Source organism: bacterium, from assembly GCA_037147175.1.
In the GTDB taxonomy this organism is placed as follows: Bacteria; Cyanobacteriota; Vampirovibrionia; order Gastranaerophilales; family UBA9971; genus UBA9971.
On the sequence record JBAWVS010000015.1, the window covers coordinates 1 to 52692 of the forward strand.

Below are 52692 nucleotides of genomic sequence, written 5' to 3' on the forward strand. Positions count from 1 at the left end.
GGAAAGTCAGGATTCTTTATTTTTAATATTTTAAATTACTTTGCGTAACTCCTGTATAAAAATCGGAGAAAAACCCGGAAAATAAATTCTCTTAATTTCACAAAATGCAAAAATCCCGCAATTTGCGGGATTTTTAAAGGCTAAAGGACTTATTGTTCTCTTGATATACACTAAAATACGGAGAAGGAGGGATTCGAACCCTCGATGCAGTTGCCCACATAACACCTTAGCAGGGTGCCGCCTTCAGCCACTCGGCCACTTCCCCATTTTTAAATTAATTTTAAGTTTAACATAAAAAAACATTTTTTGTTCAAGATAATAAGTGTTATTTTTATTTTAATGAATATATGGACTTAAAAAAAAGTTTATTATATTATGTGTACACAGTAAAAATAAATAAATCGAGTATTAAAAATGCCAAATATGCCTTGGTGGCGGAATGGTAGACGCGTCGGACTTAAAATCCGATTAGGCTCACACCTAGTGCCGGTTCAAGTCCGGCCCAGGGCATTTTAAAAAAAGACCTAAAAAGGTCTTTTTTTGTTGCAAAAAAAAAGGGTTAGCATATAGCTAACCACTACAGGGAGAGTATTTTGTGGGAGTGTTTCCAGGATAATTTATTTATTTAACCTATTAATTTTAGGGCAATGCTTGGTATTTGATTAGCCTGCGCAAGAACACTTGCTGAAGCCTGCTGTAAAATTTGATACTTAGTCATAGTTGAAGTTTCTTTTGCTATGTTAAGATCTCTTATCCTTGATTCTGCTGCTTGAATATTTTCATTCATTACAGTCAAGTTGTTCAAGGCACTTTCAAGTCTGTTTTGATATGCACCTATGTTTGATCTTCTGCTGGAAATATCCTTTAATGCTGCATCCAGTGTATCCAAATAGAGTCTTATTCCATTGCCGCTTGTACCTGCCCAGCTAGCACCTGTTACTGATAGAGAAAGACCACTGGGGCTGGCGGCAGTTACTCCGATAGAGGAAATAGTAGCTCTACCAAGTACGCCTTTTTGTATATCAATGGTGTTTGTTGAAGGTCCTGAATTTGCTCCTACCTGTAATTTTGTCGAAGCTGTTCCGTCTAATAAAGTTATATTATTAAATTTTGAAGATTTTGCTATTCTATTAATATCAAGTAACCTTGCGTTAATTTCTGATAAGATAGCATCTCTTTCTGTTGAACCGTTTGTATCGTTTGCTGCTTGTACTGTTAATTCTCTAATTCTTTGTACGTTTTCGTTAACTACTGAAAGGCTGCCTTCTGCAATCTGGAGCATGTTTATGCCATCCTGAATGTTATTGATAGCTTGAGCATTACCTCTGATCTGTCCTCTTAAGTTTTCAGAGATTGCTAAACCTGCTGCGTCATCTGATGCCCTGTTGATTCTATACCCTGAAGATAGTCTTTCAATTGATTTTGTCAGATTTGACGAGTTGTTTGCTAAATTCCTTTGCGCAATTAATGACGCTACGTTTGTGCTGGCTGTAATTGACATATTAATTTCTCCTTATATAAAATTTACGTCCGTGTATAAATTATTTTTCAGTTGAGTTTATCCGAGCAGTTTTAATGCAATCTGAGGTAAAGCATTAGCTTGTGCCAGAACGCTTGCTGAAGCTTGCTGAAGTATCTGATATTTAGTCATACTTGCTGTTTCTTTTGCTATATCAAGATCTCTTATTCTTGATTCGGCAGTTTGAATGTTTTCATTTGTTACATTAAGGTTTCCCAGAGCGCTTTCAAGTCTGTTTTGATATGCTCCAAGATTGGATCTTCTTGTTGTAATATCTTTTAATGCTTTATCAAGAGTATCTAAATAAAGTCTTATGCCGTTGCCGCTTGTACCAGCCCATGTAGCACCTGTTACTGACAATGAAAGACCGCTTGGACTTACTGCACTTACTCCTATAGCAGAAATAGTGGCACGATTCAAAACACCATTTCCGATAACAATAGTGTTTGTTGAAAGTCCTGAGCTTGCTCCAATTTGAAGAGTTACTGACTGTGAACCATCAAGAAGGTTTACATTATTAAACTTGGTTGCTTTTGCTATTCTGTTAATATCAAGTAATCTTGCGCTAACTTCTGATAAGATAGCATCTCTTTCTGTTGAACCGTTTGTATCGTTTGCTGCTTGTACTGTTAATTCTCTAATTCTTTGTATGTTTTCGTTAACTACAGAAAGACTACTTTCTGCAATCTGAAGCATATTTACGCCATCTTGAATGTTATTGATAGCCTGTTTGTTTCCTCTGATTTGACCTCTTAAGTTTTCAGAGATAGATAAACCCGCTGCATCATCTGATGCCTTGTTTATTCTGTATCCCGAAGATAATCTTTCAATTGATTTTGTGAGGTTTGATGAGTTGTTTGCTAAATTTCTTTGCGCAATTAATGACGCGATGTTGTTATTTACTACAATTGACATACGAAACTCTCCTTGTTTTGTATAAATACTTCCCTGTGTAACCTAATTTAATTTAATTTTTGACAAAAAAGTCTCCCGTGCTAAATTAACAAGGATTTAGCCTGGTGCTTTTATTTAGTTTTTAAAACTTAGTTTGATCTCTATTTTGAATTAAAATTTATTCGAAATAAGAGTAATTGACTCGAATATAAATTTACCCGCAAAGAAAATTCAAAGAACCTTCTTTATTTGATTAAAAAACTTTTTAAACTCCACAATTAATACTCTGTTTTTTTACCTCCCGATTATTTTATTTTTCTCCCACTGTTTTTGTGAATTTCCTTTTCACAATTAATTAATCGAAACATTTCTAACAATCTTTAATAATTCTTAATAATATACAACTTATGGTGGAGAAGGTTTTTTTGTAATAAACTGGAAAATAGCATGAAAACTGAATTTTAGACTTTTAGGGGAATTATCATAAATGCCGCAATTTTTTATAAAAAAAGAAAATATTCGGGAAGATAAAATCTTTATTACGAATAAGTCGGATATTAACCATATAACAAATGTTTTAAGGCACAAAAAAAAAGACAAATTGATTCTTTCAGGGCCCGAAAACTTTGTTTATGAAGCCGAAATCGATTTAATCCAGGCAGATTTAATTGAAGCTAAAATTTCTGATAAATATTTTTCTGATAAAACCTTAAAAATAAACATAACCCTCGCTCAAAGTGTTATAAAATCCCAAAAACAGGATTTTTTAATACAAAAAGCTACTGAGCTGGGTGTCAGAACAATAATCCCTGTTGTAAGCAAAAACACTGTGGTTAAATTTGATTCTGAAAAAGATAAGCTTTCTAAAATTCAAAGATGGCAAAAAATTGTTTATGAATCGGCAAAACAGTGCAAGAGGGGAGATTTGGCGGAAATAAAACCGGTTTCTTCTTTTGAGGAGGTTGTAAATCTTGAGGGATTCGATTTAAAAATAGTTTGTTCCGAAAAAGAAAATACGGTTTCTGTAAAACAGTTTTTGTCCGAAAATAAAATCGATAAAAATGCCGATATTTTGCTTGTAATTGGACCGGAAGGCGGTTGGGACAACAAAGAAATAAATAAATTTGCCGAAAAAGGCTTTGCTTCAGTGAGTCTGGGAAAATTGATTTACAGGGCAGAAACTGCCGCAACCGTTGCAATTTCGCATATAATATACGAATATGAATTATAATTTAACAAAAAATTATTAAATGGAGAATCATTATGGAAGAGATCGCTGAAGAAGATTCATATATAAATAATATAAAATTTTCAAATAAAGGAAAATTATTTTCAGTTTCCTTAGCGCATATGTTTAATGACTGGTATGCAAATTATATTCAAACATTGCTGCCTTTTATGGTACTTGCCGGATTGAGCATAAGCAAAGGAGCATATCTTATTTCTGCGTTTACAGTTACTTCCTCTATTTTACAACCGTTCTTCGGTTATCTTGTTGATCAAAAAAATCAGCGTTGGATGGTATATGTGGGTACTGCATGGACAGCACTTTTGTTAAGTTTTGTGGGTATTGTTGATAACTATACTATTAAATTTATTCTGGCTGCTTTTGCCGGACTGGGAACAGCAGCTTTTCATCCGCAAGCTTCCGCAATGGTTTCTGCTATTTGTGGCGAAAAAAAAGCATTTTCTCAGGCAATATTTATTTCTTTCGGAAATATTGGAATAGCAATTACTCCTTTAATGGTTGTGCCTTATGTTAAGGCATATGGATTAAAATCGACTTTGATCTTTGCTATCCCCGGCTTATTAGTAGCTGTTTTACTTTGGTTTACCGCGCCCAAAACAGTCTTTAAGAAAGCCAATCCCGTTTCAGCTTTTCAAACTTTAAAAGAAAACTGGAATGAACTCAGCAAAATTGTTTCCGTAGTTGCAATCAGGTCTTTAACTTATTTTGGATTGATAGCCTTTTTACCTTTATACCTGATTAAAGAAAAACACATATCTATATCAGAAAGCAGTTATATTGTTTTTGTAATGCTGTTTTCAGGAGCATTAGGAGGTATAATCGGCGGACACTTATCTGACAAATTCGGTAAAAAAATTGTTATTATTTCTTCACTTATTTTGTCTTGTCCCTTCTTTTATTTATTTTTAGAAATAAATTCTCCATTTAAGTATTTATTTTTGATTATGGCAGGAGCCTCCCTTCTTTCATCGTTTTCTGTCACTATTATTGCTGCACAGGAAATAATAAGTAAAAATGCTGCTATGGCTTCAGGTTTAATGCTTGGTTTCGGGGTAGGTATTGGCGGGCTTGGCGTAAGTATTATCGGTCTGCTTGCCGAACATGCAGGTATTAATTACTCAATTCATTTATTAATATTCTTGCCGTTACTTGCAGGACTATTAGGTTTTGGGATAAAAGAAGTAAAAAATAGTGCATAAAAACCATGGAGATTTTTTTTGAACATAAATTTAAATACAATATATGAAGAAGAAATAAATAAAAAGCTTCTGGAACTATGCGAAGAAGAAACGGAACTTTTTCTTGTAGGCGGATACATAAGAGATGTTTTGCTTAATAAAGAATGTTTTGATAAAGATTATTCCGTAAAAGGAGAAAGAGCTATAGCATTTGCATGCAAAGCCGCAAAAGCTTTTGACGGGCATTTTGTCCTTCTCGACGAGGAACATGATATTGCAAGAGTTGTCATGCCTGATAAAAAAAACACTCTGGATTTTGCAGGTTGTGTCGGGCGAGATATTCTGACAGATTTAAAAAACAGGGATTACACAATTAATGCCATTGCCTGCAAAATTGAGAAAAACAAATCTGTATTAATAGATCCTTTAAATGGAATTGAAGATTTAAATAATAAAATAATCCGCACAATCGGGGAAAAAAACATTATTGAAGATTCTTTAAGAATTTTAAGAGCGTACAGGCATGCTGCACAGCTCGGGTTTTCCATCGAAAGTGAAACTTTAAAACTTATCGAAAAACATAGAGCTTTAATAATTATGATTTCAGTTGAGCGAATATCTCAGGAATTAATTAAATTTTTTGAATCTGATTTTGCCGGAGAAAATCTTTGTTTAATGAGCCATTCAGGTTTTCTTGATGAAATTTTTCCCGAATTGACTGCTCAAAGAGAAGTGCCTCCCAATCTTCATCATCATTTAGGGCTTCTTGATCATTCTATTGAAAGTGTTAAGCAGCTTGAGTCACAGATAAAAATTTTTCCTGATTGGGCAAAAGAGCATCTTTACAGAGAATTTTCATCAGGGATAAAAGCAATATCTTTGCTAAAATTAGCCGCTTTGCTTCATGACATAGGAAAACCTTCCACATGGCATATTGATGAAGAAGGAAGACATAGATTTATAAAACACGAAGAAGTCGGTTCAGAAATGGTTTTAGACGTTTTAAAAAGGCTTAAATTCAGCAAAAACGCTATGAAATATATCGCAAAACTCATAAAATATCACATGTATCCTTCACAGCTTTTAAATGAAGGACTGGAAAACCTTTCGGAAAAAGCAACAATGCGAATGTTCAGAAGAATCGGCGATGACATGCCCGAGCTTCTTCTTCTTGCAATGGCTGACAGGCTAAGTGCAAGAGGTGTTGAGATTACCGAAGATGTGGTTGAAAAAAACATTCAGGGTTTGTATTTTCTTCTTGATAAATATAAAAAATCACAGGAAGAAGTGAGGCATCTTCCAAAACTTGTGGACGGCAAAGAGGTTATGGAAATTCTCAAAATTTCGCCGTCTCCGATTTTAGGAAAAATTTTAAATGAGTTAAATGAAGCGCAGATTTCCGGCGATGTTAATACAAAAGAAGAAGCGCTGGAGTTTATAAAAAATTATAAAATTTAAAAAACCCGATGCAGGATTTTGCATCGGGTTTAATTTGTACTTTTTTATATTGTTTCTTTACTCCGTTTTTTCTTTTTTGCTGAAATGTTTTACAATAGCGCTAATTCCAGCCCCTACTGCGGTTGTAGCAAGAAAAATAGCACCCAGTATAAGACCTGCTTTTGATTTTGATTCGTATTTTTCAGCCAGTGCAGTAAATCCGACTTTGTGAAGGATTGCACCAACACCAACACCACCTACAACACCACCTATAATAGCGCCGTTTCTTACTGCATGATTTTTCTTTTTCTCGCTTACAAATTCATCTTTTGGCGGTTCTAAGGAAACCGGCGGTTGTTCAGGGGTTAAATTTTCCGGTTCGTTTCCAAATCCGACTTTGTTTAAATTTGCTGTTCTGATTTGTACAGGTTGAATTGATGCGACCATAATTTTCTTTTCCTTTCCTTATTTTATTCTTTGTTTTTTTATATTGTTTTAATTATTCTGCTTTTTCTTTTTTGTGGAAATTTTTCACAATAGCGCCAATTCCAGCCCCTACTGCGGTTGTAGCAAGAAAAATAGCACCCAGTATAAGACCTACTTTTGTTTTACTAATGTCTCTTCCGAAAGTATCAGTCAGTGCCATAGCCAACCCGGTAAGACCTTTACTCACCGAAAGAGTTGAAACAACGTAGCCAGTAGCAAGCACACCACCCGCAATAGCGCCGTTTCTTACTGCATGACTTTTCTTTTTCTCGCTTACAAATTCATCTTTTGGCGGTTCTAAGGAAACCGGCGGTTGTTCAGGGGTTAAATTTTCCGGTTCGTTTCCAAATCCGACTTTGTTTAAATTTGCTGTTCTGATTTGTACAGGTTGAATTGATGCGACCATAATTTTCTTTTCCTTTCCTTATTTTATTCTTTGTTTTTTTATATTGTTTTAATTATTCTGCTTTCTCTTTTTTGTGGAAATGTTTTACAATAGCGCCAATTCCGGCACCGATTGCAGCAAAAACACCTGTCCTTGCGATGAGAGGAACAAGTGGAGCGCGGCTTATAAAAGCAGAACCAACACCAAGTACACCGCCTATAATAGCGCCGTTTCTTACTGCATGGCTTTTCTTTTTCTCACTTACAAATTCATCTTTTGGAGTTTCTAAAGAAACAGGCGGTTGTTCAGGGGTTAAATTTTCATGTTCGTTTCCAAATCCGACTTTGTTCAAATTTGCTGTGTTAATTTGTGCAGGTTGTATTGATGCGACCATAACTTCCTTTTCCTTTTTAATTTATTTTTTAAATAAAATAGCTTCTATAAGATTAAAAACAAAATTTGACAAAAAATTGCTATTTTATATTTCTTTTTCTTTGCAAAACTTCACATGGTTTTAACAAAACAGCTTTTAAAAACCCGATGTAAAATTTACATCGGGTTTAATTTATATTTTTTATATTGTTTTTTTACGCTGCTTTATCTTTTTTGCCTAAATGCTTAAAAATAGAGCCTATTGCTGCACCGATTCCTGCATAAATGACAATAGCGCCGAGTATAATAAACCCCATACTCTCTGTAGAAATATGTTGATCCAATTTCTTACTGAGTGCTTTAGCCATTCCGTCAAGTCCATTATTTTTGTATAGTTGAGCTCCATCTATACCTGCCTCAACGACAGCACCTGTAATTGCGCCGTTTCTTACTAAATTGTTTTTGTTTCTTTCGCGCACAAATTTATCTTGCTTAGGCTGTTCTAATAAAATTTGAGCCTGTCCTGAGTTTAAGTTTTCTTGTCTTGAGGAAAATCCAATTCTGTTTAAATTTGTTGTACGGTTTTTTACCATTTGAATTGATACGACCATAACTCTCTTTTCCTTCTCGATTTATTTTTTAAATAAATTGGTTTTTAGAAGATTTTGAACAAAATTTGATAAAAAATTGATATTTTGTTTGATTATTTACAAATTTTACACCATTTTTTTAAAAAAGTCTTCATAAAATTGCAAAATTTAATAAATTTTTAATATTTTTTTAAAAACAGTAAAATAATAAAAAATTAATATAATGAAAATTTTTATAGAATATAATGAAGAAATAAATTTTCAAAAATCAGGAATTAAAAGTTTTTAAGGACAAAATGGAAGAATTATTTTATTTTTATCCGAAACAACACGGAATTGACCCTGTTTGTGTGAAAAGTGTTCATATAATAGGGGAATTTAATAAATGGGGGAAAGATAAAAACAAACTTGAAGAGTTCAAACTAACCCAGGACAAAGTCTACAGATGGGTCGGATTGTTTAAAGTTCCTGAAGGAAAGCATTTTTACAAATTTTTTATTAACGGGCAAACAGTTTGCCCTGCGTCAGGGTTATTAACTTATTCAACTGTTTGCACTCCTGAATGGGCGAAAAAAGCTGTCTGGTACCAGATTATGGTTGACAGATTTTTTAGGGGCGATTTATCGAGAAATGTTCCTGATTTAATCGATTGGGCTGCTCCGCCTGACTATTTCAACAACTTTGGCGGGGATTTACAGGGAATAAAAGAGAAAATTGGCTACTTTAAAAATCTATTCGGGTCTCTTGAAAATAAAGCTTTTTATCTGAATCCTATTCACAAGTCTTTGGCTTCTAACCACAAGTATTGGCCCGAAGATTTTGAGGTTATAGACCCACAATTCGGGGATGAAAAGGATTTAAAAGAATTAATAGAGGTTTTGCATAAAGAAAATTCAAGAATTATCATTGATTTAGTCTATAATCACACAGGTTTAAATCATTATGCGTTTTTGGATATTCTAAAAAATGGCAGTAAGTCAAAATATTGCGATTGGTACAGAGGATTAACCCGTACTCATGTGGGGAAAATAGAAATTCCAATACTTGAAAATTATGTTGGAGATAAGCCCCAAAATATTGAATTTGAAAATGACCCGAGAAGCCCTGAATTTGATAAAAAAAAAGAAAGTTTTATTTCGGTTTGGGGTGGAAAATATAAATTTCCAATTATTGAACCCGAAAAATTTAGAAACTCATCGACAGAAGAGCTTTTAAATCGGCAGCCACATTATAAATTAATTTCTTTATACAATAATCCTTCTTATAAATGCTGGATGAACCTGTTTGAAATTCCCGAACTGAAGACAAAAAATCCCGAAGTCAAAAAACATCTTTTTAATGCGGCAAAAAAATTAATCAGGCTTGGAGTTGACGGATTTCGGCTTGATGTGCCTGATTTGTTGGAAGATGCGCATGCTTTCTGGCAGGAATTCAGGCAGGAAATGAAATCCGAAACAGCTGCAATCGGAAAAAATCCCGATGATCTCTATATCGTAGGAGAAATGTGGACGCTTGACGGAATCAATCCGAGCTTTGTGTGCGCAGATGATGACGGAAAACCTTTAAGATATGATGCATTGATGAATTATCCCGTGAGAGAAAATATTTTAAACTTTTTTTCGGGAGAAATTTTAAACAAGGGTGCAGACAGCGTTTGCCGGCATGGGGAAATTTCTGCCGGGGAACTTGATAAAAACCTTCATGAAAACCTGTCAGGGGTTTCTTGGGGAACAAACCAGGTGCAGTTTAACGTTTTTTCTTCACATGACACCAGAAGGTTAAGAACTGTCTTAAAAAACGACCGAAAATTCAAAGCAGCTCTTTTGATGCAGTTTACTCTCCCCGGCATGCCTGTGATTTATTACGGCGATGAAATCGGGATGAATGGCGGAATCGACCCCGCAAACAGGGCTGCGATGAACTGGAATATCTATGATAATTTGCCTCATCATAAAGAAGAATCTGAAATTTTTAACCTTTATAAAAATCTTATCGAACTTAGAAAAAATTATGATTGCCTCGTAAATTCGCCGTTATTAACTCTCAAAATTCACAATCATGACAAAGTTTATTCTTATGCAAGATACAAAAATTCTTCTGACTGCGCTATTGTGGTCGTTGTGAAAAACAATTTAAAAGAAAATCTTCATCTTGATATTTCAAACATGCCTTTTGAAGATATAGAGGGATGGAAAGACCCGATCTCAGGCAAAAATTATTTAAATTACGGCAAAAATATAATTCTAAAGCCCGAAGATTTTTCTGACGGTTTCGGAATTATTCTTGTACCGGAACTTTAAAAATTTAGATTTATAAGTTAAAATAACTATATAAAATAAAGGTTTAAATTTGTGAGTGTTCCTGAAGATAAAATAATTAATATTTTTAAATCACTTCCTGAAAAAGAGCAGGAAGAAATTCTGGATTTTGCTGAATATTTAAAAGAAAAAAAAAGAAAACAAATAGAAGATATGATAAAAAATATTCCTGAAGGTACCGAAGATTTGACTGAACAGGATTTAGAGTCTATTGAAGAAGCAAGAGAAGAATTTAAAACCGGTCAGGTTTACTCTATAGAAGAAATTGAACAGAAATACAATATAGAATGAATATCAAATTTTCTAAAAAAGCCGATAAAGATTTATCCTGCATTGATAAACAAAATATTAAAAGAATAATCCAAAAATTAAAAGCTTTTGCTTCCGGTGAAAGTGTTGATGTTGTTCTTTTAATAGGATACACAAATCTCTATCGCCTAAAAGTAGGTGATTATCGAGTCATTTTTGAATTTATAAACGATGAAATTAAAATAATTCACATATTAAGAATTCAACACAGAAAAGATGTATATAAAGATTTATAGTTAACTTTAAAACTGTTCCAGAAATCTTATATCGTTATTGAAGAAAAGCCTGATGTCGTTAATGGCGTATTTTAGCATCGCAAGCCTTTCTACGCCCATGCCGAATGCAAAACCGGAATATACTTCCGGATCGACATTGACACCCCTTAATACGTTAGGGTCAATCATCCCTGCTCCAAGTATTTCCAGCCATCCTGTTCCTGAACAGGTACGGCAGCCTTTGCCGGAGCATATAATGCACTGAACATCAATTTCCGCACTAGGCTCTGTAAAAGGGAAAAAACTTGTTCTAAATCTTGTAGGACGTGCCTGACCAAAGAATTGACGCGTAAATTCATTTAATACTCCTTTCAAATCACCGAAAGTAACGTTTTTGTCCAGCATAAAACCTTCAACCTGATGAAAAAGATTGTTTTTCCTGCTGCTGACTGCTTCTGATCTGTAAACACGACCGGGACTTATAACACTTAGGGGAGGATTTTTCTTCTCCATTTCCCTGATTTGAGCATTGGAAGTCTGGCTTCTTAAAATCAAATTAGGCGCATTTACTGTATAAAACGTATCCTGCATATCTTTTGCAGGGTGATCGGCAGGAAAATTTAAAGCATCGAAGTTATAGTATTCTGTTTCTACTTCGGGGCTGTTTTGATTCGCTACAAGCGAAAACCCCATCCCTTGAAATATAGAAACAATTTCATTTATTGTAGCTGTTAAAGGATGCTGGCTCCCGTATGGTTTATAATCCCCCGGCATCGTTATATCAAGCTTTTCTGCTTCCAGTTTTTTGGAAACACTTTCTTTATAAAAATCAGCGTATTTGGTTTCAAAAGTTTTTTCGATTTCTTCCGCTATTTCGTTAGCAAGAGCGCCTATTAAAGGTTTTTCACTTTCTGATAAATCTTTAAGTCCTCTTTTTATCGAATTCAATTCGCCTTTTCTGCCGAGATATTTGATTTTTATTTGTTGTAAATCTTCAAGACTTGCTGAATTATTGATTTCCGCAAGCGCATTATTTTTTAATTCTTCCAGTTTAGCTTTCATCATCGCCTCTTTTATTAAAAGTCTTTTAAGTGCCACGATTATATAATATCAATGGCGTAAAATAAAGTAAAATTTGATTATTTTAGGCAAAAACAGCATCGAGCCAACTATTATTGAGCTTATTGCGATTAGCAAAACAGCTCCTGCCGCTATATCTTTTGACATTTTGGCTATAACCGAGTATCTGTTGCCGTAATAAGCGTCCATAACAAATTCAATAACCGTATTCATAAGTTCCGCAAACAAAACAGCATTTATCGTCAAAATAAGAACGGCAAGTTCAATAAATGAAAAGTGAAGAAAAATCGCCAGTATAAAGATAAAAATTCCGAAAATAAAATCAAACCGAAAGTTTCTCTGGGATTTTAATGCGAGCGCAATTCCCCTATATGCGTATGTCAGGCTTTTGAACATGCTGTTATTTTTGTATTTTGACATTTTATAAAAATACCGAATTTTATTTTAATTTTTTATTTCATATTTCATTTTATCTTGATTATTTTAAAAAACACTATAAATATTTATTATTCAGGAAAATCCCTTTAGTTGTTGCTTTTTCCGGTTGAGAACCAATTAATATTAAGAAATATTAATCAATATATCTATAAATTATATAAAAAATAGCAATTTTTTCTATATCGATGTTTTTATATATGTACAAGGACAAAACAAACACAACACACTACCTGAACAAAAAGCCAAAAATTCAATAATCAAAACCTTTTATACACTTACCTACCTACCTTCCCTTACCTACCCCACACCACCTTACCTACCAAACACAAGTTTAAGACAGTTTAACAACTGTCCTTTTTTTTGCAAAAAATTTGATTTTTATTGACGGAACTTGTCATTTTAAGATTAAATATGAGTATAAAAAAAGAGGATTTTTATGAAAATAGCTATAATTTCTGATATACATGGAAATTTAGAAGCGCTTAATGCCGTATTGCAAGATATAGAATCACAGGAAATAAATAAAATTTTTATTTGCGGAGACCTTGCAATGGCAGGCTCTGAACCGGAAAAAACCGTTGATAGAATTATTGGACTTACAAAAGAAAAAGATGTTGCTATAATTCTCGGAAATACTGATGAGATGATTATAAAATCAAGCGGTAAAACAGGAGATGAATTCACTCCTGCGGATGAAACAATGGCGGCCTCTTTAAAATTTACGCAAAAATTTTTAAGGGCGGATCAAATTGAATTTTTAAAAAATCTTCCGCTTAAACATAAAGAAAAAATCGGCGAGCTGGAAATTTTGCTTGTACATGGTTCTCCAAGAAAAATAAATGAAAACATTTCTCCTGATTTAGAGGAAAAAATTCTAAAAGAAATGCTTTCAGGAACACAAGAAGATATAATTTTTTGCGGACACACACATCTTCCTGTTGTTTATAAAATAGAAAAACAAACTATTGTTAATGTTGGCAGTGTCGGAAGACCTTTTACAGAAAACCCTGATGCTTGTTATGCCATTTTAGACTATTCAACTTCCGCTAACTGCAACAAAATTTTTGACATTTCCCACAGGTTTGTAAAATACGACAAGGAAACAACCGCAAAAAAATTGCAAAAACTTCCTTTTAAAGGGAGTGGCAAGCTTGCACAGGTAATTTTGCACCCCAAAGACAGGTATAAGCTTTTTAAATAAATTGTCTAATATTTAAATTACCCGGATGGATAATATCCTTTATTTTTATATAGTTCTATTTGTCATTAAATTTAGGTTTTCAAACCGTCATAATAATATTTATAACAAATATCGGACGGGTAAAGAAAATGGGCGTGGAAAAAGTTTTAATAAATATTGAAAATTTTTTGGGAATCAAATGCACCCATCAATCGGTAAAAAATAGCCGTTGTAATTTTTGTCCTGACTGCGGGAAAAAAATTGTTGTCAGATGGGTGAGTATTAAATGCAGACAATGCGGGCATTTAAGAACGGCTGTGCGTAGAAATTTTCATTTGATTTCTCCAAAGAAAAATTTTTGTTTTTATTGCGGTTCTGATAAATGGGTTCATCAATATTACTTTGATTCAAATATTCCTGACAAGTTAAGGGAAATATCAATAAAACAAGCTGTTACCGACAAAGAAAATCCTTTTAAGACCGCTCAGGTTAATACTTATACCAATATTTGGGTTGAAAAACCACAAACAGTTGAGAAAAAGTTTAAAAGTAACGTAATTAAATCCGGCATGAAGAGAGAGCAAAAAGGCTGAAAAACGGCTTCTTATAATTAAGAAACTTCACATTTTACCTGCATAAGATCTATTTCAAGATTTTCATAAGCAAAAAGCGAATTATTAAAAAGACCTCTGGTTTTTTCTTCAAGCTTGGTTATAAAATTATCATTATAAGAAGGATCTATATGATAAAAAACAAGCTGAGAGGCTTTTGCCTTTTTTGCTATTTCAATCGCCATTTCCGGAGTAGAATGCCCGAATCCTTCTTTTGGATTTACGGGAGAAACATAATCTTCCATTGTATATTGGGCATCATGAATTAACAGATCGGCTTCTTTCGAAAAGTTTATTAATTTTATATCTTCATCTGTATTACATTCTCTATCAGTCGCATAGACAAGTGTTTTGTCATTGCATTTTATTTTAAAGACACTTACTCCTTCTTTAGGATGTATGTGACTTTTAATAAAAGTAATCAAGACAGCATTTTCTTTTATTTTAATATCTTTTTCATCTTTAAAACTGATAAGTTCAGGCTCTGTCGAATCAGGATTAAGAATTATTGCGTTAGTTTCTTTCAAATTATTAATTTTAATTTCGGCATTTACTTCTTCCAGTGAGACAGGAACCATTAATTTAAAAATTGAATCTCCGACAAATTGCTGAAAATCTTTTCCGTGAGTTTGAGTTCCAAAAAGATACATTTTACTGCTGTTTATATAAGTAGGTTTAAAAAACGGCAATCCCTGTATATGATCCATATGCGTATGGCTGAAAAGAATAACAGCTTCGACGGGATTTCTGTCAAGAACATCTGTTCCGCTTCCAATATGCTCTCTCATAAGATCATTGCCAAGCTCTATTATGCCTGTTCCTGCATCAAGTATTATAATATGACCGTTTATTCGCAACTCAATACAAGATGTATTTCCCCCGTACTTGTTTTTATTGATTGCGGAAACAGGGTGGCTGCCTCTTACACCTCTAAATTTTATTTTAAATTCTTTTTTGAACTCTGTCATCAATAACTCTTTTAAAGATAAAGTTTTAATTATTATTTTAAATTATTTTTCAATTTAAGCCAAGTTCTTATTTTTATAATATTAACAAAATAAGAAAAAAGTGGGTAGAAAAACCATGAAAAACAATATAATCTTTTAAAGTTACACCAAAACGAGTTTATTTTAAAGAAAACCGGCAAAGCCGGATTTTCCTGAAAAGTATCACTCCTAAAAACTATAGTGCTTTTGCAATAAATATTTCATATCCTGATTTCTTTTTTAAAGCACTATAAAAACAAAACGAGGTATTTATTATGAATCTTGTTAAAGTTAAAAACCCTCAGAAACTTTATCTGGAAGATTATATGCAGGATTTCAGAGAAGAAATGAATAATATGCTAAAAAGCGCTTTTCATAATTCTGATTTTGGACTTATTGAAGACGAGTCCGGAAAAGAAAGAAAAATTGCTTTATGGAAGCCTGCTGTAGAGTTGACCGAACATGAAGGCAATTATATTGTTAAAGCCGAAATACCGGGTGTTAACAAAGAAGATATTGATGTGGAAGTCAGCGAAAATAATATAGAAATTAAAGCTGAAGTTAAAGAAAAATTCGAAGAAAAAGGCGAAAATATCTATAGAAGCGAATTCCGATACGGAAAATTTATCAGACATCTTTCACTGCCTTCTGAAGTAGATAATACTAAAGCTAAAGCAGAGTATAAAGACGGAATACTTGTAATTACCATTCCAAAATCGCAGGAAGAACAGAAAAAAATAAAGAAAATCAAACCTGATTAAGGGCAGTAAAGTTTTTTTCGTTTCTTCTCTTATAAAATTTGCCTGATTGTTGTTCTGATTATAAAATTAAGAAATGAGAAGTCTTATAAAAATAAAATCAAAAATTCTTGAATATTTTGAGCTTATAAAATTTGAACATACAATATTTGCCCTGCCTTTTGCTCTTTCAGGAATGCTGCTTGCTGCTCCGAATAAATTTCCCGAAGTAAATACTTTTATTTTGGTACTGTTTGCTCTGGTTGGAGGAAGAACAGCCGCCATGTCTTTAAACAGGCTTATTGACGCTGAAATTGATAAAAAAAATCCCAGAACTTCAAACAGAGCCATTCCGACAGGAAGAATCAAAAAAAGTTCGGCTTTTATTTTAGCAATCGTTTCTTTTGCTGTTATGATTCTTGCTGTGTGGCAGCTTCCGCTTATATGCAAACAACTTTTACCTCCAGCTATACTTATTCTTGTTGTCTATTCATTTGCCAAAAGATTTACCCATCTTTCTCATCTTGTGTTGGGCGGAGCTTTAGGTGCTGCCGCTAGCGGGGGATGGCTTGCTGTCAGCGGTGAATTTTCTGTTCCTGTTGTTTTATGGGGAATCTCAGTAGTTTTTTGGGTGGCGGGATTTGATATAATTTATGCTATTCAGGATATTGATTTTGACAGGGGAAACAAGCTTTTCAGCATTCCTGCATGGCTTGGAGTTAAAAAAAGTCTGCTGCTTTCTAAAATCTTCCATTTATTTACAATTATTTTGCTCATAATTTTAAGTATGGTTTATACTGTAGGAATATTTTACCGGATTGGAATTGTTTTTGTTGCCGGCATGCTCTTTTGGGAACATTTCCTTCTCAAAGAAAACAACCTTTCAAATATTAATGCTGCTTTCTTTAATATAAACGGCTATGTGAGTATCGGAATTTTTGTATTTATACTGTTGGATAAGGTTTTTTAATGAACAAATTATTTGAAACAATAAAACAAACATTAACATATAAGCTTGGAAACTCACTTTTCTCCGAAATGAAGGATTGGCTTGAAATAATAGGCGAAATAGGAATGAATCTTTTATTTTCAATACAATGTCTTTTTACGGGACAATTGAAAAAAAAGCTTTTTTTTGAACAGGCATCAAGGTTTGGCGTTGAGTCTTTACCCATAAGCCTTTTAATGGTGGGGCTTGCCGGAATGATTATTGCTCTTCAAATAGCAAAGGAAATGGTAAAACAAGGAGCTGCCGACTACGTAGGAATGCTTGTTTCTATCTCAATAGTAAGAGAATTGGGTCCTGTAATAGGCGGATTTGCTGTTATTTCTTTAGTCGGGTCTTCTATGGCGGCAGAAATAGCTACAATGAAAGTTACCGAGCAAGTTGATGCCATAAAAGTTCTCGGTGTAAATCCAATTCATTATCTTATCACTCCAAGAGTTTTTGCAGGATTATTTATAATGCCTTTTGTTATAATTATTGCAAATATGGTTGGAATTGTCGGCGGAATGGTTATGAGCAAGATGGTTACGGAACTTAATGCCGAAAATTATATAAATTCCTTATGGGTTGGACTCTCTGTAAAAGATTTATTCATAAGCATGATAAAAGGAAGTGTTTTTGGAGGAATTATTGCTTTAAGCTGCTCTTCTATAGGTTATAGAACAAAAGGCGGAGCGATAGATGTAGGAAAAGCAACAACTAATGCAGTTGTATGGTCTTTTATTCTCATGCTTATAGCAGATTATTTTATTTCATTTCTTTGTTTTTAAAAAATTCTTAACAAATTGTAAAAAAGAGAAATTTTTTAGCAATTTTTTATATTCAAGAGAGTTGTATGGATATGTTTAATAAGTTCTAATAAAATAGGAATTTTGTTTAAAATATGTCTATTCAATCACTGCATTATACTACTGCAAATTATAAATCTATAGGTTTTACAAGTATAAAGCCTGAAATGAGAATCGCTGAAAAAGTTCTTAAAGAATTTAAACAAGAATTCCCGTATTTACAATCAAGCTCTGTTATTGGATTTAAGATAGATCGACATGAAGAGAATCCAAAATTTGAAAAAATCATAGAGTCCTTGTATCGAAGGGGAGAACCTTTAGAAATGGAAATTGATAATGCTACAAATGCTTTATTGGCTAAAAGATATATGTCGATTGATGATTTTTTAATTGCTCTTAAACAGCACGTAAAAAAAAGCGGTAAGGCAAATTGCGCAGAAGATGCTCTTATCATTTATAAATCACTTCAAGACAAGGGATTCAACCCACAAGTTTTTCAAATGCGTACAGTCTTAAATAATGGACTACATCCTAATCATTATTCTACTGTTTTTAATTTAAAAGAAGGCGCAAAAATGGATGATCCTACAACATGGGGAAGCAAAGCCATAATCGTTGACGGATGGAAAGGAATTGTAATGAAGGCTACTGATGCTTTAGAATTTTTTAAGCAAACATTAACAGGAGCAGGCAAATATAAAATTAACAGACTTTATTTTAGTGATGCGAATCCCCGAAACCATGTAAGCATTCCGCACCCTGAGGACTATTAGAACAAATGCGCCAATCTGGTCACTATTATGTATGAAAGACCTGACATAAACATACATGCCGGTATTGTAACAACCCATGCCGTAACAATATTGCCGACAATTCCCCATCTTACTGCAGAAGCCCTCATTGTGCTGCCTACACCCATAATTGATGTTGAAATAATATGTGTCGTGCTCACAGGAATTCCGAAATGAGAAGCTGTTAAAATTATCGAAGCTGATGAAACTTCTGCCGCAAAACCGTGAATAGGTTTTACTTTAATAATTTTACTTCCCATTGTTCTGATGATTTTCCAGCCTCCTGCCATTGTGCCAAAAGCCATTGTCAAAGCACACAAAAGAATTACCCATAAAGGGACAGTCATTTCGTGTATATAACCCCGGCTAACAAGCAAAAGAGTAATTATACCCATTGTTTTTTGCGCATCATTGGAGCCATGGCTGAGAGCCAAAAAACCTGATGAAACAAGCTGAAGTTTTTTAAAATTTCTATTTACAATTTCAGGATTAAATTTCAAAAATACCCATAAAAATAAAAGCATTATTGTAAATCCGACAAAAATACCCAGCACGGGCGAAGTTATCATCGGAATAAGAATTTTTTCCACCAATCCGGCAATTTTTACAACTTTGTAACCAGAATGCATCATTGCCGCGCCCATCAATCCGCCTATAAGGGCATGTGAAGAGCTTGAAGGAATGCCGAAATACCAGGTAAATAAGTTCCAAATAATTGCGCCGATAAGTGCACAGGCAATTACTGTTTGTGTTACTGAGCCTGCATCAACAATTCCTCCGCCGATTGTTTTTGCAACGTTAGTTCCAAGCAAAGCCCCTACCAGATTAAGAACTGCTGCATATAAAATCGCCTGTCTTGGAGTTAGTGCTTTTGTGGAAACAACTGTTGCAACTGCGTTTGCAGAATCATGAAATCCGTTAATGTACTCAAACATTACCGCAAGTAAAATTATTATTATAAAAACTATTGTAGTTAAGTCCATATTTCCTTCTCACTCTGTAATAATTAGTTGAATCTACCAACTTGATATTTTTTTAAATTTTTAAACAGGCAGATCCTTCGCTCTGCTATCTAACCATGCTTTAACGAAATATTTAAAATTAGATCTGACACATCAAAACAAGTATCCATAGCACTTTCAATGTTTTTATACAGTTCTTTCAGCTTGATTACCGTTAAAGCGTCATATTTTCCCGAAAAAATCTCGTCCAGTGCTGTGTGAAGAATTTCATCACCTCTGGATTCAATTTCTTTGATTTTATTATTACTGTCCGTAATTTCTTTTATCGCCGTAACTTTTCTTAACAAAGAGACATTGTGTTTTAATTCTTCGGTAGCCTGAAGAAGCGTTTCTGCCTGATCCCTCATGCAGTCCGTATGTGCTTCCAGCCTATAAATTTGAAGATTCAGGCATGCTTTAACTATTTTTCTGGTAATTTTGTTAAGAAGATTTGACACCTGCTGAATTTCTTCCCTGTCTATAGGGGTTACAAATGTTGTATTTAAAAGGTTCAAAGTTTTTTTAGCAACTGCGCTGCTACGACGTTTTAAGTCTTTTGCCTGTTTGCTTCTTTCTTCACTTGATCCCTGATTTACGATTTCATGAAAAAGTTTGGAAATTTCATTACAAATTTCAGCATTTTCTTCAAAAAGAGTATAAAAAGTCCCTTCTTCCGGAGGTAACAATCTTTTTAAAAAATTTAATGGCATATAGTCTTTCCTCTTTTATATATTCCCTATTTTTATCCGTCTATTGATTGAAAGTCATTTAATGAGCAAAAAACACTACGAAAAGATTGTAGTGTTTTTTAAATTTAAGTTTATTTGGTATTCATTTCTGCAAAACCTCAGCTTATATAGCCTTTTGAACCTTATTGGCTTTAATACACGAAGTGCAAACCTTAAGTTTTTTAACTATACCGTTAATGTTAGCCTTAACAGGCTGCAAATTCGGTTCTTGTTTATAGGCATAATGTTTATTTGAAAAGCTTACTTTGTTTGCTTTTAGTGGCTTTTTCTGGCATATATCACACTGTTTTGACATTTGTTTTTCCTCTTGTTTTTAAATTTCTTTTTTATAATAGATTACTGTACATAAAATATATTATTAAAACCATGATTTATTAGCAAGTACTTGCTTTTAGAAAAATTTCGGGAAGATCATATTTTTGTCAGTAAACCCTTTAATTCCCATCTAAAAGGGTGATAAAACATTTTCTTCTTTCATGTTAAATTTAAACATGTAATCTTTTGTAAGCTATAAAGCAGATTTTTTATGAAAAATTTTTCTTTTTTTAAATCATTTTATAGAACGAGTTTAAATCCGAAACAAAAACTGACCGTTTTAGTTTCGGATTTTGCACTCTCGCTTCGCAATAAAAAAAGTATTTTATTATTGTTTCTTGTTGTACTGGCGTTATCATTTTCAAAAATTAATTCCCTTGAAAATAAAGCCTCTGCCTTTCCTTATATCGCCCCGTCAAAATTCAGCGACGATTACAGATTTGCAAAAGTATATGTAATGCTTGCAGAAACTTATGTTTCTAACGGCGATTACACTAAAGCAAAAGAATTTTTATCGGCGGCAATCAGTCATGACCCTGCTAATAAACAGGCTCGAACCGATTTAGGGCTTCTTTATGAAGTTCTGAGTGATTATAAATCGGCAATATTTCAATATGAAGAAATTTTAAAGTTTGACCCCGATAATAGAGATGTAAATTATTACCTCGGTTTACTTTATGACAAAACAGGATACAACGATAAAGCAATACAATATCTTGAAAGAACAATACAATTAATGCCTTATAATGCCTCTGTTTATTACGATATCGGTATTGTTTTTGCCAGAAAAACCGACTATACAAAAGCTTTGTACTATAATCAGCAAGCCGTAAAGCTTAAACCTGATTTTGCGGAAGCTTATAATAATTTGTGTTACGCTCAGGCAAATACGGGACTTTATACGGAAGCTCTTGATAATTGCAAAAAATCTCTGGAATTAACTCCAAGCAGCGCTCCTTCTCTGGATAGTACAGGGTTTGTTTATTTTGAAATGAAAGATTATCCAAAAGCGATTGAATATTATCAAAAAGCCGTAGAAATTAATCCTGAAATCGGTGAAATATATTTTCATCTTGCTCAAGCTCTGGAAAAATCCAATCAAAAAAAAGAAGCGGCTAAATATTATAAAAAATATATTGAAATAGAACCTAAAGCTTCAAATATTAATGAAATCAAAACTATTTTAAACAAATTAGGGAAGTAGTTTAATAAAATTTTTAATCAAATTACACAAAATTCATTATTGAACCTAAAATTATTGTTTTTTTACTTTACTAGTGCTAAAGTGCTAGAATATTTCCATTTTCGTTATATATAAATTTTTGAAATGGATTTTTATAGAAATTAGCAAAGAAGAGAATATGGAATGAAATCAAAGAATAAAAGTGCAAGGGATAGATTAGTACTGGCTCTTGATGTAAATACAATGGATGAAGCCAGAGAATTAGTTACAGAATTAAAAGATTATGTCGGGGTTTTTAAAGTAGGTCTTCAATTATTTACAAGCGTTGGTCCTGATATCATAAAAATGATTCGAGATGAAGGCGGAGAAATATTCTTTGACGGAAAATTCCACGATATCCCTAATACTGTTGCCAAAGCAAGTGCAAACCTTATAAAACACGGAGTTACTTTTTTCAACCTCCATACTATTGGCGGTTCAAAAATGATTTCTTCCTCTGTTAAACTGGCAAAAGAAACTGCAAAAAGCCTGGGACTGCCTAAGCCGACTATTCTTGGTGTAACTATTTTAACCAGTTTCGGTCAAAGAACTCTTACAGAAGAACTTTTAATTATTCAAAATATAGATGATTACGTTGGCAAACTCGCCAAGCTTGGAAAAGATTCCGGACTGGACGGTATTATTGCCAGCGCGACAGATGTTCCAAAAATCAGAAAAGAATGCGGCGAAGATTTCATTATTTTATGTCCTGCAATTAGACCTACATGGTCTGTAGTAAATGACCAGATAAGAGTTGTAACTCCTTCTGATGCCATAAAAGCAGGTGTTGACTATCTTGTAGTCGGAAGACCGATTACCGCAGCAAAAGATAAAGTTTCCGCAGCAAAGCTTGTCCTCGATGAAATTCAAGAGGCTATGGAAGAAGTGGCTTCCTCCACTGCAGAATAAAATTGCTTACTCTTTAATTATACAGCGTATTTTTTGACATGCTGACTAAACCGAAGCTTCTGTCATTGAGAGGAAGTTCGAAGAGCTGACGTGGCAATCTATTTAGGATTTAAACAGATTCTCTCGCTCCTGTTAGTAGCTCAGAATAACCTCTTTATGTTTTTACCCGACAGACCGCAATTTGTTATTAATTATATTTCGGGCTTTGAAGAATTCCAATTCTTGTAAAAGGCCAGAATCTAAAACATGCCCTGCCTACAATCCTGTCTTCCGGCATAAAACCCCAGTATCTGCTGTCAGTACTGTCATTTCTGTTATCTCCCATCATATAATATTTATGAGGGGGAACTATTAAAGGGCCGCAATACATTTCTGAAGAGCAATATCCGTTAAAAACACCTTTTATATATGGTTCTTTAAGAAGTTTTCCGTTTATATAAACACCAATATTAGGAGCAACCCGGACTTCATCTCCGGGAAGACCAATAACTCTTTTAATATATGCCTCGTCTGTACTGAAAAATCCTATAGCTCTTGTAAATTTACCCCATAAAGACGGACTTAATTTTTCCTGAGGAGGAAAAAAGACCAGAATGTCGCCTCTATGCGGTTTTGTAAAATATCTGCTTACTTTTTCGACAATCAAATTATCTTTTATTTGAAGAGTAGGTTCCATTGAACTTGAAGGAATCCAGCGCGGCTCGCCAATAAACGCCCTTATGAATATTACAAGAACAAGGACAATTACAACTGTTTCAACAGTTTCTTTTATGAAATATTTTATTTTTTCCTGCTTAGAGAGAGCTTTAGGCTCTTTATTCTCTGTTTTATCTAAATTTTCTTCGCTCATGATTCTCCCCTTTTATAAAATTTTTCAAATTACATTTTATCATTTATAGAAAATTTATCACTAAAATTTTTATATTAAGAAATATTAAATTTATTTTTTCAATAATGACAGTACTTTTCACACCTTCAGAGTTTTTTTTAAAAAATTTGAAAGCAATTTTCTATCTTCACCCTTTTTTAAAAACATACTAAAACGAATTTATTCAATAAAGTTTGGAAAGGGAAAAATAATGAGCATACAGTTCAACCAAATTTCAAGAGAAAGAAATATTTCTTTTGGAAATAATAGTATTCCGCGGCGCATAGTGCGGACAATTACCAGAGAAGCGGCAACCTTTTTGCCGGGATTTTATCTGGGTGCTGCTACCGGAGATGTGGAGAAAGGCTTAATTATGGGAGGTCTCACTAAAATACTTGTTGATGTCTCTGCCCCTATGTACGGTTTTAAACATTTAAGCGATTTGAATTTTATGGAAGTTATTAAGAAAATTCTTGATGCTCCTGTATTTCAAAAAATAAAAAAATAATTTTAATTTTTCCCTAAAAATCCCTTGTCAAAGTATAAACCGCAAGGTCAATAAGAGCTTTTTTACAAATATTATCTTCCATACAATCAAGCGCTTTTACTGCTTCTTCAATGTAATATTTTGCCAAATCTCTGGATTGTTGGATTCCTTCGGATTTCATAATTAAATTCATCGCTTGATCAAAATCTTTTTTGCCCTTAAGTTTATTATTTATAAGTTTTTTAAGAATTAAATCATTTTTTTTCTCTGATTCTTCCAGCGCAAATAAAACAGGTGCGGTTAAAATCCCGTTTTTTAGATCATTTCCTGCCGGTTTACCGAGTTTTTTATGGCATCCCGTAAAGTTTAAAATGTCATCCATTATCTGAAAAGCTATGCCAAAATTGAGAGAGTAATCTCTTACCGCTTTAATTATCAAATTATTTGCACCAGGAGTTATTGCTGCTGCGCATTCAGCCCCTGCCGCAAATAGCTTTGCGGTTTTTCTTTCTGATTTTTTAATGTAGTCTTCATAAGATATTATTTTAAATTTCTGGTCGCCTTGTTGGATTTCACCGATGCAAAGGTCATTAAGCATGTTTGCAAAAAGTTCTGTAGCAATTCCGCCCACAGAAACAAGTTTTGTTAAAGATCTTGCAAGAATAAAATCGCCTATAATAACAGCAGTCCTCGAGTTCCATTTCTTACCGACTGTTAAAACACCTCTTCTCGTTTCTGCATCATCAATAACATCATCATGAATCAAAGAAGCCGTATGAACCATTTCAATAGCTTCTCCAAGATAAAAATGATTGGAAGACAAAAATCCGTTGTTTAAAGCCTTTGCAAAAAGAAAAACTAAAGCTGGTCTAAGTCTTTTACCGCCTGTTTTTATTATATATTTTGTTATTTCATCCAAACGAGAATTTCCGCTGGTCAAGCTTTCGGAAAGCTTGGTTTCCAGCGATTCCAAATCCTCTTCAACAGGTTTTAGTATATCATTTAGCCTGTGTTGAGTATTATTTGTTATTTTTAAGAGAAAATTAATCATCTTTTTTTAAAAAAATTAAATATAAAATGGGCGAGGAGAGACTCGAACTCTCACAGGGGTTGCCTACTAGTTCCTAAGACTAGCGCGTCTGCCATTTCGCCACTCGCCCATGTTTTTATACTGTAACACTAAAAATTTATCATTTATATAACCTCATAGTCAAGAAATTTAAATTTATAAAATTATTCGGGTATAATATAAGTTATGAAGTTTTTAAAATATAAATCCGAACAAAAAGTGATAGTCTGCATAAAAAGGAAAAATCATGAATTCTAAAACAGATCAGACAAAATTTCCGAGAATTACACTAAGATGCAAATGTGAGAATGAATTTAACGTAAATGTTATGAGATTTAGGGATAAAGAACCTGTAATGTGTCAGGTATGCGGAGAAGTCTTTCCGCAGGAAGTCGGCTCAAACTTCACAAAAGCCCTCGAAGATCTTTATTTAATCAAACATAATCTTGAAAAAGACGATTATCCTTTCCACTTCTCATTTATTTATAAATCTTCCTTCAATCAGCCCCCTGCTCCTTATCCTTTTAATGACAAGGGCGAGAAAGTTCAAGAAAAGAAAGATTAATAAAATAAACTTCCTCACAAAATTCTGGACAGTTTTTAATAAAGGTATAAAATAAAAAATATAAATAAAAAATCTTAGAGGTTTAGTGTGTCTGATTTTCAAATATATCTGGCTAAAGCTGATGAATTAAAAGGAAATAAAAATTTTAAAAAAGCTATTGAAGAATATTTAAAAGCCCTTGAGCTTAAACCGGCTGATTGTGCAACAATGGAAAAAATTGCCGACTCTTACTTTTGTTTGAGCAATTTTGAAAAAGCTATAGCTTTTTACCAAAAATCCCTTGCTTTTGATTCAAATTATATTCTGTCCCTGCTAGGACTTTCAAAAGCTTACGAGCTCACTGACAAAATTGATAAAGCTATTGAATTTCTTGAAAAAGTTTTTGAATTAAGTTCTTCTGATCCTGAAATTGCAGCACAACTTGCACTTTTATACACTGAAAACAAAGAATATAACAATTCTCTTAATCTTATAGAAAAACTTTTGGCAATGGATCCGAGTTCTGATGCTCCTTATTATTTACTCGGCTTAAATTACGAGCAGATGGGAGAGATAAACAAGGCTCTGGAAAGTTATAATAAAGCTCTTGAAATTAATTCGGAAAATTTTGATGTAAGGCTAATGCTGGGGATTTTGTATTACAACAGCAAAGATTATGCGCAGGCTAAAATTGAGCTTAATAAAGCAGAAAATTTAAATTTTAATAACACAAAAGTTCATTATTACCTCGGTTTGGTTTATATGGCGGAAGAAAAATTCGAAAAAGCCATATCGGAATTTAAATATGTGGTAACTTTTGATCCAAAAAACGTTGATGCCTATAATAATTTGGGAATTACTTACGGTTTTTTGGGCTGGATTAATGAATCTCTTCATGAATTTAAGGCTGCTATAGAATTAAATCCAAACAATTCTGAAATCAGATATGCTCTCGGCTATATTTATTACAAGAACGAAGATTATCTTGAAGCCGAAATTGAGCTTAGAAAAGCTATTGAGCTTAACCCGAATCATCATCAAGCACATTCGACAATGGGTTCAGTATGTGTGAAGATTGAAAAATATAAAGAAGCTATAGAAGAATTTTCAAAATCTCTGGAACTTAATCCCGATGATGCTATTACCAATTACAATATGGCTGCTATTTTTAAAATAATGGGATTAACTGAAAAAGCTATTACTTCATACCAAAAAGCTATAAATCTCAATCCCGACCTTCTTGATGCATATTTTGAGGCGGGAATGCTTCTTTTAAAAAGGCAAAGACCTGATGAATCGAGAAAATATTTTGAACTTGCAATTAAACGAAATGATAAATTCTCCGAAGCTTATTATGGAGTAGCACTTTGTCTTATTAAATCTAACGATAATGATGAGGCTGTTAAATATTTAAACAAAGCACTTGAGCTTAATCCCAATATTGCTGATGCGTACTATCAAATAGGTCTTATTAACAGAGAAGAAGGAAATATTGAAACTGCTATAAAAAACATTGAAGAAGCTATAAATCTTGATGCAGAAAACGCTTCTCGGGCAAACGATTTGGGGCTTACCTATCAAATCAAGGGCGATCTTGAAAATGCAGTGAAATATTTCAGAAAAGCAGCTTCAATAGATACTTATAACCCTGAGTACAAGCATAATATAGGTCTTGTCCTGTTTGAAATGAAAAAATACCAAGAAGCAGTGCTTGAATTAAAAAGAGTAATAAGAATTGCTCCTAATAATGCTGATGTCTACCATAATCTGGGACAAATTTTTGAAAAAACAAAAGACTATCAGGATGCAATCAATACATATCAGGAATTTCTCAAAATAAAAGGGGCTGATTGGGAAAATAAAGATCAAATTGAATTAAAAATTAAATATCTTCAGGATTCTCTAAAAATTAAAAAAGCTAAACTTTCTGAAATTCCTGATGATAAAAATGTGATGAACAAACTTAAAAAATTATTTAAATAATCTCCGCAAGCTTGTTATTTCAAAATTAAGATATATAGGCTTTAAAGGCTTATTTTAAATACTGCGGCTAAAATTCGTCGTTTAAAAATTTGTCTATCCAGTTAAATAAAGTCCCTAGCTCGTATGGTTTTGGGATATAAAGATCCGCGCCGGAATCAAGGATTCTTTCTTTATTTCTGTTAACCGTAGAAACAAGGACTTTTGTGCTTGGATATTCTTCTTTTATAAAGCTGCAAATAGAAAGTTCATCAAAAGAATTTTCCTCCGCTATATCAAGTAAAAGCAAATCTGTTTTATTTTTTTCTATATTTTCAATGATTTCCTCAATATTATCTATTATTTCTACTTTATAACCCTGCATTTCAAGGGTTGTAGAAAGAAGATAAGCAAGAGCTGCATCTTTTTCCGCTATTAAAATTTTGTTTTGACCTTGTTCAATTATCTTTCTTCCTGAAACTTTAGGTTTATCTTTTGCCCAATAAGAACCTTTTCTGGATTTTGCATTCTTTTTAACATTTTTGCCTAAAGTCAAAGCTTCTTGATAATTGTGAAAACGACCGTATCGATTTGAAGCTATTCCTATTCCTACAGAAACAAAGGACTTTCTTCTTCCGATTTTATCATCGCCTGTTAAAAGCAGGTAGCCTCTTTCTGTGTCTTCATTCGAATAAAATTTGGGGGCTACGCTGTCAAAAGAATAACTTAAAAACATGGCTATTTTTTCAGCTTTTTCTGACGCTGTAAGAATTATAAAACCGTTTTCACTTATTTGACCCAAAAAATCATTTTCATTAATCGAAGTTTTAATAATTGCAATAAAAGTCTGAATAAGTTTTTCTGCAGCTATATGACCATAAATCTCTTTATAAGGAAAATAATTATCCACATCAAGATACATTATTGTCATAAATTTATCTGTTTTTAACTCGAGATTTCGCTTTATTATTTTATAAACAGTACTTTCAACAGGTAATTTTGTTACTGTATCTGATAATTCTTCTATATTACGTCTCAGATGGGCAAAAAGCCTCAGAGAAATTTCTTCGGCAGTTGCACTCATGTTTTGAAAATCATCCGCACCGGATCTTATAACTTCGAGTTTCTTTTCCAGAGACTGCTCATTTGATAAAACAACAAGCACAGGTCTATATAAGCTTTTCTTGCTTCTTATTTCAAGACAGATTTCTATTATATTTTTATTAAAATTATCATAGGCAAGAATCAAGTCGGGTTCGTATTTTTCAATCATTTCCGCAGCTTTTTCCAAATTGTCAGCGGAAATAGTACGAATATTAAAAGCCTGCTCAATAATATTAAGACAATGAGCGGATTCTTTTCCCTCAGAATTAAGTATTAAGATAATTTGTTCGGTTAACATTTTTTGTTTATGTCCTTAAAACTTTTTTTGAGTCGGTTTTTCATAAGTCGCAACAGGAAGCATTAAACTAAAGGTCGAACCATCATTACCGCTGGTTACACTAATTTTGCCTCCCATATTTTCTACAAGAGACTTTGTGATATATAATCCTAATCCGGTTCCTTCGGCCTGTCTTGTAAGCGGATTATCAATTCTTGAAAATTTTGTAAAAATCTTTAACATATATTCTTCCGGAATGCCTACGCCCTGATCTTTTATGTTTATTTGCATAAAATCAGTGTTTTCGCAGAGAAATTTGGCTTCTATTATAACTTTTGTTCCTGCAGCCGAATATTTTATCGCATTATCAATAAGGTTGGTTATTATTTGTTCCAATTTATCTGAATCTGCCCATACAGGAGGAAGATTCGGCATTATTTTAACTTCTATCAGATGTTCTCTGGCTTTTGGCTGTATTACATAAATAATGTTTTCAAAAAATTTAGGAAGTTCAATTGCTTTATAAATTAATTTATCTTTTTTTGATTCAAACTTTGAAACGGTAAGAAGATCCTCTACAAGGCGTGTAAGTCTGTCAACCTGACTTTTTATTATACTTAAAAACCTTTTTTGCTGCTCATTACTTAATTTATCGCCTGAACTGAAAAGAGTATCCGCAAATCCCTTAATACTTGTGAGCGGTGTTCTTAATTCATGGCTTACAGTGCTTATAAAATCATTGTGTGCGCGATTTAAAAACGCTATATCTTCAAGGGGAGTTATTAAATAAATAACTTGATTGTCTTTTGTTATTGAAAAATTTATTCTTACACGGATTAAGCTATTGTTTTTATCTATCAATTCCCCTATATAATAGAATTTAGGCTTATTTCCTTCAGTTTTTTGAAATTCATTCTCAATTAGAATTGTTTCCTGTGTACAATTATCACAGCCTGTTCCTGTATTTTTTATAAAAATAGAAATGTTTTTGCCTAATAAATCTTTTTTGAAACCGCCTGTCAGTTTTTCAAAATTTTTATTAACATCAATAATATTTCTTTCGAGATCGCAAACAGCCATCCCGTCAGGAAGGTTCTCCATTATATTCTTATAAAAATCTTTGTTTAAAGTCATAATGCTATAAATCATCTCCCATTATCATTATATTATAATACTAATGCTGAAAATCGATGAAAAATAAACAATTAATTAATAATGTCGGTTAATTGTACAGGGAAACTATTAAAATTTGTTTTCTACAATCTCGCAAATTATATGCAGGATTGAGATATGCGCATTTTGAATTATAGGGGTATTTTTGCTCGGGACTTTTATTGTAATATCAGAAACTTCTGCAAGCTTTCCGCCGCCTTCTCCCGTAAAAGAAATTACTTTCATTCCTTTTTCTTTAGCTATTTTGGCTGCCTCTATGGCATTTATGGAATTTCCGCTGGTGGAAATTGTTATAAAAACATCTCCATTTTGTCCTAATCCTTCTACCTGTCTTGAAAATGTCATTTCATAACCAAAATCATTTGCAAGAGCGGTAATAATAGAAGTATTTGTGTTTAAAGCTATTGCAGGAAGAGCAGGGCGGTCAATTTTATAAAATTTTCCGATAAATTCTGCTGCAATATGCTGTGCATCGGCTGCGCTTCCTCCGTTTCCACAGATTAACAGCTTGTTTCCTGATTTAAAGCTTTCCGTAAGGGTTTTTGCAACTTCGTTTATAAGCTCTGTCTGTGTTTCTTTTATTTTTGTCAAAACTTCCAGAGTTTCATTAAAGCGGTTATTTATAATATTTATATCTGTATTCATTTTTTCTCCTTTATTTTAAAAAGATAATTCTTATTTTATATCAAATAAAAATGAACCTTTTTATTTGATATGATTTGAATTGCTAATTAAATTTACACGTCATTGCGAAGGGTACCCGCTTTTTTGATTAATTATCAAAAAAGGAGGGGGCAGCCAAAGTACTCGACGAAGCAATCCATTTTGTTTATTATAGATTGCTTCGCTCTGCTCGCAATGACGATTTTGGCGATTTAGTAATTCGAGCATATGTTGTAAACAATTGTAACAAGAGAATTTAAAATTTTGTCAACTTTTAAATTCAGGGGTTTTAAACCATGTGAATAAGAACTTTTGAAAGAAACAAAAACATGTCGAGTATCAATAATTTTAATATTAAATATTTGCAATCAAACATTAAAAGCACAAAGTCAACAAGCCTTTCAACAAATTTTGGACTATTAAAACCCTTAATCAAAGATACAATTAGTTTTAAAGGGCTTATGAACGATAAAGATAAAAAATCTTTAAAAATGTGTGTCTATGATTTAGATGAGACTCTATTGGAAGGTTCTCAAGACAGTAGAAATAAAGTTCTTGATTTTTCTATAGATAATAATAAAACTTTGATTTATTCATCAGGTAGAAGTTTGAAACAAGTTTTGCCTTTAATTGAAGATGGAACAATTATTATGCCCGATTTTTATGTTGGTAATAACGGCATAGATATTTATAGAAATGAAAGCGGAAAACTCGAAGAAATAACCCCATGGTCTGATAAGCTGGCAGAAAAATTTCATAAAGATAAAGTCAGAAACTTTATGACAGACATTGCAAAATCTAATATGTTCGATAACCGGGCATGGAAGAAAATAACTAAAACAACTGCTATTCCCAAAGGACAGCAGAAATTTATAGGTTCAAAAATTACAGAATATGAAGTTAATGGAAGTCCTTTAAATATTTATTTCATGATGGCACCGGGTCTTTTTGAAAAAACAAAGCCTTTGATTGAAGAAAAATTAAAAGAAAATAATATAGAAGCAGAAATTAAATTTCAGAATTTTAATAAAAAGAGTTTAGAGATGGAAACTCTTAACAAATATTTTTCTCCACAAATAGCTCAAGATATGCGCAATCATGCACTTCCCAGATTAAATAAAGATGGCAGTATTGATATAGCTATAATAACTGCAAAAACAGATAAAGGCACAGCTACAGAGTACATAAGAAACGAACTCGGTGTAGAAAAAAAGGAAGTTTTTGCTGTTGGAGACGCTGAAAATGACTATTCACATGCCAACAAAGGCTACTTTTTTGGTGTGGTTGCAAATGCCACAAAAGGATTAAGGGATTTAATAAGTAAATTTGCTGATTCTAATATTATACAAGCCCCTAAATCAGGGGTTGAAGGTATTTGGGAAATTGTAAAACCTTAAAACATTTAAATCGGATTTTTGGTACAATTTATAATTAGAGGACGATTTAAAAAATAGAGGTTTAATATAAATGCAGAAAAAGATTGCTATTGGTTTGCTTGGGCTTGGGACGGTCGGCAGCGGCGTTGTTAAAGTTTTAAGCAAATTTGAAAATATTGAAATAAAAAAAATTGCGGTAAAAAATCTTAATAAAGCAAGAACCGTTAAAAACTTAAATCCGGAGATTCTGACAGATGACCCTGCAAGCATCATAAATGACCCTGAAATTAAAATAGTTGTGGAAGTTATAGGCGGAATTAGTCCCGCGTTAGAACTCATCACACAAGCTATTCAGAACGGAAAACATATAATTACCGCGAACAAAGAACTTATTGCAAAACATGGAAAAATTCTTTTTGAGCTTGCAAAAAAGCATAATGTCGTAATTCTTTATGAAGCGGCCGTTGCAGGGGGTATTCCTATTGTAATGCCTATTGTTCAATCTCTTGCAGGTAATAAAATTTCAAAAATAGCAGGAATTTTAAACGGTACAACAAACTATATTCTTACAAAAATGGAAGAAGAAGGAAGAGATTTTCAACAAGTATTAAAAGAAGCTCAGACCCTGGGTTATGCAGAAGCTGATCCTACAGGTGATGTTGAGGGCTACGATGCGGCTTATAAAATAGCTATTCTTTCTTCTATTGCGTTTAATAAAAGAATTGACATCAACGAAATTTACAAAGAAGGCATCAACAATATAAGCCCTGAAGATATAAAACATGCAAACGAATTCGGATATAAAATAAAACTTATTGCCATGGCTCAAAGTGATGGAGATGCTCTTGATATAAGGGTTCATCCTATGCTTGTTCCCAAAAAACATCCTCTTGCAAATATTAATGATGTTCTTAATGCTATTGTTGTTGAAGGCGATGCAGTTGGCAGGGTCATGTTTTCGGGACCCGGAGCAGGAGAATTTCCTACTGCAAGTTCTGTTGCAGGAGATGTGCTTTCTATAGCCGGTGAAATCGAAAAAACAGGTTGTCCTCTTCCGATAATGCGCTGCAAACACGATGATACCAACGCTAAAATTCTTGATATCAATGAAACAAAAAACAAATATTATATAAACGTGCAGACCGAAAATTTCCCAGGAGTTATTGGAGAGCTTGGAACAATTTGCGGAAAGCATGGCATTAATCTTCACGGCATTATTCAGCAGGGCGTTGTTAAAGATAATACCGCAAGCATAGTGCTTCTTACCGAGTCTGCCTGCGAAAAAGACATTAGGGCTGCCGTAAAAGAAATTTCCGAAAAACCTACAGTAAAGGCTGTCAAGAATCTAATCAGGGTTATGTAGCCTTTACCCATAGATTTGGCGAAAAATTATTTTCTTAATTTTTTACAGGAGAAGTGTTCTCTGCAAAATTTTTGGGGTCGTCTAAATCTTTCATCGCTTCCATTAAGCCTATTTTAACTGCCTGTTTCTTTATTTTTACTGCATTTGTACTTAACAAAATAGATGCCCCCGTTGATAAAAGTGCAGGCATAGCTATTAGTGCGCCCCAAATCACTTTACTTGCGAGATTAGTCTTACTATTAAATTTATGTTTTAATTTTAAAAACAAACCCGCTGTACCCGCTTCGCCTGCAAAATTGAGTGGCTGAGCTATTGTGCCTTGAACGGTTTCTGCTGCCGCTTCGGTATCATCGGCATATCTTTGAGCCTTTTCATCCATTTTTTCAAAGGATGTAAATACTTTTTTCTGTAAAGATTTTGCTTTTTCCAGTTGTCCTGATTTTAAAGATACTTTTTTTAAAGCTTCCTCCAGTTTATCTTCTTCCACTTTTTGTTTTTTACTGTATTCTTCGTATTCCTTAAAATCTTTTTGAGCTTTAAACAAGAATTTTACTTCTTCAGCCATATTTTTAATAAAGCCCTGTTTAGGTTTTTTTTCTGCCTTAATATCTTTAACGGATAAATTCTGTTCATCAGTATATTTAATAAAATTTCTCGGCTCGTTTAATAATTCCTGCTTGGCTTTAAATCGACCTATCTTGGCGGCTTCTTTTTGCAATTTAATTGTAAAAGGCAGAACAAAAAGGCTTACAATAACACTTGATGCTGCAATTACTGCAGGAATTGCACCGAGTTTTACAGAATTTACAGCTTTTGAATTTTTTAATGAAGGTTTAATTTTTTGCAACAACATGGCCGCACCTGAAATAATTCCGCCAACAACGCCTCCAAACAACAATTCTGACTTTGTTAAAGAATTTATGCCCATTTCAACATTGTTAAGATAATTTTGCGATTGAATTTCTATATGTTTAATTGTTCCAAGTATTGATTGTTGTTGCTGTTTAGCCTCTTCCAGCTGCTCGGAAGAAATGTCTTTATTTAATTTATTTTTTCTTTCTTCTTCGTTCTTTTTATTGGCTTCTTTCCATTTTTGGTAGTTATCTTTATCTTTTCTTAAAGATTTTATGGTAGAAATAGCTTCTCCTGTTCCCAGAAATGATTTTTTCTTTTCTTTTACAGGATTTGGCATGTTTTTGGCAATTTTTTTTGCTTCATTAACTTGATCTGAATCATAAACCACAAAATGCCGTGGATCCTTTAGAGCCTGTTCTCTTGCCTGATACCTGGCAATTCTGGAAGCTTCTTTTTCAAGATGCTTACTGTATATGCATCCAAAAGCTTGTCCTGTTATAAACGCAGCAACGGGTATAGCCCATGATATTATAGTTATTGGAATTTTGTACTTTGGGTTTTTAGCGATAAATTTTTGAACAGATTTCATTTGAGGCACAATTTTAGTCGGAATAATAAGTGTTGACACGGCGGCAAGCGTTATAGGCATTTCTACTGCTGCTTGCGTTGCTATTTCTACATCCTGAGCCTTATTTATTGAGTATGTATCCATAACATTAATTGTATTTATAAGGGTTTTTCCGTATGCGGATGCTTGATTGAGTTGTTCTTGGGGAATATTTACTCTTTTATTTAATTCTTTTTTTTGAGCGTCTTTATCTTCCTGTTCTTCTTCCCATTTTTTATAAGGTTTCCAGTTTGATTTTACCTGTTTTACGCTATTAAAAAATTCTGACAAATATGCCATTGTATTAATTTCCCTTTACTTAAAAAAATTTCCGAACATATATAGAATAAAACAACTTTATAAAAAAAATTGCCTTCATTCAGCAAAAAAATATAGTATGTTAAAATAAATAAAGATTTAAAAAATCATCTCCAAGAATATGCTAATAGTGATAAGGAGAAATTATGAACACAAAATGCACACCATATACAGGTTTAATAAACAAATACAAAGAATTTTTGCCTATAAATGATAGTACACCTGTCATTACCATAAATGAAGGTAATACACCGCTTATAAAAGCTGATAATCTGGCTGAAAAAATAGGTTTAAAAGCTGATTTATACCTTAAATACGAGGGGGCAAATCCTACGGGAAGTTTTAAGGACAGAGGCATGACAATGGCTGTTTCAAAAGCCGTTGAAGAAGGAAGTAATGCCATAATTTGCGCAAGCACAGGAAACACAAGCGCAGCAGCCGCAGCTTACGGTGCTAAAGCAGGTTTAAAAACTTATGTACTGATTCCTGACGGATATATTGCGCTGGGAAAACTTTCTCAGGCGATGATGTATGGCGCAGAAGTAATTGCCATCAACGGAAACTTTGATGAAGCTCTTGAAATAGTTATGGAATTATCTCAAAAATACCCTATAACTCTTGTAAATTCTGTTAATCCTTACAGAATAGAAGGTCAAAAAACCGCAGCCTTTGAACTTTGCGATGTTCTTGGAAAAGCTCCCGATTATCTCTGTATTCCTGTGGGAAATGCGGGAAATATTACCGCCTACTGGAAAGGGTTTAAAGAATATTTCGACAAAAGAATCGTTTCTAATAAACCGAAAATGTACGGATTTGAAGCAGAAGGTTCTGCGGCAATAGTCAAAGGCGAAAGAATCCTTAAGCCTGAAACCATAGCAACTGCCATAAGAATTGGAAACCCTGCAAGCTGGGATTATGCTGTTGCGGCAAGAGATGAATCGGGCGGTTTAATAGACTTTGTAACAGATGAAGAAATTATTTATGCTTATAAACTCATGGCTTCAACCGAAGGCGTTCTGGCAGAACCTGCAAGTGCTGCCTCTGTGGCTGGTTTAATCAAGGCAAACAAACTGGGCAAAATTGAAGAAAATTCGACTATTGTTTGCGTGCTTACAGGAAACGGATTGAAAGATCCTGACTCCGCCATAAAATATTCAGGCTGCGAAGTCAAAAAGACTTCTTCAAATATTGAGGATATCGTCAAGGTTTTAGGTATTTAGTTTTTATTCTCTTCCTGAATCGGTTTAGCAGGTTTAAAGGTTTTTTGGGCGGAATCAATAAATCCCTGCAAATTATCAGTGGTTTTTTGAATAGAATTGTTTATCTCAGAAACATATTCAATTTCGCGGTTTTTAACCTTGCTTATTTTTTGATTAAAATTTTTCAGATTAGAATTAAAATTATTCAAGTTATTTGTTATTTCCGAAACTTTTTTATTTGCTGTATCTGCTGAAGAAGAAAGATTTTCAACTGTCGTTTGAATTCCATACATATTGTTTTTTAAGTTTTTGTCTTTGGCAAGTTTATCAAAAGATTTATAGGCAGAATCAATATTTTTGTTCTGTTCATTCATAAATTGCTTAATTTCTTTAGTATTTTTAGAGATATTCGAACCTGATTTTTTTATATTTTCTAGCGTATCATCCATAGAGCGATTTGAGTCCTGCATATATTTAGAAGTGGTATGCAGATTTTTTTTAGTGGAATCAATACTGTTTTTGGTAAGAAAAGCAAACAAACTTCTGCAAAACCCGAGTATATTTTCAGAAATAGCTGTTTGTACTTCCATAATTGAACTTATTCTTACAGGTTCTTGTGAATAAATTATTTTTTTATTTATTGAAGACTTTCTTTTTAGAGGCATAATTTCAAGGGATCTAGAGCCTGCCAAACCTGTAAATTGAATACTGGCAATTGATTTGTTTGGAATTATTGTGTTTTCTTCTGTTATTCTGAATGTTACATAAATTTCTGAATCTAAAAGCTCAAGTTTAATTATATTTCCAACCTGTTTACCCATTAATCTTACCGGAGAACCTACACTAAGCCCGTCAACATCTTTAAAAATTACGCTATAAGTCGGATGCATGCAAATATGCTCCCTGAATTTGTCTATCCCCACAAAGAGCAATAAACTAAACAGTAAGATACCTATAGAAACTTCCAATAGTAAAAAAAACAGTTTTCTCATAAGATAATAATATCAGTTTTAATCTTATAATCAACTCGAACTGCTAAACTGCCAAAATCGTCATTGCGAGCATAGCGAAGCAATCTATAAAAAAAATGGATTGCCGTGTCGAGTCTAAAGCCTCTCCTCGCAATGACGAATAAATTTAATTAGCAATTTAAGTTAATCCTGTGATTATACATAAAAATCATTCTGTTTTTATAAACGAAATAACTTCAAATTATTTAATTTTTCAAAAGAAAAGACTTTAAAAATGAGTGGAAAAAATAAATTGGGACTAAACATACTTAACTCAAGACTTGATGAACATGTTCCATGGAAAATATCGGACGTAATTTACGCGTATGTTCTTGTTTTTGTGGTTTCTTTAATTTTTATAGGAATTTTTCTATATGCAAACCTGGATATCAATATTGGTGTTTTTACCGCCCTTTTACAACTTGCTGTCTCCTTTTCTACGCTTGGAATCGTTTATGCTATCGTTACAATAAAATATCAGGTTCCTTTTAAAGAAGCTTTCGGGATATATTTTCACAAAACCCCATATTTCTTTAAACAGGGGATTTTAGCTGCCATAGCAATTCTTTTATGTACAACACTGCTAAGTTTTATGTTTTCCCAATTTGGCGGAGCAGTTAAGCAAAGCCCTTATATATCCATGCCGGAAGATAAAATCAAAGCAATAATTTTTCTTGCTATTTTTATTGCGCCTATAATTGAAGAAATATTTTTCAGGGGTTTTATGCAGCCTGCACTTGTGAAAACAATCGGTGCTTTTCCGGGGATTGTTATTACAGCCTTGATTTTTGGATTTTCTCATACACAGTATTTTAATTATAACGCTGCTCTGGTTGCTGTTACAACAATAGGTTTGATTTTGGGGATAACAAAATATTATACGGGCTCTGTAATCCCCGGGATTTTTGCGCATTTGTTCAATAATTTGCTTGCGGCAATAAGTCTTTTATCGCTTCATTAATTTATATATTATTAACAAAATAAGCTATTAACTCCAGTTGCCAATTAATTTTCTTATTGTCATGTTGAGCAAAGCGAAATATCTGTCCCTTTTGGAATTCTACCATTTAGCAATTCGGGTTATTAGATAAAATCTGCGAAATTTTATTCTTTTCAAAAGCAGCATTCTTGCAAATTATACCACTTACGGGGGATGGTGTTTATTTAAACAAATGATATATTAAAGATATAAATAAAATCTCTCCTTAAAAAGGATGATCATATAGAAAATCCCGTTTCCAGCTTGAACCGCCGAATGTGCGACTAAAGGAATCGGGATTTTTAATTTTTGCAAAATTTTTATGTTTTATGATGTTTTGCCTGGTGCAAGAAGATTATTCTCCGCTATCACCTTCAGTGCCGGCATCCAGTTTTACTCCGAGCTTGCGAAGTTCTTCAGCAGCTCTCGGCACATAAGATGAATCAGGAAATTTATCCATTACGGTTCTATAATAGATAATCGCATCGTCCTTAAATTCTCTTTCTTTTAGTATAAAAGCAATTTTATAAACAAGGTCAGCATAAGAAGGATCAGGAGATTCTCCCTGAATTTCTGTATCCACTTTCATTTTTGCTTCAAAAAGGGCATCATTATCTGCGGGAGCAAATAAAGAGGCTGAATAAACTTTTTTAACCAGTCTGTTTACAGAAACTGTTATTTTATCTAATTCTTCGGGCGTCATCGCATTTTTCTTTGATTTTTTTATGGCAGATGCCTGTGGTGAAAGAAAAAGGACAGAAACCACAAGAATTATAATAACTGAAATTGTATATTTTATAAATGATCTCAAGATTTTTTCCCCAAAGTAAAAATTTTTATTACTGTAATGTATAATCAGATTACAATAAAACTAAAGGTGTTTACTTCACTTAAAAATATGATTTATGGGAAATATTAATAACAAAAAAATGAATGATTTAACTGTTAAAGAAAAAATATTCCAGATGTTTATTATGGGGTTTTCCGGAACCGACTTAAATCCTGAGAATAAAAATATTCAAAATGCGATAAAAAACGGACTCGGGGGAGTTATATTGTTTGCTGAAAATATTGATTCCTACAATCAAATTAGCGATTTATCAAAAAATTTACAGGATACAGCAAAAATCCCCCTTTTTGTAAGCATTGATCAAGAAGGCGGGCTTGTTGAACGGACTATTAATATAAAAAATAAAATTAATTATCTTACTGCTATGGCGCTTGCATCAACACAAAATCCTGAATTTATTGAAAAACACACACAAATTATGGCGGAAGAATTAAAATTCATGGGTGTAAATATGAATTTTGCGCCTGTTCTTGATGTCAACACCAATGCAAATAACCCGATTATCGGTGTAAGAAGTTTTGGCAGCAGCACTGAAGATGTTATCAAGTACTCAGAGCCTGTTTATAGAACTTTTATACAAAATCAGATTATTCCTGTGGGAAAACATTTTCCGGGACATGGAGAAACCTCTATGGACTCACATCTTGACATGCCGGCTGTAGAATTGTCTTTTGAAGAACTCGAAAATGTTCATATAAAACCTTTTAAGAACGCTCTTAACAATGATTTAGATGCTTTGATGATAGCGCACGTTTTTTATAAATATTTTGATTTCCCTGAAAAAGAAGCTGTTCCTGCATCACTTTCAAAAACAATAATTACGGATTATTTAAAAGGAAAATTAAACTACAAAGGACTTATAATCTCAGATGATATGGTGATGGGCGGGATAAGCAAGCACTACAGTTATTTGGATGCCTGTATAAAAGGAATTAATGCCGGTATTGACTTATTTATATTCAGAAATTCCAATGATGAAATCATTAAACTTATTGATGAACTCGTAAATGCAGTAGAAAAAGGGTTAATTCCCCTTGAAAAAATTGATGAATCCGTAGAAAAAATACTTTTTATCAAGGAAAAGTACGGGATTTTGTCCTCCAGCCCGAAAAAGGTTATCAATCAATCGAAATCACAGGAAATAATCGATAAAACAGCACTGAAATCAATAAAAATAGAAAAAAAAGGAAATTTAATTCCCTTAAATAAAAACAAAAATTTTTTGATTTTATCTCCCGATAAATCAAAAATATTTAATCTTGCAAAAGATAAATCAAAAATTTCTGATTTTCTTAATGAAATCAAACATAAAGAACTTATTTATACGCTTAATCCGCAAAATGAAGAAATCAAAAAGATTTTAGAAATGACAAAAGATTTTGATGCCGTAATTTTTGTTGAATACAATTCTGTTTTTTACAAAAATCAGATTAACCTGATTGAAAAAATAGAAACACCTGTCCTTTTAATAAGCACGGGTGTTTCTTGTGTTTTCAATGAAATAACAAAAATAGACTCTCTGATTAAAAGTTATTGCCTCAAAAAACCGTCAATAAGGGCTTTAGCCCAAGTTATTAAAGGGAATTAATCAATTTTTCCCGGTTTTCTTCCTCTTCTTGAAAGTTTTTCTCTGTTTTGCTGCTGTATTTCATGAGTTATATTGATTTTTTTGGCAATGTCATCAATATAAGTTTTGTAATTTTCAGGTTTAATGTTTTGCTGTTTTAAAAGTTCAAAAACAATTTTAATGCCAATTATGTTTATGCCTAGTTCTCTTGACATATACTGGATAAATTTGCCTTTTTCAATGTCATTGAACGAATAAAGCCTGCGATTTTTAGGTGATCTTTCAGGCACAAGTATTGCCTCTTCGTTATAAATTCTTAATGTTCTCTGGTGAACTTGAAGAAGATCAGCTATTACACTGATTGGGAACATTGGTTTGCCTGCATCAAAGTTTTTTTCCATTTTGGACATAAGTACATCAGTTGCCATTTTTTTCCTTTCTAATTTAATAAATATTATTTAAAAATCAAATTTCTAAAATATATATTCAATTTTTCACTCACAAAGTGAATATAACATTTTATATTTTCTAAAAATTATCTGAAATATTTCTAAAATGTAAAACTTTTCTAAATACTGGAATTTACTAAATGTTGGCGGTTTGCAGATTAAAATTTGTCATTATGTTTGAATCGAGGCGTTTGTAATGGAATTATTATTCCGGCAAATGCAAAGTAAAAGTACTTCCTTTTCCGAATACACTTTCTACTGTTATCTCTCCGCCATGTCTTTCACTAATTAGCTTTGATATACTAAGGCCAAGACCTGTTCCGCCTGTTTCTCTGTTTCTTGATTTGTCTACCCGATAAAATCTTTCGAAAATATTTTGCAGGTCTTCTTTTTTTATCCCACAACCTCTGTCTTCAATGCTTATTAATATTTTCTTGTCATTTTTTACTGCGTTTATGCTTATCAATGAAGAGTCTTCACTGTAATTTACGGCGTTTATAAGCAGATTAATTATTAATTGTTGTAAAAGTATTATATTTGCTTTCTTTATAAAGATATTTTCTATATTTTTTTCTATTCTAATATTTTTTGATTTTATTTTTTCTTCACAAAGCTGTAAAGAGTTTTCAATTAAGTCTATAACTTTTAATTTTTCAAAAACTACATTTTTATAATCAAGTTTTTTATCTATGGTAGAAATAAACAATAAATTATCAATAAGTTTGTTCAATCTTTTCGCGTTGTTTTTTATAATATGCAAAAATTGGTTTGCAGTTTCGCAATCAGGATTTTCAAGATTCAAAAGAGCGCCTGCATACCCGTCTATAATAGAAATCGGGGTTTTTAACTCATGTGAAACGTTGGACATAAATTCTGACTGGTTATAAATATTTGCTTCTTTTATTGCGATTGAAATATAAATGGCAATTCTTGATAAAAAATGAATATCTTCCTGTTGCCAGTTATTTTTTTTATTATCCAGAATAAAAATTGCACCTGTTTCATTTATGTTAATAAATATCGGAACCATTATAAGAGCTTTTATATCGATTGTTTTAAGCTCTTTCAAAAAATATTGAGGATTATCAGCCTTTTCGATATCATTAATGACTAAATTTTTGTTCTCACTTATTTTGTCATAAAGATATTTTTTACTTTTTAGAGATAAATCATGGCTAATTTTATTTTTTTTCGAGCATTCTTTTAAAATATTTAATTTATTTCCTTCTTTATCAAGGTTTAAAATTATTATTTTGTTAGCGTCATAAAAATTTGATAAAAGACTGCAAATTACCATAAGAATTTCATCAATTTTAAGATTACTTTTAGTAACCGACATTATTTCTGCCAGCATTTTTTCTTTTTTGGCGGTTTCTTGAACCGTCTTATAGAGTTCTGCCTGATTAATTGCGATATATATTTGATCGCTTATAGCTTTAAGCAAATTTATTTCATCTTTTGTCCAATTTTTATAAATTGATATTTTGTGTAGGTTTATTGCACCCCATTCTTTATTTTCACCTCTTAAGCTTACAGAGAGCAGTGATTTTGTGCCGAGTTTTTCGTATATTTCTTTCAACGAATCAGGTGTATTAGATTCAGCCATGTTATTAATAACAACTGTTCCGTTATTTTCTGTTATTATCTTTTTCCAATATTCATGAAGTTTGTTGCTTAATTTAAACCAATCATGTTTTACGGTATTATTCAAAACATATTGATACCGAAGTGTATTAATTATATTTGCATCTTCGGAAAATCCGACAATTAAAACTTTTTCAACATCAAAAAGTTTTGAAATTTCCGTACAAATAATTTTTAAGGTTTTATCAAGATCAAGAGAACTCCTGATCGTCTGGGTAATTTTTCTTAAAATAGCTTCCTGATCGGCTTGTTTCTTAACAGTTTCATAAAGAATAAATTGATTTAAGGCTATTCCAATATGACCTGCCAGAATTTTGACAAAATAAATGTCTTTATTATTAAAAGCATAACTTTTGTCATAATGAAGTATGATAATTCCAAAACATTTATCGTTATGGTAGATAGGAACAGAAAAACCTGATTTGACATTATAATCTCTTAATTTATGCGCTTCGATTGACTCCGCATCATAATTATTAGTTCTTAAATATTCTTCAGAATCATAAATAATCAATCCTGTGTCTAAAGAATCATCAGTTATTTTACTTTTTCTTACAGATGCCTTAAAGCTCTTTATTTCGGGGGAGTTCAGATATTCATTCTTAATATTCAACTGATTGTTGTTTTCAAAATCATATTCAGCTATTAAACATCTGGTGGCATTTAGTTCTTTGCCAATTATCGTTATTATATAATTTTTTATTTCATCAATATCTTTTGTATCAAAAATTTTTCTCACTATTTTTTCAAAAAGCAAATCTCTTTCAGATATTTTTATATCTTTATTTAAACCGCTTTGCAATTTTCCGAATCCTGTTCTTTGAAATTTTTGAAACTATAACCGACTCCATAAATAGATTCGACGTTATTTCCGTACGACCCTATTTTTTTTCTTATCCTGTTAATCAAAATATCGATAGCTCTATCGCTCCGGTTATCTTCATCTTCATAAAGTTCTCTGAATAATTGCTGTCTTGTATAAACTTTATTTTGATTTTTTGTTAAAAAATGCAAAAGTTTAAATTCAAGAGGTGTTAAATCAACAAGTTTATTTTTTATTGATACCTCGAACTTTGAAAGATCAATTAGTAATTTGCCGACTTTAACAATGCCATTTTGTTTGCCGCAAGGACAATTTTTGCATGATTTTTCTATTGTAGCTTTTATTCTTGCGGTAAGAATTTTTTCATTAAACGGCTTGGTTATATAGTCAGAACACCCGAAATTAAATCCCAGAATAACATCATATTCATCATTTCTTGAAGTAAGAATTATTACGGGAATATCTGAAGTTTTCGGATTGTCTTTTATTTTTTTACAAAGCTCTAATCCGCTCATATCAGGCAACATAACATCAAGAAGTACCAGATCAGGCATGAGCGATTCGACTTCTGCTAAAGCTTTTTCCGCTTTATTAAATTTAAAGACTTCAAATCCTTCTTTTGTCAGGATAAAATCCAATAAATTCAACATATCCGTTTCATCTTCAACTATAAAAACTGATTTATTCACAATTTCACCTTGTAATCGTATAAATTCACTTGAAATATTACTTTATCTTTATCTTTATATATTATAATTAAAATGCCGACAATGTAATAAAAACTTTATAAATTGTCATCCTGTTTTGAATTTTTTATTACTAACCTGTTCAAAGATTACTTCTGACGGAGATTTATCTTCTAAAAGGCATTTACATACATAATTTTTTATATTGATAACTTGTTTCTTTCCTTCTTCTGTCTGATCAAAAAAACTTGTCATGCTGGAAGCAGCGGGGAGGTTTTTGTCTGTTAAGGCGGTTCTTATATCTTCTGCAATTGCTTCATATTCAAAAACTTGCCTTAAGTTGCCCAAACTGCCTTTTGTCATGAATCTTGCATCATCTTTGAGGCTCCTATCATTAAACTGTACATTTGTTCTTAACATTCTCCAGCCGTCGGCAAAATTTATGTTTCCACAATCAGTTACCAGGAGGCCGGAAGCTTTTGGAATATTTTTTTGTTTATGGTTGTTTTCGAGTTTATAACTTATAGAATGTGCTATTTCATGAGCTAAAGCTCTTGCTCTGTCGTTGCTTCCTTTTAAAACACTCGGTTTAACAGCACTAACACTTCTTAAAGCCCCTATAACTTTTTCTAAGTTGGATGTATAGTTATAGCGTTCTTTAAAATCATAAGAATTTAGCCAGATTCCTTTATCCGGATAACCGGGGAGGCTTATTCCCCCTTCAATAGACCCCATTTTGTCATCGGTATATCCGGGAACCATAAATACATTAAGCCCTTCGGGAAATAATTTATTTAAAACCGGTTTAAAAGGTTCATTTAACTTAAGAATTTGCTGAAGTTCGACTTTTTTGGGAATAAATTTTTTATCAATTTTAAAAAACAAAGGAAAATCTGACGGTATTGGCTGGGCTAAAATAGCAGGATTGCTTAATCTTTGTTCGATATTGGGCATAATTATCGGGCTTTGGACACTTATACGGCGCAATTTTGCTGTTTCCAAAGCTAATATTTGCCCCGTTACCTTAGGATCATAAACTTTTACCCCAACTTCAGTAACAAAAGTTCCTTTTTCGTTTTGTAACTTAATCAATTTCTCATCAAGAGTTTTAATTTGTTTTTCTATTGTTGTTTTTATGTTTCCCATAATCAACTGTGTGCTTAATTGGGGATAAATTTTACTGTCTTCTGCATTAAGCTTTTCAAAATTCCAATCGGATTTTTTAATTTCTTTTAAAGAGTTTTCCAGACTTTCCTGACTTATTGCATTAAGACAAAGCTTTCTTATCTTATTTTCTTGAATGTTAGAGGGGTTTCTGTCCAATAAATTATAAGCGGTAAGAGCATCTATGCCGCTAACTAAGTCGAGTTCTTTTTTTGGCAAGATTAATCCTTTATTTTGTTGATGGGAATCAATGTTTTGATTAGTTTCACCCAATAAATCACTTATTCCGTTAAGCTCATTTTTGAGCAAATCAAGCCTATTTAACTTTTGCTCTAATGCTGATGGACAATTTCCCCATGCTCTTTGTGTATCCAGCCTGAGCATTTCAATTTTAGCCAGAGCTATTTGAATATTTCCTGTATTATCAGAATATAAATTTATTCCGCCTATTTCTTTTATTACTGCATTTATTCTTTCGGTTAACACATATAATTCTTTGGTATTATTGGCGTTGTTCGTAAGAACCAGAGGAGGTTTTTGATCTCCAAAACTTAATTTATTAGTGGAATATTTAGTTATATTCATTTTTATATTAATTTCCATTTAAATTTTATAGACATCAATCTCTTTTTTTAAATGCCCTGATAAAAAATAATTGCGTTTAAAAAAGAAAAAAATTAGTAAAAAAATAAAATTTTCTTGTATTATCAGGGTTTAACGGTCTTTAATATTTCTTAACAAATAAACTGGCTCTAGCCCACTCCCTTAAAGAAGTAGGGTTAGAGTTTCTTCCAAAGATAGTGTAAGATTTGTATATAAAAAAAGGAAAACAAAAATGATTGTTCAAGAAAATATAATTAAAAAAATACGAATTTTTATGAAAAATGAAAAATTAAATTTTCTTATAGTTTTTTCTACAGATAAATATTTAAACGAATATGTCGATTCAAAAGAAAATGCGAGATTTATTTTAACAGAATTTTCGGGCTCTACAGGCGATGCGCTCGTTACGCCTACAGATATATTTTTATTTGTTGACGGGCGTTACCATCTTCAGGCTGACGAAGAAGTTGATGAAAAACTTATAACTGTTGTAAAAGTAGGTATGGACAAAGCACCGCAGACAGCTCTTTATGAAAAAATTGCTGAATTGTCTGAAAATAAGTCTGCGGTGGGAATTATATCAAAAAAAATGAACTGCGGCGGTTACAAAAAGCTTCTTGATATTCTTGCCGACAAAAATGTTTTATATAAAGAGCTTGATTTTGATCCTGTAATAGATTTTGCAAAAATTGAAAAATCCGAAAAGTCAGCCGAATTAAGATTTATTCCGATTGAAATTGCAGGTTTATCTCCTGAGGAAAAGCTTAATTTGGTAATTAAAGAAAATCATAAAAAAAATATAGACGCTCTTGTGATTACCAAATTAGAGGAAATAGCTTATCTTACCAATCTAAGAGGAACTGAAATTTCCTACAGCTCAAGTTTTAAGGCAAAAGCTGTTATCAATTCCGAAAGATGCTTTATATTTACGGACTTAAATAACATTACTCCTGAAATACGTCAAAAATTAGGAAATAAATTTGTTTTTGAAAGCGAAGACAGTGATTTTTCAAAAAATTTAAAAAAAGTTCATAAGCAGCTAAATGTCGGATATGATTTTTATTCAATGAATTTAAGCGATTGCAGAAAACTTGAACAACTGAAACACAAGCTTATTGAAATCAAAGAAAGTCCTATCTCTCTAATGAAATCAGTAAAAAACAGACAAGAACTCGAGCATATTCAGGAATGTTTTTTAAAAACAGATATAGTTGTAAATAGGGCTAAAAGCTGGCTTAACCAGAGTCTGGAACATGGAGAAAAGATTTCGGAAAAAGATTTTTCAGATAAAGTCAAAAGTCTGTTTTTCGAAGAAGGAGCTTTTGGTTTAAGTTTTGAACCCATTGTGGCAAGCGGAAAAAACACGGCTTTTATTCACTATACAAAAGCAAATCCCGAAAAACTCATAGAATCTGGTGAACTCCTGCTTTTAGACTGCGGAGGATATTTTGAAGGAGGCTATGCAACTGATATTACGAGGACTTTCCTTGCAAACGGCTTGAAAGCTGTTGCTGATAAGAAACAAAAGGAAATTTACACCGGAGTTTTAAGAGCATTTTTACACGGAATAAATTATAAACAGGAAGAAACCACCACAGGCTTTGATATAGACAAAAAAGTCAGAGAAATTATCGAGCAGAATAAGCCTCAAGGTTTTAATTTTTCTCATGGAACAGGGCATGGCGTAGGACTTTCGGTGCATGAATCTCCTCCGAGAATAAGCCCTTCTGAATTTTCCAAAACAAAACTTTTGCCGGGCATGGTTTTTACGATAGAGCCGGGGCTTTATTGCGAAGATTTTGGCGGGGTGAGAATCGAAAATACAGTTAAAATTACTGCTGATTTTCAAATTAAATCGCTGACAAAAGCTAATTTTGATGATAATTTAATTGATAAGAGCCTTTTAACCGAACAGGAAAATATTTGGCTTGAAAAATACCAAAAACAGGCAATAGGATAAATTTTTAGTGCAAGAAATTACAAGTCTTCAAAATCCTATAATCAAAGAAACTACTGCACTTCACCAGAAAAAATGCAGGACTGAATCCGGCATGTTTTTAATAGAAGGATTAAAGGGCGTTAACGAAGCCTTAAATTCAGGGCTTGAAATTAAATATATTTTTGTGAACAGAAGTTCAAAAATAAATTTTTTAAATTTTCCTGAAGAAAAACTTTATTTTGCGGATGAAAAAATCCTCAAAAAGATTTCCACAACTGAAACTCCTCCAGAAATTGTTGCTGTTGCAAATCAAAAAAAGTTTGTTTTAAAAGATTTATTTAAAGAAAAAAATCCTTTAATCCTTGTTTTGGAAAACATAAAAGATGCTGGAAATCTCGGAACAATTATCAGAACAGCCAAAGCCTCAAACATTTCCGGCATTATTTTGACCGGAGAGTGTATAGACATTTACAATCCTAAAGTCGTAAGGTCTTCTGCCACTAATTTATGGAAAATTCCTGTTGTTTTTTTCAAAGAAACAGGAATTATAAGAAAAGAGCTGGAAAATTTCGGGCATTTTCAATTTTTGGCGACAAAAATCAAAAATGATACAAAACAAAGCTTATATCATGAAATTGACTATAAACAGGCAACCATAGTATTTTTTGGCTCAGAAGCCGAGGGTATTTCTGATATATTATCAAGTCAGGCGGATGAATTTGTAAAAATACCCATGAATGAAGCTGTTGAATCGCTTAATTTAAGCATTTCAGCAGGAATTATTATGTATGAAGCTTTTAAACAAAGAAAGGCCTAAAAATGCAAAAACTCAGCATAAAAACTTCAAGAAAAAATGAATTAATAGACATAACAGCGCAAATCAAGAAAACCATTGAGAATTTGGAAGTAAAAGACGGCATTTGTGTTGTGTTTTGTTCGCATACAACAGCAGGGCTTACTGTTAATGAAGCTTTTGACCCGAGTGTAAAAGACGATATACTTTTTAGTTTAAATAAAATTTCTCCTGATTACATGGATTTTCGCCATTCTGAAGGAAATTCCGATGCGCATGTGAAAGCCAGCCTTATGGGAAGTTCCTTGAATTTAATAATTAAAGACGGAAATATAAAGCTAGGACAGTGGCAGGGTATCTATTTTACGGAATTTGACGGTCCTCGAAGCAGAGAAATCTGGATTAAAGTTATTAAAGGATAAAAAAAGCCGCCAATATGGCGGCTTTTAATTCTAATTTTATTTATTAAAATAAATACATCTTAATTTTTTGTTACAAAAAGGCACTTTTCTCAACTTGATTGTTTTTATTAATATATACCAAATCTATATTAAATAAGTATTTAGTATTAAGAGGATATTCAAGTTAAGGAGACAAACATGTTAATTAACAATTCCAGTGCAGTTGGAGCAACACGGCTTCCTGAAAGTACCGGTGTTCTAGGAGCTGCATCGCCGCCTGTTTTTACTGCGTCGATTTTTAGCAGCCCGGGTGTTTCCAGAGGCGGAACAGAAACAACCGGAGTAAATTCATTTAGCGCCTCTTCGTCATCTTCTTCTTCCGGAAGCGGTTCTGGCTTAAATGTTATGAGCTAGAATTATTTAAATTACGGAGTAGCAGCTTAATGCAAAAAAATTTATCAAAAACCTTCGGAATTTTTGGAATATTGATTATTCTTTCAATGTTTATTAACATAGTAAATTATATTGATAACCAAAATAACCCGAGCATAGAATCACAAATAGTCTCTGCTTTTGCAGGTTAACTGTATAAAATATACACATAACTTTAAAAATTTATAACTTTTTTACAAAGAGAAAAAGAGCTGACAATCAGCTCTTTTTCTCTTTGTAAATTTATTCTTTTACACTACGCCAAATATTTTTAAATAAAGAAATATTGAAGCGGCAATAAGTATTGTTCCGCTGAATTTGTTAAAGTGATGTGAAAAAGTTTTTAGAATACTACTTTTTTTAAACATTGAAGTAAATAAACCTGCAAAAACAAGGATTACGCTTTGACCGAGTGCATAGCAAAAAAGCAGGAGTCCTCCGAGCATTAAATTTGCCTTAAGTGAAGCGTAGGCCATAATTCCTGCCAGAATAGGCGTTGAACATGGAGTCGATGCCAGAGCAAATGTGCCTCCTAAAATAATCGGGTATAAAATCAGGTTGTTATTGTTGTTTTTAGGCATTTGCTTGATTATAATCGGCATAGGAACTTCTATGACTTCAAGCAGACTTAAGCCCATTACCATAATTAATGAAGAAAGTACAAGTCCGAAAACAGGATTTACATGAAAGCCAAGAGCTTTTCCAGTAAATGCTGCAATCATTCCCAGAGTTGTTAATACCGCAGAAAGACCAAATACAAAACATAAAACCTGAATAACATTTCTTTTTGTTGTATTTTCTGAATAACCTCCGACATAACCCATTATTACCGGTAATATTCCTAAAGTACACGGCGATAAAGAGCTGACTATACCTCCTATAAAGATAAGAACTATAATCCACGGCGAAAAATGGTGTAATTGTCCTGAGAAGATATTTGTTAATAAATTATTCATTTGATTATACTATCTATGCACCTTTCTATCTCTTCTTTAGGAATTGCTCCTTCTGTAACTTTTACTATTTTACCGTTTTTATTGATAAAGACTAGTGTCGGAACTACTCTCACATTGTATTTTTGCATTAAAGATTGCGTTGCGGGAGTTCCGTCTGCAACGTCAATATCGACAAATAAAACTTTTCCCTTGTATTCTTGTTCTATCGAACCGTAGTAACCTGCAAGTTTTCTACATTCCGAGCACATTGTCTGGCTAAAATGAAGAACTTTTGGCTGATTTGTGGCTTCTGCAAGTGCTGCGGAGGAAATACTTTCTTTGGGTGCTCTTGTTACATAATAGAGTAATACCGGCAATGCAAAAACTAAAAGGATAACGAGTAAACTTGATTTTCTGTTCATTTTAATCTAACCTCCTATAATCTATTTTAATTCTTTTAATTTTTTCTGACAAATAAATTTGCAGAGTTTTTAAATTAGCATACTTGATTTTAATCATAGCTTGAATATGACTAAATAAGTGATTCTCTACATGTCTAATATTTGATAGAATAAATTTTTAAGAAACAAAAGAAAGAAAAAATTTATGCTTTTATATCAATTAATTAAACTTCTTTTTCAAAACCCGCTGATTTTTTTAATATTTTTTATTGTACTTACTTTTCCTCTATTAATAAGCATAACAATTCATGAATGGGCGCATGGCTTTGTTGCATATAAATTTGGTGATCCTACACCTAAAGAACAGGGAAGATTATCGCTGAATCCGTTCAGACATCTTGATCCAATAGGAACACTAATGCTTTTTATTGTCGGAATTGGCTGGGCAAAACCTGTTGAAATAAACCCCAATAACATAAGAGACAGACATAAGCTTATGCTGGTTGCTTTTGCAGGACCTTTTAGTAATTTTGTGATGGCAATATTCTTTTCTTTCATTATTTATTTGATTCTTGCAATCTCAAATTCAAAAGGTTTACATAATGACACAGGGATAATAGCGCTTTTGATAATGCTTTTAGGAATTATAGTAAGAATAAATTTGGTGCTTGGCTTGTTTAACTTGATTCCGATTCCTCCGCTTGACGGTGCAAATATAGTCAGAAATTTTTTGCCGAGAGATTTATCCGACACTTATTTCCGTTTAGCACCTTACGGACTGCCTATTTTACTTGTTCTGGTTTTTACCGGCGGTATAAAATATATTTTTAATATTGCGGATTTTCTTGAAGTCCATCTTTTAAAATGGATTATGCTGATTTTTGATCCGATTTTTAAGGTCTTTTAAATAAAAACTCCCTTTTGAAATATTATCAAAAGGGAGTTTTTATATTTTATTAAACCGTTGCTGAATTTAATCTGGATTAAAAGTTGGAGCAACTGTTGGTGCTACTGTCGGTGCTACTGTTGGAGCAACTGTTGGAGCAACTGTCGGTGCTACTGTTGGAGCTACTGTTGGAGCAACTGTTGGAGCTACTGTTGGAGCTACTGTTGGAGCAACTGTTGGTGCTACGGTTGGAGCTACTGTTGGAGCTACTGTTGGTGCTACTGTTGGTGCTACGGTCGGTGCTACTGTTGGAGCTACTGTTGGAGCTACTGTTGGAGCAACTGTTGGAGCAACTGTTGGTGCTACGGTCGGTGCTACGGTTGGAGCCACGGTTGGAGCCACGGTTGGTGCTACGGTTGGAGCCACGGTTGGTGCTACGGTTGGAGCCACGGTTGGTGCTACGGTTGGTGCTACGGTTGGAGCTACGGTTGGAGCTACGGTTG

The 52692-nt window shown here is 32.8% G+C and carries 55 protein-coding genes and 3 tRNA genes; 29 read left to right on the forward strand and 29 right to left on the reverse strand.

The features are described 5' to 3' along the window. Positions 1–178: 178 nt before the first annotated feature. A tRNA-Ser gene (locus WCG23_05080) sits at positions 179–265 on the reverse strand. A 160-nt stretch (positions 266–425) separates the two neighbouring features. Between WCG23_05080 and WCG23_05085 the strand changes: the two genes are divergently transcribed. Further along, positions 426–510 (forward strand) — tRNA-Leu (locus tag WCG23_05085). A 115-nt stretch (positions 511–625) separates the two neighbouring features. Here the strand turns inward: WCG23_05085 and WCG23_05090 are convergent. Both WCG23_05090 and WCG23_05095 read right to left on the reverse strand, forming a co-directional pair. Beyond that, positions 626–1501, reverse strand: a complete 876-nt coding sequence (locus WCG23_05090; GenBank protein ID MEI8389243.1) for a flagellin — start codon at positions 1499–1501, stop codon at positions 626–628. A 57-nt stretch (positions 1502–1558) separates the two neighbouring features. After that, positions 1559–2434 (reverse strand): flagellin, encoded by an 876-nt coding sequence (locus WCG23_05095; GenBank protein MEI8389244.1) that lies wholly within the window; start codon positions 2432–2434, stop codon positions 1559–1561. Positions 2435–2900: 466 nt separating this feature from the next. On the opposite strand from WCG23_05095, the gene WCG23_05100 reads away from it, so the two are divergent. From WCG23_05100 to WCG23_05110, 3 genes are read left to right on the forward strand one after another with little or no spacing between them, the layout of a single operon-like run. Then, complete coding sequence (locus WCG23_05100; GenBank protein ID MEI8389245.1) at positions 2901–3644, forward strand: RsmE family RNA methyltransferase; 744 nt, start codon at positions 2901–2903, stop codon at positions 3642–3644. A gap of 32 nt (positions 3645–3676) precedes the next feature. Continuing rightward, positions 3677–4861, forward strand: a complete 1185-nt coding sequence (locus WCG23_05105) for an MFS transporter (protein MEI8389246.1) — start codon at positions 3677–3679, stop codon at positions 4859–4861. Between the two features lie 18 nt (positions 4862–4879). Next, the gene (locus tag WCG23_05110; protein ID MEI8389247.1) at positions 4880–6298 is read left to right on the forward strand and encodes an HD domain-containing protein; all 1419 of its coding nucleotides are present in this window, start codon (positions 4880–4882) and stop codon (positions 6296–6298) included. A 57-nt stretch (positions 6299–6355) separates the two neighbouring features. Here the strand turns inward: WCG23_05110 and WCG23_05115 are convergent, their stop codons facing one another. The 4 genes from WCG23_05115 to WCG23_05130 all read right to left on the reverse strand — a co-directional run bounded on the left by WCG23_05115 (position 6356) and on the right by WCG23_05130 (position 8131). Beyond that, positions 6356–6724: a hypothetical protein gene (locus WCG23_05115; GenBank protein MEI8389248.1), complete on the reverse strand. Its 369-nt coding sequence runs from the start codon at positions 6722–6724 to the stop codon at positions 6356–6358. A 52-nt stretch (positions 6725–6776) separates the two neighbouring features. After that, the gene (locus tag WCG23_05120) at positions 6777–7169 is read right to left on the reverse strand and encodes a hypothetical protein (protein ID MEI8389249.1); all 393 of its coding nucleotides are present in this window, start codon (positions 7167–7169) and stop codon (positions 6777–6779) included. 52 nt (positions 7170–7221) lie between these two features. Next, the gene (locus WCG23_05125; protein MEI8389250.1) at positions 7222–7542 is read right to left on the reverse strand and encodes a hypothetical protein; all 321 of its coding nucleotides are present in this window, start codon (positions 7540–7542) and stop codon (positions 7222–7224) included. Between the two features lie 193 nt (positions 7543–7735). Further along, positions 7736–8131, reverse strand: coding sequence for a hypothetical protein (locus WCG23_05130; protein ID MEI8389251.1), 396 nt, complete (start codon positions 8129–8131; stop codon positions 7736–7738). Positions 8132–8406: 275 nt separating this feature from the next. Between WCG23_05130 and WCG23_05135 the strand changes: the two genes are divergently transcribed. From WCG23_05135 to WCG23_05145, 3 genes are read left to right on the forward strand one after another with little or no spacing between them, the layout of a single operon-like run. After that, positions 8407–10410, forward strand: coding sequence for an alpha-amylase family glycosyl hydrolase (locus WCG23_05135; protein ID MEI8389252.1), 2004 nt, complete (start codon positions 8407–8409; stop codon positions 10408–10410). Positions 10411–10461: 51 nt separating this feature from the next. Continuing rightward, on the forward strand, positions 10462–10719 hold the full coding sequence (locus WCG23_05140; GenBank protein ID MEI8389253.1) for a DUF2281 domain-containing protein: 258 nt from the start codon (positions 10462–10464) through the stop codon (positions 10717–10719). Beyond that, complete coding sequence (locus WCG23_05145; protein ID MEI8389254.1) at positions 10716–10973, forward strand: type II toxin-antitoxin system RelE/ParE family toxin; 258 nt, start codon at positions 10716–10718, stop codon at positions 10971–10973. The genes WCG23_05140 and WCG23_05145 overlap by 4 nt, the downstream gene beginning before the upstream one ends. Before the next feature lie 6 nt (positions 10974–10979). Here WCG23_05145 and pheS read toward each other — a convergent pair whose 3' ends face one another. Beyond that, on the reverse strand, positions 10980–12014 hold the full coding sequence (gene pheS / locus WCG23_05150; protein ID MEI8389255.1) for a phenylalanine--tRNA ligase subunit alpha: 1035 nt from the start codon (positions 12012–12014) through the stop codon (positions 10980–10982). A gap of 48 nt (positions 12015–12062) precedes the next feature. After that, on the reverse strand, positions 12063–12452 hold the full coding sequence (locus WCG23_05155) for a diacylglycerol kinase family protein (protein ID MEI8389256.1): 390 nt from the start codon (positions 12450–12452) through the stop codon (positions 12063–12065). A gap of 454 nt (positions 12453–12906) precedes the next feature. Between WCG23_05155 and WCG23_05160 the strand changes: the two genes are divergently transcribed. Further along, on the forward strand, positions 12907–13671 hold the full coding sequence (locus tag WCG23_05160) for a metallophosphoesterase family protein (GenBank protein MEI8389257.1): 765 nt from the start codon (positions 12907–12909) through the stop codon (positions 13669–13671). 128 nt (positions 13672–13799) lie between these two features. Next, positions 13800–14243: a zinc ribbon domain-containing protein gene (locus tag WCG23_05165; protein MEI8389258.1), complete on the forward strand. Its 444-nt coding sequence runs from the start codon at positions 13800–13802 to the stop codon at positions 14241–14243. A 17-nt stretch (positions 14244–14260) separates the two neighbouring features. On the opposite strand, the gene WCG23_05170 is transcribed toward WCG23_05165, so the two are convergent. Then, positions 14261–15229, reverse strand: a complete 969-nt coding sequence (locus WCG23_05170) for an MBL fold metallo-hydrolase (protein ID MEI8389259.1) — start codon at positions 15227–15229, stop codon at positions 14261–14263. Positions 15230–15522: 293 nt separating this feature from the next. On the opposite strand from WCG23_05170, the gene WCG23_05175 reads away from it, so the two are divergent. From WCG23_05175 to WCG23_05190, 4 genes are all read left to right on the forward strand, one after another. After that, positions 15523–16008 carry an Hsp20/alpha crystallin family protein gene (locus WCG23_05175; protein MEI8389260.1) on the forward strand — a complete coding sequence of 162 codons (486 nt, stop codon included), beginning with the start codon at positions 15523–15525 and terminating at the stop codon, positions 16006–16008. A 73-nt stretch (positions 16009–16081) separates the two neighbouring features. Next, the gene (locus WCG23_05180) at positions 16082–16954 is read left to right on the forward strand and encodes a UbiA-like polyprenyltransferase (GenBank protein MEI8389261.1); all 873 of its coding nucleotides are present in this window, start codon (positions 16082–16084) and stop codon (positions 16952–16954) included. Then, entirely contained in the window at positions 16954–17760 is an 807-nt protein-coding gene (locus WCG23_05185; protein MEI8389262.1) for an ABC transporter permease, read from the forward strand. Before WCG23_05180 ends, WCG23_05185 begins: the two co-directional genes overlap by 1 nt. Before the next feature lie 113 nt (positions 17761–17873). Further along, a complete protein-coding gene (locus WCG23_05190) occupies positions 17874–18551 on the forward strand; it encodes a hypothetical protein (protein ID MEI8389263.1) in 678 nt (225 codons plus the stop codon). On the opposite strand, the gene WCG23_05195 is transcribed toward WCG23_05190, so the two are convergent. From WCG23_05195 to rpmB, 3 genes are all read right to left on the reverse strand, one after another. After that, positions 18548–19552 carry an inorganic phosphate transporter gene (locus WCG23_05195; protein MEI8389264.1) on the reverse strand — a complete coding sequence of 335 codons (1005 nt, stop codon included), beginning with the start codon at positions 19550–19552 and terminating at the stop codon, positions 18548–18550. The genes WCG23_05190 and WCG23_05195 overlap by 4 nt on opposite strands. 89 nt (positions 19553–19641) lie before the next feature. Further along, complete coding sequence (locus tag WCG23_05200) at positions 19642–20280, reverse strand: hypothetical protein (GenBank protein MEI8389265.1); 639 nt, start codon at positions 20278–20280, stop codon at positions 19642–19644. 142 nt (positions 20281–20422) lie between these two features. Next, positions 20423–20614, reverse strand: a complete 192-nt coding sequence (gene rpmB, locus WCG23_05205) for a 50S ribosomal protein L28 (GenBank protein ID MEI8389266.1) — start codon at positions 20612–20614, stop codon at positions 20423–20425. 231 nt (positions 20615–20845) lie between these two features. Between rpmB and WCG23_05210 the strand changes: the two genes are divergently transcribed. Both WCG23_05210 and pyrF read left to right on the forward strand, forming a co-directional pair. Beyond that, positions 20846–21838: a tetratricopeptide repeat protein gene (locus WCG23_05210; GenBank protein MEI8389267.1), complete on the forward strand. Its 993-nt coding sequence runs from the start codon at positions 20846–20848 to the stop codon at positions 21836–21838. Positions 21839–22000: 162 nt separating this feature from the next. Further along, a complete protein-coding gene (gene pyrF, locus WCG23_05215) occupies positions 22001–22765 on the forward strand; it encodes an orotidine-5'-phosphate decarboxylase (protein MEI8389268.1) in 765 nt (254 codons plus the stop codon). 187 nt (positions 22766–22952) lie between these two features. Here pyrF and lepB read toward each other — a convergent pair whose 3' ends face one another. Next, positions 22953–23615 (reverse strand): signal peptidase I, encoded by a 663-nt coding sequence (gene lepB / locus WCG23_05220; protein ID MEI8389269.1) that lies wholly within the window; start codon positions 23613–23615, stop codon positions 22953–22955. A 229-nt stretch (positions 23616–23844) separates the two neighbouring features. Here lepB and WCG23_05225 point away from each other — a divergent pair, with 229 nt between their 5' ends. Next, positions 23845–24141: a hypothetical protein gene (locus tag WCG23_05225; GenBank protein MEI8389270.1), complete on the forward strand. Its 297-nt coding sequence runs from the start codon at positions 23845–23847 to the stop codon at positions 24139–24141. 13 nt (positions 24142–24154) lie between these two features. Here WCG23_05225 and WCG23_05230 read toward each other — a convergent pair whose 3' ends face one another. Beyond that, a complete protein-coding gene (locus WCG23_05230) occupies positions 24155–25171 on the reverse strand; it encodes a polyprenyl synthetase family protein (GenBank protein MEI8389271.1) in 1017 nt (338 codons plus the stop codon). A gap of 27 nt (positions 25172–25198) precedes the next feature. Beyond that, a tRNA-Leu gene (locus WCG23_05235) sits at positions 25199–25280 on the reverse strand. A 156-nt stretch (positions 25281–25436) separates the two neighbouring features. On the opposite strand from WCG23_05235, the gene WCG23_05240 reads away from it, so the two are divergent. Both WCG23_05240 and WCG23_05245 read left to right on the forward strand, forming a co-directional pair. Then, a complete protein-coding gene (locus tag WCG23_05240; protein MEI8389272.1) occupies positions 25437–25754 on the forward strand; it encodes a hypothetical protein in 318 nt (105 codons plus the stop codon). Positions 25755–25841: 87 nt separating this feature from the next. Next, on the forward strand, positions 25842–27716 hold the full coding sequence (locus WCG23_05245; protein MEI8389273.1) for a tetratricopeptide repeat protein: 1875 nt from the start codon (positions 25842–25844) through the stop codon (positions 27714–27716). 67 nt (positions 27717–27783) lie between these two features. Here the strand turns inward: WCG23_05245 and WCG23_05250 are convergent, their stop codons facing one another. From WCG23_05250 to gmhA, 3 genes are all read right to left on the reverse strand, one after another. Beyond that, complete coding sequence (locus WCG23_05250) at positions 27784–29094, reverse strand: response regulator (protein ID MEI8389274.1); 1311 nt, start codon at positions 29092–29094, stop codon at positions 27784–27786. Positions 29095–29109: 15 nt separating this feature from the next. Next, a complete protein-coding gene (locus WCG23_05255) occupies positions 29110–30207 on the reverse strand; it encodes an ATP-binding protein (GenBank protein MEI8389275.1) in 1098 nt (365 codons plus the stop codon). 108 nt (positions 30208–30315) lie between these two features. Then, positions 30316–30891: a D-sedoheptulose 7-phosphate isomerase gene (gmhA, locus tag WCG23_05260; protein MEI8389276.1), complete on the reverse strand. Its 576-nt coding sequence runs from the start codon at positions 30889–30891 to the stop codon at positions 30316–30318. A 347-nt stretch (positions 30892–31238) separates the two neighbouring features. On the opposite strand from gmhA, the gene WCG23_05265 reads away from it, so the two are divergent. Continuing rightward, on the forward strand, positions 31239–32306 hold the full coding sequence (locus WCG23_05265) for an HAD-IIB family hydrolase (protein MEI8389277.1): 1068 nt from the start codon (positions 31239–31241) through the stop codon (positions 32304–32306). A gap of 70 nt (positions 32307–32376) precedes the next feature. Beyond that, entirely contained in the window at positions 32377–33648 is a 1272-nt protein-coding gene (locus WCG23_05270) for a homoserine dehydrogenase (protein ID MEI8389278.1), read from the forward strand. A gap of 34 nt (positions 33649–33682) precedes the next feature. Here the strand turns inward: WCG23_05270 and WCG23_05275 are convergent, their stop codons facing one another. Then, the gene (locus WCG23_05275; GenBank protein MEI8389279.1) at positions 33683–35410 is read right to left on the reverse strand and encodes a hypothetical protein; all 1728 of its coding nucleotides are present in this window, start codon (positions 35408–35410) and stop codon (positions 33683–33685) included. Positions 35411–35574: 164 nt separating this feature from the next. Here WCG23_05275 and thrC point away from each other — a divergent pair, with 164 nt between their 5' ends. After that, complete coding sequence (gene thrC / locus WCG23_05280) at positions 35575–36648, forward strand: threonine synthase (protein ID MEI8389280.1); 1074 nt, start codon at positions 35575–35577, stop codon at positions 36646–36648. Here the strand turns inward: thrC and WCG23_05285 are convergent. Then, positions 36645–37517 (reverse strand): MlaD family protein, encoded by an 873-nt coding sequence (locus WCG23_05285; GenBank protein ID MEI8389281.1) that lies wholly within the window; start codon positions 37515–37517, stop codon positions 36645–36647. The genes thrC and WCG23_05285 overlap by 4 nt on opposite strands. A 355-nt stretch (positions 37518–37872) precedes the next feature. On the opposite strand from WCG23_05285, the gene WCG23_05290 reads away from it, so the two are divergent. Beyond that, positions 37873–38598, forward strand: a complete 726-nt coding sequence (locus WCG23_05290) for a type II CAAX endopeptidase family protein (GenBank protein ID MEI8389282.1) — start codon at positions 37873–37875, stop codon at positions 38596–38598. Between the two features lie 373 nt (positions 38599–38971). Here WCG23_05290 and WCG23_05295 read toward each other — a convergent pair whose 3' ends face one another. After that, positions 38972–39427, reverse strand: a complete 456-nt coding sequence (locus tag WCG23_05295) for a hypothetical protein (protein MEI8389283.1) — start codon at positions 39425–39427, stop codon at positions 38972–38974. A gap of 94 nt (positions 39428–39521) precedes the next feature. Here WCG23_05295 and nagZ point away from each other — a divergent pair, with 94 nt between their 5' ends. Further along, positions 39522–41054, forward strand: a complete 1533-nt coding sequence (gene nagZ, locus WCG23_05300) for a beta-N-acetylhexosaminidase (protein MEI8389284.1) — start codon at positions 39522–39524, stop codon at positions 41052–41054. Here nagZ and WCG23_05305 read toward each other — a convergent pair. The 4 genes from WCG23_05305 to WCG23_05320 form a co-directional block, all read right to left on the reverse strand. After that, positions 41051–41461: a MerR family transcriptional regulator gene (locus WCG23_05305; protein ID MEI8389285.1), complete on the reverse strand. Its 411-nt coding sequence runs from the start codon at positions 41459–41461 to the stop codon at positions 41051–41053. The two genes, nagZ and WCG23_05305, sit on opposite strands and share 4 nt — an antisense overlap. A 226-nt stretch (positions 41462–41687) precedes the next feature. Beyond that, positions 41688–43928 carry a GAF domain-containing protein gene (locus WCG23_05310; GenBank protein ID MEI8389286.1) on the reverse strand — a complete coding sequence of 747 codons (2241 nt, stop codon included), beginning with the start codon at positions 43926–43928 and terminating at the stop codon, positions 41688–41690. After that, positions 43913–44638, reverse strand: coding sequence for a response regulator transcription factor (locus WCG23_05315; protein MEI8389287.1), 726 nt, complete (start codon positions 44636–44638; stop codon positions 43913–43915). Before WCG23_05315 ends, WCG23_05310 begins: the two co-directional genes overlap by 16 nt. A gap of 105 nt (positions 44639–44743) precedes the next feature. After that, a complete protein-coding gene (locus WCG23_05320; GenBank protein ID MEI8389288.1) occupies positions 44744–46384 on the reverse strand; it encodes a hypothetical protein in 1641 nt (546 codons plus the stop codon). Positions 46385–46634: 250 nt separating this feature from the next. Here WCG23_05320 and WCG23_05325 point away from each other — a divergent pair, with 250 nt between their 5' ends. The 5 genes from WCG23_05325 (at position 46635) to WCG23_05345 (ending at position 50119) form a co-directional block, all read left to right on the forward strand. Next, positions 46635–48362: a M24 family metallopeptidase gene (locus WCG23_05325; protein ID MEI8389289.1), complete on the forward strand. Its 1728-nt coding sequence runs from the start codon at positions 46635–46637 to the stop codon at positions 48360–48362. A gap of 7 nt (positions 48363–48369) precedes the next feature. Further along, positions 48370–49158 (forward strand): RNA methyltransferase, encoded by a 789-nt coding sequence (locus WCG23_05330; protein ID MEI8389290.1) that lies wholly within the window; start codon positions 48370–48372, stop codon positions 49156–49158. Positions 49159–49160: 2 nt separating this feature from the next. After that, positions 49161–49556 carry a secondary thiamine-phosphate synthase enzyme YjbQ gene (locus tag WCG23_05335; protein MEI8389291.1) on the forward strand — a complete coding sequence of 132 codons (396 nt, stop codon included), beginning with the start codon at positions 49161–49163 and terminating at the stop codon, positions 49554–49556. A gap of 177 nt (positions 49557–49733) precedes the next feature. Continuing rightward, a complete protein-coding gene (locus WCG23_05340) occupies positions 49734–49949 on the forward strand; it encodes a hypothetical protein (GenBank protein ID MEI8389292.1) in 216 nt (71 codons plus the stop codon). Between the two features lie 29 nt (positions 49950–49978). Next, the gene (locus WCG23_05345) at positions 49979–50119 is read left to right on the forward strand and encodes a hypothetical protein (GenBank protein MEI8389293.1); all 141 of its coding nucleotides are present in this window, start codon (positions 49979–49981) and stop codon (positions 50117–50119) included. 99 nt (positions 50120–50218) lie between these two features. Here the strand turns inward: WCG23_05345 and WCG23_05350 are convergent, their stop codons facing one another. Beyond that, positions 50219–50923 (reverse strand): cytochrome c biogenesis protein CcdA, encoded by a 705-nt coding sequence (locus tag WCG23_05350; protein MEI8389294.1) that lies wholly within the window; start codon positions 50921–50923, stop codon positions 50219–50221. Further along, positions 50920–51324: a thioredoxin family protein gene (locus tag WCG23_05355; GenBank protein MEI8389295.1), complete on the reverse strand. Its 405-nt coding sequence runs from the start codon at positions 51322–51324 to the stop codon at positions 50920–50922. Before WCG23_05355 ends, WCG23_05350 begins: the two co-directional genes overlap by 4 nt. 184 nt (positions 51325–51508) lie before the next feature. Between WCG23_05355 and WCG23_05360 the strand changes: the two genes are divergently transcribed. Further along, positions 51509–52210 (forward strand): site-2 protease family protein, encoded by a 702-nt coding sequence (locus WCG23_05360; GenBank protein MEI8389296.1) that lies wholly within the window; start codon positions 51509–51511, stop codon positions 52208–52210. Between the two features lie 66 nt (positions 52211–52276). Here WCG23_05360 and WCG23_05365 read toward each other — a convergent pair. Beyond that, on the reverse strand, positions 52277–52692 hold a 416-nt coding region (locus WCG23_05365; GenBank protein MEI8389297.1), incomplete at its 5' end, for a hypothetical protein.

Excerpts from the sequence above, each read along its gene's own strand:
- lepB (MEI8389269.1), bottom strand. The coding sequence starts at position 23,615 with ATGAGCGAAGAAAATTTAGATAAAACAGAGAATAAAGAGCCTAAAGCT.
- WCG23_05290 (MEI8389282.1), top strand. The coding sequence starts at position 37,873 with ATGAGTGGAAAAAATAAATTGGGACTAAACATACTTAACTCAAGACTT.
- WCG23_05335 (MEI8389291.1), top strand. The coding sequence starts at position 49,161 with ATGCAAAAACTCAGCATAAAAACTTCAAGAAAAAATGAATTAATAGAC.
- pheS (MEI8389255.1), bottom strand. The coding sequence starts at position 12,014 with ATGAAAGCTAAACTGGAAGAATTAAAAAATAATGCGCTTGCGGAAATC.
- WCG23_05360 (MEI8389296.1), top strand. The coding sequence starts at position 51,509 with ATGCTTTTATATCAATTAATTAAACTTCTTTTTCAAAACCCGCTGATT.
- WCG23_05185 (MEI8389262.1), top strand. The coding sequence starts at position 16,954 with ATGAACAAATTATTTGAAACAATAAAACAAACATTAACATATAAGCTT.
- WCG23_05090 (MEI8389243.1), bottom strand. The coding sequence starts at position 1,501 with ATGTCAATTACAGCCAGCACAAACGTAGCGTCATTAATTGCGCAAAGG.
- WCG23_05180 (MEI8389261.1), top strand. The coding sequence starts at position 16,082 with ATGAGAAGTCTTATAAAAATAAAATCAAAAATTCTTGAATATTTTGAG.
- WCG23_05305 (MEI8389285.1), bottom strand. The coding sequence starts at position 41,461 with ATGGCAACTGATGTACTTATGTCCAAAATGGAAAAAAACTTTGATGCA.
- WCG23_05145 (MEI8389254.1), top strand. The coding sequence starts at position 10,716 with ATGAATATCAAATTTTCTAAAAAAGCCGATAAAGATTTATCCTGCATT.
- WCG23_05255 (MEI8389275.1), bottom strand. The coding sequence starts at position 30,207 with ATGACTTTAAACAAAGATTTTTATAAGAATATAATGGAGAACCTTCCT.
- WCG23_05265 (MEI8389277.1), top strand. The coding sequence starts at position 31,239 with ATGTCGAGTATCAATAATTTTAATATTAAATATTTGCAATCAAACATT.
- WCG23_05355 (MEI8389295.1), bottom strand. The coding sequence starts at position 51,324 with ATGAACAGAAAATCAAGTTTACTCGTTATCCTTTTAGTTTTTGCATTG.
- WCG23_05350 (MEI8389294.1), bottom strand. The coding sequence starts at position 50,923 with ATGAATAATTTATTAACAAATATCTTCTCAGGACAATTACACCATTTT.
- WCG23_05155 (MEI8389256.1), bottom strand. The coding sequence starts at position 12,452 with ATGTCAAAATACAAAAATAACAGCATGTTCAAAAGCCTGACATACGCA.
- WCG23_05210 (MEI8389267.1), top strand. The coding sequence starts at position 20,846 with ATGAAAAATTTTTCTTTTTTTAAATCATTTTATAGAACGAGTTTAAAT.
- WCG23_05200 (MEI8389265.1), bottom strand. The coding sequence starts at position 20,280 with ATGCCATTAAATTTTTTAAAAAGATTGTTACCTCCGGAAGAAGGGACT.
- WCG23_05275 (MEI8389279.1), bottom strand. The coding sequence starts at position 35,410 with ATGGCATATTTGTCAGAATTTTTTAATAGCGTAAAACAGGTAAAATCA.
- WCG23_05160 (MEI8389257.1), top strand. The coding sequence starts at position 12,907 with ATGAAAATAGCTATAATTTCTGATATACATGGAAATTTAGAAGCGCTT.
- gmhA (MEI8389276.1), bottom strand. The coding sequence starts at position 30,891 with ATGAATACAGATATAAATATTATAAATAACCGCTTTAATGAAACTCTG.
- WCG23_05135 (MEI8389252.1), top strand. The coding sequence starts at position 8,407 with ATGGAAGAATTATTTTATTTTTATCCGAAACAACACGGAATTGACCCT.
- nagZ (MEI8389284.1), top strand. The coding sequence starts at position 39,522 with ATGGGAAATATTAATAACAAAAAAATGAATGATTTAACTGTTAAAGAA.
- WCG23_05190 (MEI8389263.1), top strand. The coding sequence starts at position 17,874 with ATGTCTATTCAATCACTGCATTATACTACTGCAAATTATAAATCTATA.
- WCG23_05130 (MEI8389251.1), bottom strand. The coding sequence starts at position 8,131 with ATGGTCGTATCAATTCAAATGGTAAAAAACCGTACAACAAATTTAAAC.
- WCG23_05270 (MEI8389278.1), top strand. The coding sequence starts at position 32,377 with ATGCAGAAAAAGATTGCTATTGGTTTGCTTGGGCTTGGGACGGTCGGC.
- WCG23_05250 (MEI8389274.1), bottom strand. The coding sequence starts at position 29,094 with ATGTTAACCGAACAAATTATCTTAATACTTAATTCTGAGGGAAAAGAA.
- WCG23_05120 (MEI8389249.1), bottom strand. The coding sequence starts at position 7,169 with ATGGTCGCATCAATTCAACCTGTACAAATCAGAACAGCAAATTTAAAC.
- WCG23_05340 (MEI8389292.1), top strand. The coding sequence starts at position 49,734 with ATGTTAATTAACAATTCCAGTGCAGTTGGAGCAACACGGCTTCCTGAA.
- WCG23_05100 (MEI8389245.1), top strand. The coding sequence starts at position 2,901 with ATGCCGCAATTTTTTATAAAAAAAGAAAATATTCGGGAAGATAAAATC.
- rpmB (MEI8389266.1), bottom strand. The coding sequence starts at position 20,614 with ATGTCAAAACAGTGTGATATATGCCAGAAAAAGCCACTAAAAGCAAAC.
- WCG23_05240 (MEI8389272.1), top strand. The coding sequence starts at position 25,437 with ATGAATTCTAAAACAGATCAGACAAAATTTCCGAGAATTACACTAAGA.
- WCG23_05320 (MEI8389288.1), bottom strand. The coding sequence starts at position 46,384 with ATGAATATAACTAAATATTCCACTAATAAATTAAGTTTTGGAGATCAA.
- WCG23_05285 (MEI8389281.1), bottom strand. The coding sequence starts at position 37,517 with ATGCATCCGACTTATAGCGTAATTTTTAAAGATGTTGACGGGCTTAGT.
- thrC (MEI8389280.1), top strand. The coding sequence starts at position 35,575 with ATGAACACAAAATGCACACCATATACAGGTTTAATAAACAAATACAAA.
- WCG23_05105 (MEI8389246.1), top strand. The coding sequence starts at position 3,677 with ATGGAAGAGATCGCTGAAGAAGATTCATATATAAATAATATAAAATTT.
- WCG23_05165 (MEI8389258.1), top strand. The coding sequence starts at position 13,800 with ATGGGCGTGGAAAAAGTTTTAATAAATATTGAAAATTTTTTGGGAATC.
- WCG23_05125 (MEI8389250.1), bottom strand. The coding sequence starts at position 7,542 with ATGGTCGCATCAATACAACCTGCACAAATTAACACAGCAAATTTGAAC.
- WCG23_05325 (MEI8389289.1), top strand. The coding sequence starts at position 46,635 with ATGATTGTTCAAGAAAATATAATTAAAAAAATACGAATTTTTATGAAA.
- WCG23_05195 (MEI8389264.1), bottom strand. The coding sequence starts at position 19,552 with ATGGACTTAACTACAATAGTTTTTATAATAATAATTTTACTTGCGGTA.
- WCG23_05115 (MEI8389248.1), bottom strand. The coding sequence starts at position 6,724 with ATGGTCGCATCAATTCAACCTGTACAAATCAGAACAGCAAATTTAAAC.
- WCG23_05345 (MEI8389293.1), top strand. The coding sequence starts at position 49,979 with ATGCAAAAAAATTTATCAAAAACCTTCGGAATTTTTGGAATATTGATT.
- WCG23_05095 (MEI8389244.1), bottom strand. The coding sequence starts at position 2,434 with ATGTCAATTGTAGTAAATAACAACATCGCGTCATTAATTGCGCAAAGA.
- WCG23_05175 (MEI8389260.1), top strand. The coding sequence starts at position 15,523 with ATGAATCTTGTTAAAGTTAAAAACCCTCAGAAACTTTATCTGGAAGAT.
- WCG23_05170 (MEI8389259.1), bottom strand. The coding sequence starts at position 15,229 with ATGACAGAGTTCAAAAAAGAATTTAAAATAAAATTTAGAGGTGTAAGA.
- WCG23_05230 (MEI8389271.1), bottom strand. The coding sequence starts at position 25,171 with ATGATTAATTTTCTCTTAAAAATAACAAATAATACTCAACACAGGCTA.
- WCG23_05225 (MEI8389270.1), top strand. The coding sequence starts at position 23,845 with ATGAGCATACAGTTCAACCAAATTTCAAGAGAAAGAAATATTTCTTTT.
- pyrF (MEI8389268.1), top strand. The coding sequence starts at position 22,001 with ATGAAATCAAAGAATAAAAGTGCAAGGGATAGATTAGTACTGGCTCTT.